We start from the raw sequence: 57,671 nt of genomic DNA on the forward strand, positions 1-57,671 counted from the left end.
TGGGGCACGGCTCCCCGACGTGCCCCACTACGTATGCGACGACTGGCGACGGCCACGCCCTTATCCGCCGCCCTGATGGGCGCGGCTCAGGAGCGAGCGGCGAGGACCTCACGGAGCTGCAGGTTCGCCTCGCCACACGTACACAACCGGAGGGACGGCATGGTGAGCATCATTGATGAGCCGACAGTGGCCGGCGTATCACGTCCTGGGGTCGCCGGACCCGTCCATGAGGTCTGGCCGTCGCCAGCGAGCACGCGGTGAGCACCGCGGGCGTCATCGAGCCGCCGGTCTTCGACGCTGAGCCGGACTGGCGCTTTCCTCTTCGAGTGGGCTGCCTTCCCGGCATCGATGTCACCACACTTCATGCTGGCCATGGTGACAACGGTGGCGCTGAAGTGCCGCTGCGAGTGATGACGCTCGGCGTGACTGGTCTGAGCTGCGACATCATCGTGGTCCGAGAGTCCGAGCTACGCAGCCTGAGGGAAGCCACAACGGTGTCGGCCAATTTCGTCCTCCTACTTGGCCACGGCGTCCGCGGAATCGACGGCGCGCTGGTTGCCGCGTCGCGGAGCGTCGGAGCCATTGGTTACGCCAGAGCGGATGTCGCCCTCGATCGCGTCTTCGGCTTCATCCGCGAATTGACCCGTGGAGCCACTATCGAGGATGCGCTGCGCGCCTCGGGTCCCTATGCTCTGGAGGGAAACTCCGACGCGCTGGCCGTTGCGCCGCTCGAAGCGTTTCTGCGAAATGTGGCTGCCACAGCACGTGTCGCCGGGATCGACCTCGATTCTCCCCGACCGTCAGTGCCGGCGTACACCGAGGGACGACCGCGCTCGTCGGATCCTCGCGGTCCAGTGTCGCGGGCCCGGTGCCATGCTGCCGCCGCCGCGCGTCCCACCGACACGACTCCCCCCCTCGACACTGCACGACCTGGTCGGCAGCACCGAGGCGTACCAACGATGGGTCCGTCAGCCGGGCGGTGCGGCGATCGCGGCGGCACTGGCTGGTGATCAATCGGTCATCGAGTCACTCGATCGCCATCACGCCGGTGCCGCCGGCGTCAGCAGGTTCCTGCAAACTGCCCTTCATCGGCGCCACGCCGACGGCACTCGGCCCCGCATCGGATCCGGCTTCCTCCGAAACCAGCCGATGATGGTGGTGGTCGGCATCGGCCCCCTCGGCCCTACCCGGTTGGTGGCCGACGTCGCACTCGACGAAACACAACTCGGAGACCCTGGACCGTCCGGTTGGGAACTGGAGATCACGCTGAAGCCGGAGACAGGTGACATCGCTCGGCGACCCCTGCACCTCCCGGTCAGCGGCTCGACCGCCGACGCGATGTTTCCGCTCGACATCGAGCCGACGGTTACACAGTGGCGGCCGCCTCACCGTGTGGCACCGCTCGCGAGCCATCCAGAGCGCCGTGTTGTCCGGACCTGTCCTCGACAGCGACACCGATTCACAAGCAGGGCAACAACTCAGTCTCATCGTCGATGGCGAATTCCACCCGATGGCGGGGCTCGATACGCACTCCGCCGGCGGAGCCACCGTCGAACTCGACGCCAAGCCGGCTGTCTACTCCAGTTCCGGGGACTTTCTCATCGAGCCACGCGAAGAGGAAATGCGCAACGCCAGCAGTCGCATCGCCACCAAACTCGGGGAGATGGCTGTCGAACTCGACGAGGTTGCCGACCTGAACGATCCGCGCGCCCGTACGCTTCTCGAATACCTGGCGGTGCAGGGCTTCCTGCTGCTGCGAGCGATGTTCCCCAACCAACAGCAACGCGATGCGGTCAGACGAGAAGTTCCTCCAGGCCATCCGCCTCAGCGACGCTGCTCCGGAACTCCCCTACGAGTTCATCTACGACTTGCCGAGTCCCTCCGAGGACTTCACCCTGTGCACGGAATGGACCGACGGCATCAGCACCGGCGTCTGCCCACGGTGCCATCTCACCGACGCCGTCAACGGCGGAACCCTGTGCCCGTTGGGCTTCTGGGGATTGAGCAAGGTGATCGAACGGCACAACGCGGTAGGCAACGCGGAGCGGCAAGCACAAGCGCGACTGCGCCGAGGCGACATCGCCGGACGCACACCGGTTCCACTGAAACGAGCAGCGGTAGCACTCAGTGTCAAGGCCGACCGGGCGCCGAGGGGCGCCCCGGAGACCTACATTCCACCGTCGCGCAGGATCTCCCAGGCCCTGGAGGATGCGGGGCTTCCGTTCGACGGACCCATCACCGATTGGAAAGCCTGGCGGACTGTCATCACCGGACATCAACCTGACCTGCTCATCGTGCTGGGCCACGCACGATTCGACGACCGTCGCGGCGAATGGAGCATGCAGATCGGAGCCGACAGCGATCTGCATCTGACGCAGATCGAGGAGGGATGCGTCGATACCACGTCAGATAATCCCGGTCCGGTGGTCTTCCTGTTCGGATGCCTGACGGCGTCCGAGGGAGCCGAACAGGCAACCTTTGCCCGAATGTTCCGTGAGCACCGAGCATCTGTGGTCGTCGGGACGACGTCAACGGTGCTCGGCCGGCAGGCCGGTCCGGTCGCTGCCCAACTCGTCGCCGCGGTCAAATCCGCTGCAGGTCTTCAGCCGCTCGGCGAACTGTTGCGGCGGGCACGCGCGAGCGGGCTCGCCGAGGGGTCGCTGATGGCCATGGCGCTCAACGCCTTCGGGGACGCCGATTATCGCCTCACCGTCTGAGAGGAACCGAGATGTTCTCTGTCGAAATGCTGCCGGCCGGTCACGGTGACTGCTTGTGGATCGAATACGGCGATCCCGTGCGCCGCGTACTCGTCGACGGTGGCCCCTACTACAGCTACAAGCATCTGCGGGCCAGGATCGAACGGCTCGATCCGACAGACCGACATTTCGAACTGCTGATCATCACCCATGTCGATGCAGACCACATCGAGGGATCTTGCGGCTCCTGCAGGAAAGGCATCTGGGTGTGACCTTCGACGACGTGTGGTTCAACGGCACGCGCCAGATCAACGCCGCTTTGGATGACGGTGACCTGCTCGACGAACGGCAGGGCGAATACCTCCAGGCAGTGCTCACCCACTCCGGACAGCGGTGGAATGGCGCCTTCGACGGCGAAGCCATCTTCGTCCCCAGATGGCGAGTTGCCGACAGCCACTCTGGCCGGCGGGGCCCGCGTGCATGTTGTGTCGCCGACAGGCAGCGAATTGAAAGCCCTCGGCGCGCGGTGGGTCGACATCGTCGCCAAGGAGGGATTCGCCACCGGAGACACGGACACGGCGCTGACCAAGCTGGCTGAGCAGAAGCGCCTTCAACCGGTCGACACCTTGGGCGACGAGCCGGCTCCGGACGTCCTCGGCGAGTCCGACGACCCTCCGGGGAGCGATTCGTCTGTCGCCAACGGCAGCAGCATCGCGGTCATCCTGGACTACGACGGTCACCGCATCTTGCTTTCCGGTGACGCGTTCCCCGGCGTCCTGGTGGACGCGCGGGTCGTTACCCCGGCGGCACACCGGTCGATGTGGCGTTGTTCGCTGCCGCATCACGGGAGCATCCGGAACATGACCGACGAAATGATCGAAGCCGTTGCCTGTGAGCGGTTCGCGATCTCCAGTAACGGCAAGTACTTCGGTCATCCCAACGCCCGCGCGATCGATACCCTGCTCAATGCGCTGCCCGCCGACTGCGATCCGCAATTGTGGTTCAACTACCTTTCCGAGCAGACCAAGCCCTGGTGTGATCCGCAGCGACAGGAAGCGAAGAAGTACACGGCCAAGCACCCTTCCGATGAAGGCGATCACGGGATCACAGTTGCTATCCATTAGGCCTACCGAACGCGCAAGGCATCGGTTCAGCGGCCAGGTCATTCCCTGGTGACTCCAGCCGGCCAGATGATCCGCACGTCGCGGGAAAGGCTGCGGGCGTGCTCCACGATGTCGGCAGTGCCGCCTTCACCGCGTGCGGCCCGGCCGTCCCAGACCGCAACGAGAACATCGCTGAGATCGGCGATTAGCCGGCCGGCAGCGTGATACGCCGGCGCGCTCGGCGCCGGGAACGTCAGCTCGGTCCTATCGGACGCTGCCGAGAGCAGTTGCCGGTAGCGAGTCGCATCCGGGCCATGAAACGTCGTCGCGTATCCCGCGGATGGAAGGACAACGTGAAGTTTCCCGCCGGCAGCGAGGACTTCGGTGGCGAAGAGTTGGTCAGCACCGGCGGCGAGGCAGCTGTATCCGATGAACGAGTCGTACGGGGAAAGCACGTCGCGAATGCCTTGGGTGATGAAGTCGATCGCTGAGGCGGGAAGGGTTCGGTGGCCGGTGACCCCGATCCGCGTCATATCCGGCCGTTTTTCACCAGCGTCCAGTAGTGCATGCCCATCGGCGTCAACTGGCAGCCGGCGGAATTCATGGCGGCGTAGTACATGTGCTGCTCGCCGACCGGCTCGAGCAGCAGACAGGCGCGGAACTTCTGCAGGCCGGCAAAAATTTGCTCGTTGGGGTGACGTTCCTTCTGGTTGCTTGGCTCGTAGGTGGGGTCGAGCTGATAAATATGGTGGGGGGTGGGGAACCATTCGATCATTTTTCGCATGATGTGCAGTGGCACGCGTGGGTTGCACGTCCGGATGTCGTGCAGCCGGTCGATGTTGGCTTTGATGGTGGGCCGCTGATCCCATGCCCCAAAGGATTCCGACAACGCGGCATACAGCCCAGCCACGTTGACGTGGCCGAGAACGTCGGCAGCACCTGCGTCGAGCGCGCCCTGCAGGTACACGGAGAACTCACCGCGGGCATCGGCCGTTTCCATCGAGACCTGATCGCCGCGACTGGCGGTGAGCACCGCCAAACCGGTGCGCAGGTTCGCAAGACCGCTGCCGAGAGCCTCCACAGTGGTCGCCCCGCCCGAGAAGCAGCAGTCCAGAATCACAGTGACTTCCGATACTGCGCTTGCGTTGATGGTCGCCATGATGTCTGAGAATTGCAGGCCCGGTGTCATGGGTGTGCCGTCCGAGGTCACCAGCGTGACTCCGCCGCCGGCGGTTTGCGCCCCATGACCGGCGAAGTACAGCAGCGCGAAGTCGACGCCAGGCGAAAGCAGTTGCACGATCATCTGCTGCAGGCCCTCGCGGGGGAATCGCCTCGGCCGCGTCGCGCGCCACGGCAAGTCGGCAATCCATATTCGGGCTGCCGTCCTCGTTCCTGGCCAGCAACGGGTGCAGTGCGGCGGCGTCGTTGGCGCAGCCGTACAGCGGAGCGAAGTTCTCATAGTGATTGATGCCGACCAGTAGCGCTCGCTTCATGAAGTGCCCCCCTGTGGTGCGATGGTGCTTCTTCGATCCTGCCGCGCAGCGGCTTCTTTCGGCAGGTTTTCGACCGCAGGTTCAGCAGACGCCGGGCTAGGCCGACTTATGTACCACTCCTCTGGATGATCGCTTCTCTCAGTCGATGGAGGTCAGGAGCAGCCGCGAGCCCATGCCGACGGTGTAAGCCAGCCCGTCGGCGTATGCGTTGTAGAGACGCTGTAGGCAGCGCAATTCCCACAGCGTTTCCAAGGACACCCAGGCAATGTCGCGGGCCTTCTCGATGCTCCAGGAGCTGACCAGATGAGCGACAGGACTGAGGTGGTCATCGACGGCCTGCTCCAATTCGCAAAGAAATGATCGGCGGATCTCTCCTTCGGCCGCGGCGAGCAAGTCGTTGACTCTGTCGTAGTCCTCACGCAGCCCTGGACTGGTCGGATTCCGTCCGTGTGCGATGCAGGTGTTGATTACTGCAATCGGCAAGTCGTGTTCGATATGCGCGTTCATGCCGGCAAGGGCGAATTGGATCGGCAGCACGCCGCGCCGGGCTCGCATCGCGAACAAGGGCTCCCAGGCCGCAGGCGGCCGGTCACCGGCGTCGTACGCGTCGAACCACAAGCTGGCGAAGCGGACCGTCATGTCGGACATGAATGCGTCGTCCCGAAAGAATGCACCGGAATCGAGCCGTTCACCGATCTGGCGAGTCACTCGCAGGTAGACATCGTTGAAAACATGAGCACCATCAGGGCGCGGCGTCTCAGCAGCGATTTGTTGCATGCGGGCCGCCACCTGGGCCACGGTCGACACCGTCATGTCTTGATCACAGCAGATTTGCGCATCGCTCGCAGACGTTGGGCACTAAGCGCTCTTCCTTACTGCACTGGCCGGTACTGACACAGAGATGTCGAACCTTCAAGAAGACTCCAAGCCTGGATCACAAAGATAGTTCACACCGATGAGCCAGAACCGCAAGAAGGGCGCCTGTGATGAGACTCCGCGCACTCCCCCGCTTCGTCCTGCTGATGACTGTGCCTGCTTGCGGCCTGACCGCTTGTGGGGCCCGCGGAGTGCAAGCTGAGAACTTTGTCCGGGCATTGGCACACGAGATAAGCGCTGTGGACGGGTCGCTGGACGAGCGTGCCGTAACGACGCGGATCAACGGCATGTACTCGCAGCTCGGAAACACGAGTGATGAGAAGAAGGAGATCCTCCTCGAAACTGCATGCCAGGCGAAGGATCGGTGGGACCTCTCGCACGTCAGCTCCCTGGACGATGCCGCGAACTGGGTGGCCGGTAGAAGCGGGGCACCGGCAGTCAAGGCTCGTCTGCTCCTTTGGGATCTGAACGAGCTACAGAACGAGCCCACGCTGGCTGGAACCGGATCGCTCACCATAGATGCGGTGTGCGCCGCGGCCTGAGTAGAACGGGCAAAATTTCTCCGTCTATCGGACGGCGACGTTCGAAGTCCTTCAACTCCTTCGCATGAATGGATCCGCCATGCCTTGCGGCACATCGATTGCGCCGAGAAGGCCACGTCCGTGCGCCTCTCCCGCGAATGCCAATCGCTGGTGCACGTCGGACACGCGGATTATTCTCGTGTGGCGGCATACCACGGGGGGAAGACGCACATGCAGACAGGTCAGCGCAGGGATCGGCGCGACAGTCGACGCGGCAAGTGAACGATGCCTCGCATCTTCCTGAGCCACTCGCGTCGTGATAATCGGCAGGCGATTGCCCTGCGGCAGTGGCTCATCGAGCAGAACCCTCCGCTAGCCGAAGAAATCTACCTCGACCTCGACGCCGACACGGGGATTCAGGGTGGTCAGCGGTGGAAGGAGGCGTTGCGTCAGGCCAGCAGCCGCTGCGAGGCGGTGATATGCCTACTGTCCCCGAATGGGAGGACTCGCCGGAGTGCCGGACCGAGTACCGATTCGCTGAGTACCTGAACAAGCGCATCTTCACTGTGCTGATCGCACCTCTCGCCGGCGATGACCCCACCCGGGAATGGCAACAGATCGACCTGTGCAGCGCCGGCTCCGTCACCAACATCGCGGTGGACGACGGCGGATTCGTGAACTTCTCGTCGGAGGGTCTTCACCGGCTGCGCCAAGGCATCATCGGATCCGGCATTGCGGCCGACTCCTTCGGGTGGCCCCGCCGACGACCCGCGGCGCGCCGTATCGCGGCTGGGAACCGCTCGAGGCCGCCGACGCGGCGATCTTCTTCGGGCGCGACGCCGAGATACTCCGGGGGCTGGACGCACTGCGGCGTATGCGCCGCACCAAGGTGGAGACCGTTTTCGCGATTCTGGGTCCGTCCGGCACCGGGAAGTCGTCCTTTCTGCGCGCCGGTCTCTTACCCCGAGTGATCCGTGACGACCGCGAGTTCGTCGTGCTCGACATCGTGCGACCTCAATCCAGCGTTCTGACCGGAGACACCGGTCTGGCCCGCGCCATCCACGCAGCACGGTCGCGATTGGATCTAACCGACCCGACCCTCGGGGCGATCAAGCAGGCGTGTACCGCAGCAGGCGTAGGCGCGCTCGAAGCACTGCTCCGCGAGATCCAACACGCAGCGAGCGCCAGACTGCTCGTCGAAAAAGGGGAACTGCCACTTCCCACCGTGGTGCTGCCCGTTGATCAGGCTGAGGAATTGTTCAGCGTCGACGCCGGTCCCGAGGCACAACGATTCTTGGACTTGATCGCTGCACTCGGTACCGCAAGCGGCGACGCCACCAACGGCGGTGGCCTCGGACTGATCGTGGCGCTGACGATCCGCACCGACCGCTACGTTGCTCTGCAGACCGCGCCTCAGCTCAGCGCGCTGCACACCATCGTATTCGATGAGCTCAAACCGATGCCGCGCACGCAATTCAAAGAGGTGATCACCGGGCCGGCAGAACGAGCGACTCAAGGCGGCTATCCCCTGCTTATCGATGAAGCTCTGGTCAATCAGCTACTCGAGGACTGCACCGAAGGCGCCGACACGCTGCCGCTGCTGGCGCTCACGCTCGCTCGTCTCTACGAAGACTATGCCGACACGGGAGCCGGCAACGCCACGGTCCGAACACTGACACTGGCGCACTACGAGTCGATGGGTGGGATGCGTAGCGTCGTGGGCTCTGAGATCGACAAGCTGCTGTCCGGGGATAGCCGTACCCGAGCTGCTGAATATCGTTCTTTGCGTTCAGCATTCGTACCCTGGTTGACGACGGTGAACCCGGAGAACGATCAACCGGTTCGACGCTTGGCGCGGTGGGCGGACCTACCAGAAGACAGCCGGCCGCTCATCGAGAAGTTCGTCAGAGCCCGCCTGCTGATGCGCGACGATCGCGCGGGTGAGATCACCGTTGAAGTGGCCCTGGAAAGTCTGCTGCGTCAATGGGACGAACTGGCGGTGTGGTTGTCGGACGCCCGCGAACAACTCAAGGCTGCCGACTCTCTGGGAACTGCTGCCCATGCTTGGCGCAGCAACGACCGTGACGACGCCTGGCTGCTGCAGGGAACTCGACTCGCCGAAGCCCAGACCCTCGCCCGCGACAGTAATTTTCGCGAGCGCCTTTCGGGTATCCGCGACTACCTCGATGCCTCGCAGGAACGTGAGGACAAGGACGAGGAAGCTCAGAGGCGACTGCGGGAAGCGAAAGTCTTGGCCGCCCAGAAGTTGGCTGCTACTGAAGCGGCGGCGCGCGAGCAAGCACAGGCCCATGCCGCGGTGTTACGGAAGCGTTCGCGTGTGCTGCGTGCCGTGCTGGCGATCACGCTGGTCGTGGCCATCGTCGCGGCTGCCGGGTTCTTCGCAGCCGTTTCGGCCTCGCACCGCGCGAACTCGGCGACCCACGACGCGGTAGCGCTACGACTCACTGCTGAGGGGCAAGCCATCCTCGCTGGGATCAGCCCCGGTGGAGACACCCGGGCGTTGCAGGAAATCCTTGCCGCACCGAGGGTCTCGCCGGCCGCCGACCAGAGCGCACAACTGCTGGCGATCACCTCCCGGAGCGACACCGACAAGATCATCGAGCAGAATGCCGAAGTCACCAGTGCGGCCTTCGATCCGACCGGCGACCGCCTTGTCACGGGCAGCGCTGACTCGACCGTGCGACTGTGGGATGCCCACACGGGCCGACTCATCGAAGAACCGCTCACCGGCCACACCGCCGCTATCCGCAGTGTCGCATTCAGCCCAGACGGTCACCGCATCGCCTCCGGGGGTGACGACCACACACTCCGCATCTGGAATGCCGACACCGGCACACCAGTCGGGCGCCCGTTGAGTGGCCACACCGACGCGGTCCGCAGTGTCGCTTTCAGTCCAGACGGTCACCGGATCGCTTCTGGAAGCCAGGACGCGACGGTTCGGGTGTGGAACGCCGACAATGGCGAACCGATCGGTGCTCCCCTCGCTCGACACAGTGATTCAGTGTGGAGCGTCGGGTACAACAATGACGGAAGCCTACTCGCCTCCGCCAGCGGCGATGGCACGATCAGGCTGTGGGACAGCACTTCACGCTCCCCCATCGGTGAGCCGCTCAGAGGACACGACGGGGCTGTGCGATCCGTGGCGTTCAGCCCCGATGGGCGCCGCCTGGTCTCGGGCAGCGCCGACAGAACGATTCGTTTGTGGAACGTCGCGGACAGGCAACAGATAGGCACGCCGCTCGTGGGTCACACTGACATCGTCCGGTCGGTGGCATTCAGTCCCGATGGTCACCGCATCGTCTCCGCCAGCCGTGACAAGACGGTTCGGCTATGGAACGCCGATGATGGGACCGCAATCGCCGGCCCGTTGACGGGTCACGTCGAACCCGTCTCCAGTGCCGCGTTCGACCGAACCGGCGAGCGCATCGTGTCAGCCAGTGATGACCGCAGCTTCCGTATCTGGACAAGCTACCCCGATGCGCCTGTCGGGATGGCGCTCACCGGCCACAGCGGTCCCGTCCGCAGCGTGGCACTGAGCACTGACGGCCGCCGGGTGGCCTCCGGCGGCGACGACCGAACCGTGCGGGTGTGGGACGCCGACAGCGGAAAACAGATCGGGAGACCCCTCCATGGCCACACCGATGCAGTCAACACGGTGGCATTCAGCCCAGACGGGCACCGCATCGCCTCAGGCGCCGGCACCGGCGACGAAACCGTGCGCATCTGGAACGCTGACACAGGGCAACTGATCGGCAAACCTCTGGCGGGCCACACCGATGCCGTGTACAGCGTGGCGTTCAGCCCAGACGGCCACCGCCTGGTCTCCGGCGGCGCCGACCACACGCTCCTTCTGTGGAACGCCGACACTGGGCAGCGTATCGGTGATCCGCTTGTCGGGCACGAAAGTGTCGTCCGGAGTGTGGCATTCAGCCCCGACGGCAAGCACATCGCGTCCGGCGGTGATGACGGTACCGTGCGGGTTTGGGACGCCGACAACGGTGAACCGATCGGCCCGCCGCTGCGCCATGACGACATCGTTCGCAGCGTGGCGTTCAGCCCTGACGGGCACCACATCGTGTCCGCCGGATTCGACAAGGTGCTGCGTTTCTGGGATACCGACTCACATGATCCCGTCGGCACGATGCGCACCACCGACTGGATCTTCAGCATCGCATACGGACCCAGTGACGACCGTCTCGTGACGGGCAGCGTCGACCACGGTGTGCGATTCTGGAACAACGACTCCGGCGAGCCGATGGGACCTCCCGTCGTAGCACCTGACGAGGTTTACAGTGTCGCATTCAGCGCCGACGGACAGCGCATTGCCTCCGGCGGCAAAGATGCGACCGTATGGGTGTGGCCGGGACCGGCAGCCTGGCCGGAATTGTTGTGCAGCAAACTGACTGCCAATCCCAGCCACCACCAGTGGGATGACTGGGTGTCTCGCGACATCGACTACGAGCCGGTCTGCCACGACCTTCCTGTGGCCTCAGACGACCATTGATTGGCGCAGTGGGCGCTGTCAACTGTCACCCCACCGGTCATTGTTGAAGGTAGCGGCCGCAGGATATGTCCTGCTCAGGCCCTGTGACATACCTCCCTGAGTATGGACGTGGTGAAACTCTGCGTATTCCACGAGGAGACGGCCGGGAAAACGAGTAGGGACTACGCGCGACGTCACGTTGGCCGGCTCATAGCTTTGAGGCATGCAGGTCCAGTAGGGCCAAGCGTTCGAATACTTTGAGCAGGAGCACTGAAATGACTGAATTGGCAACACGTCCGAACGTCTCGCCCCGAGTCCAGCCCGAGGAAGTCCCGGTCACCACAGCACCGGCGCAGCCGCCGACGCTGATCACCGAGCAGCAGGTCCTCATCGGTTCGGCTGCAGCACTGACAAGCCCCCGGGTCCGGCGCAACCTCCGGAGCACGGTTCGATCGCTGTTCGTGCGCGCCGAGACGACCGAAGGACCTGCCCGGCGGCGTAGATACCCGAAGCACTACGACTTCATCGAGGATGCGGCGATGTCGCGGATGATGGACCGGCTGTAGGAGGTAGAGCGCGAGTCAATTCACCGATGCACCGTCCGTGCCGACGTCGAGTATCTTGCCGGCGCGTTGGTCGACATAGCGCGTGACGGCTTGTTGGCCCGCCCCGAAGACAACGGCGGACAAGAAGGTCGCCGGCCATGTCGTCGGTACAGCTACGGTGAGAACTCCAGATCCCAGAACCGCCTGGCCGATCACGGCGACCAGGGGACCGAAGACGATCTTGAGCAAGGCTTGCTGAAGGCAGATTGAAAGGACCGAAGTCGGTGGGGATCTTGGCGATTGCTGGTATCGCCGTGAACAGCGCACCGACAGCCCGAAGAGCATCACCGTCACCAGCGGGACCCAGGCGGTGCCGTGCCAATCTGCAGGCGAAGTGATGACGTTTACTTGGGGAAGCAACCATTGGGCAACGGCAATGAGGACCGCGAACAGCCCGCTGAACGCTGAGGCGATGAGAAGCCGGTTCCGAAAGTAGCGGGCCTGTTGTTGATTGCCGTCGGCAAGGTGGTGTGAGCTCGGAGAACCTCCGCAATGCACGCGCGCAGCGGCGCCAACGGCGGGTCACCTCCCGCTACCGTCGCTGACCGAAGGCGATCGAGCAGCATCAGCCGTGGATCGTCACCGGCGAGGTGTCTCCTGCCATAAGCGAGGACTGCTGCAGCGCGTGCACCTATGTCACCGTCGGGCAGCAGGTACACGGTGCGTTCCTCGGCTTCGCGCAGGGCTGCCCATGCGCGTTCGACCTCTGTTCCCCACCACCATTTCGCCACACCGACGTCGGCTGTCGCCGCATCCTCGGCGGCGTCGAGCAGGACCTCGACGGTTCGAACGCGGCTTTCATCGTGCCGACCGTCGTGTTTGAGGCGTTCCAGTTCGCCCTGTAGCGCGAGGACGCGGCGAAAGACACTCTGCCTCCAGGGAGCGCTGTGCTCTTTCTCGGCCGGATGTCGAGGCCGCCGAGGGGGCATCTCAGCGGTCTCCGCCTCGGCAGGGCCAGGCGATGTGCTCGGCGCCGGACTCAGGGATCGGTTCGCAGGAGTCGACGCCTGGCCTGTCGCCCGTCCCCCCACGGTGCGCCACGCCCGCGGATGGGAAGTACTCATGCGCCCTGGAGTCGGGCTGCGACGTCGAATTGGAAGAGCTGATCCCAGTTGCTCCACGTGCCCGGCAAGAGGAACAACGTGCAACCTTGGGGCGGTCCGCCGAATCACGCTCGTGGCGTGGTCTACAGCGGTCATTCCGCCCCAGAGGGCGAAGCGCGGGTCAGCGTACATCCCATGGGCCTGGGTAGCGACGAACTTCACCGCATCGAAGATCAGCCAGATCACCGAGCGCAATGCGAACAATGTCTGGAAGGGATTGAGGAAGGCGCCGATGACATTGTCGTTGCCCGTAGTGATGGCCCCCGCGAGCGGCCGTAGGACGCCGTGGAGGTTCTGGTCGACCGGATCATCACCGGCGTCGGCCTCGCCGGTGAGAATGCGACCCGGCAGGGTCACCAACATCCGGATCAGGAAGGCCGCAAAATCCACCGTCAGTTCAGCTTTGGCCAAGATCTCGTACAGCACGAACAGTAGTCCCCGCGCACGGGGATACCAGTCCCCAGTCACACTGTAGGACCAGTAGCGGTCGCGAACCCATTCCGGTTGCGGCGTTTTCGAGATTCCCTCCCCGTCATCGTTGCCGAGCAGGGAGCCTTCGGCCGGCATGCAGGGTCACCGAAGGTGGTTACGCCTGCCACGAACTGCCGCCAGTCCGACGGCAATGCGTTCAGGCTTTTGCATACCGAGACTCCGCCCATCGAGTATCCGATCAGCCAGATAGGCGTGCCCGCCATCGCCCGGTACAGCCGGATGAATTCATCGCGGAACTGGTCGGTTGCCTTCTCGAAGCTGTGTGCCTCCGGTGGATTGAGGAAGGCGCGTGAGTCAGCCCAGACACCCTGGATCGGGTACCGGCCCCGCAGGGTCGGCGGGATGGCGGCATCCGGAGGGACAAATGCACCAATTGCTCTGCGGAAGGCGAGATCCGCGATGCCAAGGTCCTCCGCTCGGGCGAGGCGCATTCCACCGGCCATGCGCGCCAGGAGATCGGGATCGTTGTTGATGAACTTCGCGAGTTCCTTCACCGCTGCTGCAGTCTCGTCGGTGTACTGCTCGTCTTCCTTGACTCCGAGCGCCTTCGCGTGGCTGTTGGCCGGGAAGGCCGCCAGCATGCGTCGCTCGATCTTCGTGACCTCGGCACTACTGTCTCCCGGGCCATATCCGATCCAATTCCCAGACGCATCCCTGGCCATTATCGACCCCTCGTTGTCGGATTATTTGCCATCGCTTCGATCCTTCGTTGGTCCGCGCCTCACGCGGCAGGTGCGGGACTCGTCTCAGCTGGTCTTCTTGGCCGGCTTTTTGGCATGTGGCTTCCTGGTCGCCGCACTGGCCGCGGTTTTCTTCGCCGGCGTCTTTTTGGCCGGGATTTTCTTCGGGGGTACCTTCTTGGCCGCGGCCTTTCTGGGAGCCGTTGAGCCGTTCGGTGTGGTGGACAGACCTCGCGTGGTCAGTGCCTCGAGCATGGTCGAGAGCTCGTCGAGCTGATGGCGTAGGTCGGTAGCGAAGCAGCCGATTTCGTGGAGGTAATCCACCACAGTGTTGCCGCCGAGTTGTCGCCAACCGTTTCCGCCGGGTCCTCGCAACTGATCCCAGATCTCCTCCAATAGTTGACGATCGGATCGAGGATTGGGCTCCGGAAGCAGCTTGGGCGGCAGAACAGGGTCGGGATCCGGTTCGGGCGCGGGCATGGGTTGCTCCCCGGGGAAGACCGCGTCGTCCAGATCCTTTTGGACCTCACCGCGGAACCAGTCCATCGACAGGTTTCCTGGATCCCATTTGCCCTGAGCGGAACCGGCGTACTCCTTGTGCCCGATGACGCGCTCTGAGCTGTAACCCAGCTTCGTCAGCACTGCCGCCGTGGCGTCGCGCATGGTGATGATGAGCGGCGCGCTCCACGGCTCGCATGTGTCGCACCCGCCGGGCAGTTCCGGCCGCGGAGTGGGCCAGCAGCATTCGAATCCGATCAGTCGCCGGTTGCCGCAGTCGGTGCCGACGCCTTGGTAGGAGCCGCGGCCGGCGTGGTTGCACGGACCCACCGCGATGAGGTGACATGTACCGTCTGGCTTGATCAGACACTGCGCCAACGGGCCTGGCAAGAAGCCGCCCGGCTGATGAACTCCGTCTCGTATCGCCGAGACGGTTTCGTTGATATTTCCGGTGTGATGGATCATCACCCCCCAGACATCGCCCATGGCGCCACCGGTCCCGCGCTTCTCCCAGTCCGGTTCGACGACAAGGCGATCGCCGAGCGCTTCGCGCAGCACATCCTCCAGCCACACCGGATCCCCGACAAATCCCATCACTTCTCCTGACTTCTTCGCCACCAGCGTTGGCTCCGGTACGGCTGCCTCGGCGAGGGCTCGGCGTAGGACGTCCCATGCCTCGTCCCAGTGTTGTTGGTAACGCTCGCCGAAACCCGAACCCTGAACATCCTGGGCGAAGCGGCCGGCCAGCGCGGGATTGTCTGCAGCGCTGCGCCAATCGTGTGTCAGGCGGGCGAGGAACTGGTCGGCGGCGTCCTCCAAGGTCATCCGGGATCGCATCGGTCCCCACCAGTCATCGCTTCCCGACGGCGTCTCGCCGGGACGGCGGTTCTGCTGCTGGAAATAGCCGACGCTGAACCCGTCATCAGATTGTGAATCGAATTGGTAATTCCGCGACGTCGAGTCCTTCGCGTTCCAAGGACACCACCAATGCCCGTTACTTCCGCTCTCCACCGCGATCGTCATCAGCGCGATCGCAGTAGCGAGTTCGTCGAGTCCGCGCCGAAGCGAAACACCGTGGACTATCCGCGCAATCTCTTCCCGGGAACGCATCGGTCGCGGTTCGAACGAGACCCAACTCATCGCGGATCACCTCGCCTTGGGATCGTGGCGAACGCACCGAAGACCAGGTGACCTCGGTTCCGCTGACGGATCGCTGGGACCTCGGCCTTCGTGTCTCGTCTCGACATGTCATCTCCCCGTTGCCGATGTGCTGTTCCAAAGAGTAGGGGCGGAGATGCGCGGGCACATGAGTACTCGACTACCTAACTTCAGCCGACTCCGCGCGACGTAGGCTGCCTTTGAATCCGGCCGGGAGCAGAGGCTGTTGGGGGTTGCACATGACCGACGCGCAGCTGGCTTGTCGCACCTGTTCACCGCACGCAGTAGTCGAATACTGACGCGAGCGGGGCGATGCCGTACTTCAATGTCACTACGGCGCCTCCTGGGCGTCCGCCCATTGCGCCAAGGACGTGCCGATGATTACTTCGAAGGGCCAACAGGAACCGGTCCTGGTCTGCCGGGTCGATGCAGAACGTGGCACCACCGGTCCGCAGGTAGTGCGGTGAGCCGATGTCCAGGATCTTTCTGAGTCATTCGAGAAGGGACAACCGCCAGGCACTCGCGTTGAAGCGCTGGCTCGAGCGGGCCGAACCCGGCCTGCTCGACGAGATCTATCTCGATATCGACCCGAAGACCGGCATCCAGACCGGGGCGAGATGGACCGAGGCGCTGTGGCGGGTGAACGCTCGCTGCGAGGCGGTGATCTGTCTGCTGTCACGCAGCTGGGCAAGCTCCAAAGAATGCCATGCCGAGTACCGGCAGGCCGAAGGCATGCACAAGCCGATCTTCTGCGCGCGCATCGAGGACTTCCCCGACGAAGACGTCACCCTGGCGTGGCAGCGGTGTGATCTGTTCGGCGCCGGCCCGGCCACCGAGGTCGACCTCGATGACGGCGGGCCGCCGGTGCGGCTGTCCGACGACGGGCTACAACGGCTACTGGCGGGGTTGCGGGCGGTGGGGATAGGCGCCGACAGCTTCGCATGGCCGCCACCGGGAGACCCGGACCGCTCGCCCTATCGCGGCTGGCGGCCGCTCGAGTCAGTCGATGCTGCAGTGTATTTCGGCCGCGACGCGCAGATCGTGCGGGCACTCGACGAGCTGCGCGGGATGCGCGACGCCGGCCCCGAGCGCATGTTCGTGATCCTGGGACCGTCCGGTGTCGGCAAGTCATCTTTCCTACGAGCCGGCCTGCTGCCGCGACTGCATCGTGACGACCGGCGATTCCTGCCCATGACCCCGGTCCGGCCCGGTCGTAACGCCCTGACCGGGGAGACCGGTCTGGCCCGCTCGATTCATGACCTCCGGGACGAGGTCGGCCTGGCCGGGCCGAGCCTGGGTGAGATCAAAAACGCCATGAGTGCCGCCGCCGTCCGGGCTTGGTTGGCCGAGGCGGCAGCCGCCGCTCGCACCAGGTGGCTCGATGCGCCGGCGTCGACGGCACCCCCGACTTTGGTGTTGCCGGTTGACCAGGCCGAGGAGCTCTTCGGGGTCGACGCCGCAGATGAGGGACCGGCGTTCTTGGATCTGCTCGGCCTGCTGCTGAGCGATGCGGATCCGGGCGGCCCGAACCCCATTGTGGTGGCGACCATCCGCTCGGACCGCTACGAATCGCTGCAGACCGCGCCGCAGCTCTCGGCGGTGCAGACCCGCCTGTTCGACCGGCTGAAGGCGATGCCGCAGGCACAATTCACGGAGGTCATGTGCGGACCCGCTCGCCGGGCCGCGGAGTCCGGTCACCTGTTCACCGTCGCCCCCGACCTGGTAGACCGTCTCGTTCAGGACGCGTCCGCCGGGGCCGACACCTTGCCGCTGCTGGCGTTGACCCTGTCTCGGCTCTACGAGGACTACGCCGGCAGCCGGGACCCCATCACGGTAGAGCACTACGAGGCGATGGGAGGGATGCGCCGGGTAGTACAGAACGAAGTCGACAGTCTGCTGTCGGCGGATCCGGCCGAGCGCGCCGAGCAACTGCGACGGCTGCACGACGCCTTCATTCCGTGGCTGGCGACGGTCAACAGCGACACTGATCAACCGATGCGGCGCATCGCCCGCTGGGCCGAGTTGCCCGGGGAGAGCCACTCGCTGCTGGACGCGTTCGTCGGCCGGCGGCTGCTGGTCAAAGGTGAACGCGACGGCCAGGTGGTGGTCGAAGTGGCGTTGGAGAGTCTGCTGCGACAGTGGGACGAACTGGCGCAGTGGCTGCGGGACGAATCCACCGATCTCCGCGACGCCGACGCGGTGGAACGGGCCGCACTCGCCTGGGAGCGCAGCAGCCGCCACGACGACTGGTTGTTCGACGGAACACGCCTGGACCGGGCCGAAAACTTGACTGATAAAACAGGTTTCGGTGCCCGGCTGCAGCCGGCCGGCGAGTTCTTGCGCGCATCGCGACAGAAGGTCAACCGCAAACTGGAGGCCGACAAATTAGCGGCTGAGGCGCACGCCCGTTCGCTGCGGCGGCGCTCGCAGGTACTGGCCGCGTTGCTGGCGGTCATCGCCGTCGTCGCCGCTTTCGCGGTCATCAGTCAGCAGCAGGCAAAATCGGCCGAAAAGAAGGCGATCGCGGCCAAACTGGTCGTGGAGGCACGTGAGATGCTCGGCGACGCCGGGCCGGGTGGGGACAGGCGCGCGATCCTGCAGATGGCGGCCGCCGAGCAGTTGTCGCCGCCCCGATCAGATCCGGAGTCGCTTCTGAACACGCTGACCGATACCCGTCGACTGGAGCACATCTTCACCCTGCCGACGCCCGTTTCCGGGATGGACGTCAGCCCCGACGGTCGGCGCGCTGCGTCCGCCGGGGAAGACGGCCTCATCCGGCAGTGGGATCTGGCAACCGGCCGTCCGGTCGGCGAACCGTTGACAGGGCACACCGAGAAGGCGGGGGCCATGTACGTCCGCGACGGCAGCTGGATCGCCTCGTCGACACAGGGCGGGACCACGCGCATGTGGGACGCCAACACCGGCGCGGCCGTGCAGGTGCAGAATGCGCCTGGAAGCGACTTCCTCGCGGGAACGGTCAGCCCCGACGGCGCATTGCAGGCTGTCGGATACCGCGACGGCACGATCCAACTGTTCGATGTGGCAACCGGCACACCGAAGAGCGCTCCGATTCCGGCCCATGACCAGGTACTGGATGTAGCCTTCAGCCCCGACGGCGGCCGGCTCGCCACGGGCGGCGCGGACGGGACCGTGCGACTCTGGAACGTCAGCACCGGCCAACTCGAGGCCGGGCTGCCGCCGCTGCCCTCGCACCAGGGCTCGGTCATCGACGTGGAGTTCAGTCCGGACGGCAAACGCATCGCGTCACTGAGCTACCTGGTGGGCACCGACCCGAGCGATGCGCCGACGGGCACCGAAGCTACCGCGAACCCCAAGGACGGAATGCAGCTGCGCGTAACCGATGCGTCCTCCGGTCAGCCCGTCGTCGACGGAGTAACGGACTTCGGTTACGGGGTCAACGATCTGGCCTTCAGCCCGGATGGCCGACGCATCGCGATCGGCGCCTCCGACGGCACCGTACGGGTGTGTGACGCCGACACCGGGGCGACGGTCGGGTCGCCCCTGCGCGGCCATACCGGCCCTGTCATCCGAGTGGCCTACACCGCAGACGACAAAGACGGCACCCACATCGTCAGCGCCGGCGACAACACGATCCACGTGTGGTCCGCCGAACCCGACCGGGCGATCGGAGACTGGCTTCCCGGCGTGGCCGGTGCGGGATTCCTACCGGTGGCCGTCAGTCCCGACGGACACACCGTGGCCACCCGCGACGTCGACAACGAATCCGACATCGCGCTGTGGCACAGGGATACTCGCGAGCGCTTCCGTACGATTGCGACCGGCCACGACGGCCCGGTCTCCGCGCTGGCCTGGAGATCGGACGGTGAGGTGATCGCCTCCGCCGGCGGTGCCGACCATACAGTGCGGCTGTGGCATGCGCAGACCGGTGCGGCTGCTGGCCCCTCCCTGACCGGCTCACCCGCGGCCACACTCGGGCTGTGGTTCAGTCCGGATGGGCATCGACTTGCCGCGAATGTCTCGGGGTCCGATCCGAGGCTCTGGGACCTCACGACGAGTCCACCCCACGCCACCGTACTGCCCGTCGACGAGGATGCGGTGTCCACAATCGGGTTCACCGGCGACGGGCGTCGGTTGATCACCGTGTCACCGATGCATTTTGTGACCAGCGATGACACGGTCGACGACAAGATAGAGAGGACAGGCAACGTCTTCGACGCGCCCGAGGCGACGTCGTCAGCGGTGCGGGTATGGGATGCCGGCACCGGCCAATTGGCCGGCACCCCCTTGATTCACGCGGGCGGCCGCCCGATGGATATCGCAAATCAGGACGGCGATGGCCCCTACTTCGCCGCCGCCATCAGTCCGGACGGACAGCGGATGGTGGTCGCCACGATCAAGGGCCTGCGCCTGTACGACGTCTCGACGGGAAAACCGGTGGGCGAACCGTGGATCACCGCTCCGTCCGCCGATTCAGCGATCGTCGCTCTGGCGTTCGACCCGGACGGCAGCTACGTCGTGTCCGGCGACACGCGAACGTCACAACTTCAATTGTGGGACGCTCGCACCGGCAGGCCGATCGGCAACCCGCTGACCGGCTCCGGTGATTCCATCAGTAGCTTGGCTTTCACCGTCGGCGGCAACCACATCGTGTCCCGAGGACAAGACGGATGGATGATCTGGCCCGGCCCGAACCGTTGGCGCGACGAACTCTGCGACAAGGTCACATCCACCATGAGCCGCGCCGAGTGGGACGAATGGGTATCACCCGACATCGACTATCAAGACCCCTGCCCTAAGCCGAACGAGCCGGGGTAATCGTCTCAGCGCTCGACCACCGGCCAGAACAGCTCGAACAGCCGCACTTCCCAGCCGTCGGCGACCGACCCGGTGCGGGCACGCTCGGCGGTGTAGGCCCCGACCAGCGCGTCGATCAGCGTCGCGGCGTCGACGCCGGGCCAGCTGTCCTCGATCACCTGCTCCAGCGCCGCGCGCTGACCGGCGAGGATGCTCCGGAACACCTCGGTGAACTCCGGGTCCTCGTCGGTGAGCAGGGCCGCGAAGCCGCCGAAGCCGATGCCGGCGTCGACCGCCTCGACGGCGTGCTCGATCACCCAGCACAGCCGGTCGCGCGGTGCGGTGTCCGCGCCGGGCGGTTGCGTCGTCGTCAGCCGCTCCAGCGCGGCGGACAGCATCTCGCGCCGGTCCCGGTAGCGCCGGTAGATCGTGGTCTTCGCAATCCCCGACCGGGCGGTGACGGCCTCGACCGTCACTCCCCGCGGGCCGCGGGTGCGCAGCAATTGCAGCGTCGCATCGGCGATGCGCTGGTCCACGTCGCGCCTCGCCGTCATCGCTGCTCCCTCGCCTGGAATAACCCGGTCGCGAGAAACGCTACACTGAGCGTATCGCTACGGTAAGCGTAGCGTTTGACGAGAGGAGAGATCATGGCGACGTTCGCCTACTTCAACTTCCTGCTGACGTTCGTGGCCCTGGGCCTGTTCGTGCACGCCCTGGCGACCGGCAGCGCCGCGGCGGTGGCCTACGGCACGGCGCTGGTGGTGTTCATCGCGGCGATGATCGCGGGGTCGCGTCGGCAAGCACGCGTGGGCGAAGCCGATCCGGGACGCGCAGGTCGACCGGTATCTGCAGCGCTATCGCGGTGTCGAGGACACGCCTGTCGAGCCCGAGCTCGAGATCCCGGAGAGGCTCGCCGCGTAGGGTTCGACCGTGCAGGTCGACGCGATGACGATGCCGCAGCCGCTGCGCGAGGTCGGCGACCTGGCCCGGCGCACGCAGGCCGCGGGGTTCTCGGGTCTGCTGTTCACCGAGACCGGGCGCACGCCGTATCTCAACGCGGCGGTGGCCGCACAGGCGGCGCCGGGGCTGGAGTTGTCGACGGGCGTGGCGGTGGCGTTCCCGCGCAGTCCGTTCGTGACGGCGGCGACGGCCTGGGAGGTGCAGGAGGCCTCGGGCGGCGCGTTCCGGCTGGGTCTGGGCACGCAGGTGCGCACGCACGTGGTCCGGCGCTACGGCGTGGATTTCGAACATCCGGGGCCGCGGCTGCGCGACTACGTGCTCGCGGTGAAGGCGTGCTTCGCGGCGTTCCGCACCGGGAAGCTCGAGCACCGCGGCGATTTCTACAGCCTCGACTTCATCACCCCGCAGTGGAGTCCGGGCCCGATCGACGTACCTGATCCGAAGGTCGACATCGCGGCCGTGAACCCGTGGATGCTGCGGATGGCCGGCGAGGTCGCCGACGGCATCCATGTGCACCCGCTGGGCGAGCCGGGCTACATCCGGCGCCACGTGCTGACCAATCGCGCTGCCGGCGCGGAGAAGTCGCACCGCTCCCCCGACGACGTCGCGGTGATCGTGCCGGTGATGACGATCGTCGGCGACACCGACGAGGAACGACATCGGGAACGCGAGCTGGTCCGGGCCAGCATGAGCTTCTACGGCAGCACGCCGAATTACGCGTTCATCTGGGACGAGGCCGGATTCGAAGGCACGACGGCGCGCATCCGGGAGAAGCAGAAGGCCGGTGACTTCGCCGGTATGGCCGCGCAGATCACTGACGACCACATCGCGGCGTTCGCGACGGAGTCGACGTGGGACGGCCTGTTTGACGCGCTGCGGGCGAAGTACGACGGGCTCGCGACGCGCCTGGTGCTGTACAACGCGCTGGCCGACCGCGAGTGGTTCGAGCGGTACGGGGAAGTGGCGCGGCGCCTTTCGTGAGCGCTATTCGCCGGCGGAACCGTTGACCGCGGCCAGGAGCCGCCCCGCATAGGGCAGTTCGACCCCGTTCTCGTCGAAGGCGCGCAGGATCTCGCGCCGCAGGCGGCGCTGGACCGACCATTGGACGCCGGGCCGGGTCTTGACGGTCATCCTCAGGGTGACCTGGTCGGACCGCACCTCCTGAACACCGAGCATCTCGGGTTCGCCGAGGACCTTGGCGGCGATCTTCGGGTCGTCGATAGCGGCGTGGGCGGCGTCGAGGGCGACCTTCTCTGCGCGTTCGACGTCGGCGGTGGGCGCGACCGGTATCTCGATGCGGGCGACCGCGTAGTCCTGGCTCATGTTGCCGACGCGGGCGATCTCGCCGTTGCGCACGTACCAGAGGGTGCCGTCGATATCGCGCACCGTGGTGACGCGCAGGCCGACACTCTCGACGTCGCCGACGGCGTCCCCGAGGTCCACGGTGTCGCCGACGCCGTACTGGTCTTCGAGAAGCATGAACACGCCGGTCACGAAGTCGCGCACCAAGTTCTGCGCGCCGAAGCCGATGGCCAGGCCGACGACGCCGGCCGAGGCGAGGAACGGCGCAATGTTGACGCCGAGCACGTTGAGAATGCCCAGCGCAACCCAGATCAGCAGCACGATCGAGACGGTCGACTTCAGCACCGATGCGATGGTCTTCGCGCGCTGCTGGCGGCGCTCGGCGGCTCGGGCACTTGCGGCGGAGGACTGCCCACGTTCGCGCAGGCCGCGCAGCAGCGGAGGTCTCCTGGCCGGCGCCTGGTCATCCGACGCGGAATTCTTGCGGGATCTGCCGGTGGCGGCCCGATCGATCATCCGATGCAGCACATACCGTGCGACGAGCACGACCAGAATGTACGCAACGATCCGGATGGGAACTTCGAGCAGCCAGTGCCGGTTGGTTTCGGTCCATTCGAAGGCGAGGTTGTATACGTCCATCATCTCGACCGTAGGGCTACCCACTGGGCCGAATGCAAATCATGAAGCGGCTGAACCACTTTGACGTGTCCGTCGATCGGCGGCGGGCAGGTGCGGCATGCGCCCGACACGAGCGCCGCAGCCTCCCGCGACGGGATCCACGTTGTGCAGACGGCTACTCGCACTTTCGCTGCAAAAAGTGGAACTCATGACTTGTCGGTGCCCACTCGTATTGTCTGCGCATGGCCAGGAGGGACTCGGGAGGCGGCGGCTTCGTCGGCGTCCTCGGCGTGCTGTTCCTGCTCGGCCTGATCGTCGAGTACCTCTGGTTCATCGTCGGTGCGGCGGCCGTCATCGGAATTTCAGTGGGCATCTACTACGCGAGCCGTGCCGCCATCAGGCGCGCCGAGGAACGTCAACGGCTCGCCGAACGCCGCGAGGACGAGCTCCGACTGCGCGCCGAGCGGCAACGCCGGTGGACGCTGCTTGGGGACAGCCGCGCCATCTACGGCAAGGACGGCGATGCCGCGACACGCGCGGTCTCGCAACCGCCGCGTCACGATGACCGCCCCATCGCGAGGATGGCCACCACCGCCGGCGAGCTGGCGGCGTTGAAGAGGGACAAGCCGCAGGCGTGGACGCAAGCGCTGTTCGCGTCCGTCCTCATGCAGCGCACCTCCGCCGTGTTGCCGCGGCTGCGCGACAGCGAGCTCGGATTCACCGCGTCGGGCGGTGTCCGCATGCCGTCGGGGTCGTATCTGGCATCGAGGCTCAGCCGCCTTCTGGACCAAATGCTGGCCACGGTGCAGCAGCTCGCCGACTTCATGAACGCCCCGGCGTTCATGACCCCCTTCGGGTCGGAAAGCGGTGATGCCGAACCCGACGGCGACGCGATCGAGCACATCGCGAATCGCCTGATGGACTACCAGGAACGCCTGCTCGAACTGTCCGAAGACTGCCGTGGACTGTCCGCCCCGTCGGCGTACACCGACGTGATCGCCGACTGCGCACGGCTCCTCGACGCGCCGCTGCAGAGCTTTCGCGAATTCACCGGCGAGTACGTCGACATCATCGAGGCGCTGCCCCGCGTCCTCGAACACGCCACCGGCACGATCCATCTGGGCGGTCTCGCGCTGGACCTGGACATCGACGACGACCTGCTGAGCGCAACTGAGAAGCGCCTACACGCGATGGCGCGATGATTGCTCCGGAGCGCGCGATACTGACGACCATGTCAAAAGTCAGAGATGACGTTTGACTGACGGACACGACACGACGCGCGCCCACCTTGTTTGCGACAAGATCGCTGGCTAGTGTCATCGCTACCGGGAATTCGTTGAAGAGTAGCGTTCCGGGCTCCGTCGGGGAACCCCATTCGTTCCAGGAAAGATTTGCCCATGAGCGCTACACACCGCCATCACGCCGACGGAGAACGTCGCCACCGGAGTCGAGCCCTGCTGGGGCTCGCCGCCGCCGGGGCGTTGCTGCCGCTGGTCGCCTCACCAACCGCGAATGCGGCGAGCGTGATCCCCGAGGGGCCGCTGACGGTCCGCACGATCAGCCCCGTGAAAGGCGACTACATCAACAACACGCTGCAGGGCATGGTCTGCCAGGCACCCAACACGTGCACGGAGATCCCCTACATCAGCTTCATCACCCCCTTCGGGGTCGCCCGGCTCGACGACGTCATCAAGGCGGAAGCCGATAAGCCGATCGTCATCTACGCCTACAGCAACGGCGCGCAGATCGCTCAGCACTGGATCACCAATCACTCCGAGGATGCGGACGCACCGCCGGCGGAGAACGTCACGTTCATCTTGATGGGCAACTCCACCCGCAAGTACGGCGGCGCGGACAACGAATTCGGGGTCTCGCAGCCGAGCCAGTACCACGTGATCGACATCGCCCGCGAATACGATCCGGTCGCCGATTTCCCGGACAACCCGCTCAACCTGCTGGCGCTCGCCAATGCGCTCTCCGGGTTCATCACGCTGCACGACTACCGCGATGTCGACATCAACGACCCCAACAACATCGTGTGGGACGAAGGCAACACCACCTATGTGCTGGTGCCCACGGAGAACCTGCCGCTGCTGAACCCACTGCGGCTCGTCGGCCTGAACGCGCTCGCCGATCAGCTCAACGGGCCACTGAAGGAGATCGTCGACACGGGCTACGACCGCAGCTACATCCCGGAAGACGCGCGGCCGGCGCCGGTCACGTCCACCGTGGCGGCGAAAGCCGTTGTTGCCGAGCCGGAACCGACGCCGGTAGCGGTCACGAAGAAGGCCGTTGTCGAGACGAAGGCGGTGACGAGCACGCCGGAAACGGAGGTCGACATCGAGGAATCGAAGCCGGCGAAGTCCACGACGAAATTGACGAAGAACGACGACGTGGCCGACGCGGTGCGGTCGATCACGAAGACCACGACCCGGGAGCTGAAGAAGCTGACCGAGCCGCTGAAGTCACTGCGCACGCCGCGCTCGTCGGCCGAGGATTCTTCGACGTCAAACAAGCCGTCAACGCGGGAGAGCGGCTCCGATAGCGGGTCTGGCGACAGCGGAGAGTAGGCCGCTATTCGCTGTCGTCGCCGCCCGAGGATGCGGCGGCCTTGTCGGCCTTCGCCGGCGCAGCCTTGGTGGCCTCTGCCTTGGTCTCGGTGTCCGACGAGTCCTTCTCCTCGGACTTCCGAGTAGGCTTCGCAGTTTCTTCGGCGTCGGAATCATCCTTGTGCGCAGTCTTTTTGGCGTCGATGTCGTCACGCAGCCGTTGGATGCGCTCCTGCCGGCGATCGATGGCGTCCTTCCAGGACGTCGCGCGCTTGAGGGAGCGCGTCGGGGCGGGTGCGCTGTCCGGCTCGGTCGCGGACTCGACGGCCAGCGTCGCGGTCGTCGGCTTGGGCGCGGGCGGACCGGTCAAGGTCGGCGGGATCCCGGTCTCCATGGGCGGCCGGTTGTAGGCCGAGTCGATGATGGGTCGCAGCTTGCTGTCGAGAGCGGCGACGAACTTCGGGTCGAAGTGAAAGGCGACCATCGGCGCGAGGATCGGGAGAACGTCGGCGGGGATGAGGATGGTGGTCGTCGTCCCGCCCGCTTCGTTGACGTCGATGGTGTACTCGGTCGGGTTGTTGCGGATGTCGAAGTTGGAATTCTTCACGTGCAGTGTCATGGCGCCCATGACCGCGTTGGTGACGGCGAGCATGTTCCACCCATTGTCGGGGAAGTCGGAGAGGCCGTCGTATTCCGCTCGGACGATGAGGATGTCGTAGGGCGTGACGGGCGTGGGTAGTTCGGCGAGCTTGCCGAGAAACCGCTTGCTCGGTGAGCCGTAGATCGCGACGTTGAGTTCCGACGGAGGCGGCGGCTCCTTGCCGTCGGTCGTGTTGGCGCGGTCGGCTTCGAGCCGACGCAGCACTTCCATGACCGAGGGGGCGCCTTCGGAGACGCCGCCGATGGTCTTGGGCCCGGCGTAGGCGGGGTCGTAGACCGCGGCGTAGAGGTTGTCGGCGCCCTTGGCGACGGAGGAGTAGAGCTCCTTGCCGGGGAAGGGGACGTTGACGCGCCGGTCGTAGGTGGCGAAGTAGCCGCCGAACGCCTCGGCCATTTGCTGCTCGGTGAGGGTTGCGTACACGCCCTTTCCCCCGAGCAGCAGCGCGGTCGAGGCGTTCGCCACGCCCGAGCTCAGCGCGACGATCAATGCTCCGAGAAGAATTACCAAGCGATACATGTCCCACCCCGTGTTCACGCAGAGAGCTCCCCGAGCCTGAGCATTCACAGTACGGCCGACACCCGCTCGACGAATCGGGGAAACCCCCCGTGTTCGCTTCATCCGCTCTGCAACCAGGGGCCGTCATCGTCGTCGTCGAAGTACCCCCACTCCTTCGCCGCGGCGATCACACCACGTCGGAAGTGGGGCGCCTGGCGGTCGACGGCGGCGAGAGCCTCCGCAGTCAGCCCCTCTCGAATCCCGCTCCGCGCATGAGCGAAGGGAATGAAGGCCCGCAGCAGATCAGGTGTGCTCAGCTCGACCTCGAGGATGGAGTCATCAGAGAAGGAAGAGGACCCGTCAAGAGCTTCTTCCACACGGACAGCACTCCATCGCAGCGGATCTCCGTTGCCGGTGTCCATGATGTTCTCGAGTTGCTCCCGCCAATGCCAACCCTCGAACGGTTGGCCGGATGGAGAAGCAAGGAAGTCTTTCGTCAGCTCGAGCAGCGCTGCAGGTTCCCAATCGGGAGGCGCATAGTCTGAGCCGCCGTCAGGCATGCGACCGACCAGCCACTGGACCAGCGGTCGGCACTGTGGCCACGAATCCGTCTCCCTCGCAAACGTCGACCCCTTCATGCCCTGCAGGATCCAAGCCTTTGCGTCTGCGACGGTCATGTCGACGAAACCCATGTCCGGATCATTCTCTTTGTCGGGGTACCTGGCGATCAGATCAGCGATGGGCTCGGACCAGATTTCGGCTGTCTCGATCGTGGACATCGTGCTGTGGCTGATCTGTGTGGCGCACACCATCTCGTATCCGCTGGGGAAGCGCGCACCGACCACGATCTCGTCGATGTCGCCCAGGACGTGAGCGAATCGTGCGGCTCGATAGACCTTGACGCGACGGAGCTCGCCAATCCACTTCGGAACGTGGTGGCGCCGACGAGCGACCTCCTGCCGGCAGGACGCCTGCAGGATAGGGTCGTCATCGAGGAATTCAGCGAGAGCCGCCAACAGCGCGGTGACCTCTGAAGTCTGAATCCCGATGAAGTTCGTGATGAGACGGTCGCGATCGAAGAATGGCAGCGACTGACGAGACCGAAGGCGGGCGAACGGATCCGGCCTCGACGACTCGATGAAGTACGTGACGAGCGCCAGCAGACCCAGTGGGTGCTTCTTGGCGAGCGCCTCGCGGAGCAGGTTGCAAACAAGCGCATCGTGCTCGTCCAGCGTTGGTGTCGTGTGCAGTCGGCGCCGTGCGTCCCGTCGTATCTGCTTGGCTCTACGTCGTGCGCGTCCGTCGGTCATGCTGCGCACGCTACTGCGGAGCGGTGACAGGTACGGCGGGCCGAACTGAGCACCGCCGTGAATCGGTCAATGAGGTCTCCGAGAAGGTGCCGACGACATCGGTCTGTTCTGTGTCAAAGGACCATCGACAGGGTGGAACGAACCCGGACTTTGACTGAATCTGTTGATGCCGGCGGCGCAAAGACCGAAAGCCAGAGCGTGCTTCGCTGATCTTTAGGCTGTGCCTATGTCAGATTCATCGCCCGACTCCCTCCTTTCTGCCCTCGCGAAGGCAAAGATCCCGGCCGACAACCACGCGTTCATTCAGAAGCTCATGACCGCCGTCGGCATCGTCGGGTATCGCGCGGTGGTCAGAGCCGACAAGTCTCATGTCGTCGCCGAAAGACGCGACGGCCGCCGCGCTCTCCACATCTTCTATGGCTACACCAGTGGGTTCGACTCGCAGGAGGAGATCGTTCGCTTCACCGGCAACGCCGTCGGTAAGCCGAGCTCGAGGAAGGGAACCTGGTACATAGAGCACCCCACCAATCGGGTGTCCCCCACGAGCGACCGCTCCCGTGATGTCCGACGCACTGGCGCGCAGTGCGCATGCGGGATGCAACTGTCGCTGACGGGGGTGTGCGCCAGTTGCGATTGACCCATCACGCCCTGCCTCCAATGGGTCAGGCGTCTATGTTGAGCCGCCGCGCCAAGTCCGGTCCCCCGACCTCACGCAGGAAGTCAGGATCGCCGCACACCACCAATTGGTCACGGGCGCGCGACAACCCGACGTAGAGGCGTTCCCGGGAGCGCTCGAATGCCGACTCCTCGTTCACAACGAGCACGACCGCTCGGCGTTCGAGACCCTTGAAGCCGAGAACGTGTCCGTAGAAGACTTGATCGGCGTCCCAGAAGCTGTCCCAGTACGCGGCACTGCCAGCGGCCTGGCGTTCACGCTGTTCGGGGTGGCGGCTTCCGGTGGTCAGCAGCGCGACGTCCTCAGGCCGCCAGCCCTGCTCGAGGAGCGCATCGACTTCGTCGTCGCCGGCGTCCATCGATTCCTCCCGCGTGCACGCGACGTACTTGACCGCCGGGCCTTCGCCGCCGAGAAAGCGCATCGGGTGATCGACCAACGGCTGGAACGCATTCGCGATCTGACGGGTGTTGCGCAGATTGTGGTCGAGCACCAGCGGAACCAGCGGCACCGGCGGCGAACCGTGCCGATGGAACACCCGCTGCCCCTCGTCGGTGAAGACGTACAGCCCACCGGTCTCGTCGTCGCGCAAAGCGGCCAACAGCGGATCCCACCACGCATCGGCGAAGTCCTGCGCCTCGTCGACCACGATCGCGTCGAACCGGTGACCCTGATCGAGTTGCATCGCCAATTCGGTCATCTGGGCTGGGAGGTGCCGCTCCCAGAACTCGACCGTCTCGTCGGTGCGCAACGACTCGTCGGGTCCCGCGGGCGCACCCCACGTCTTGCCGAGGTCATGGAACTCGCCGACGTATGCGGGTTGCTGACGGCGGTTCCAGGTGGCGGTGATCCGCTCCAGATACGACGCCAGCCCGTGCGAGTAGCAGACCAGCGCGACGCGCTGGCCGTCGCGGGCCAGCCGACGGGCCTGCTCCATCGCCAGGAACGTCTTGCCGCTGCCGGCGCCGCCGCGGATCTCGACGCGGTGCAGCAGCCGGATGGCGTCGAGAATCACCGACTGGTGCTCGGTGAGAACGTCTGCCGCGTCTTCGTTTTCGAGCGCACGGGCCACCACGCTGCGCTGCGGGAGACCGCGACCGCTCAGTGATTCGTTGAGTTCGGCGATGCCGGCGCGGCTGAGCAGCGGCCGCTCGAGCTCCTGGCTCTGCAGGACCTCGCGCAGCTTGGCGACGATGTCGGGCAGGTCGGTGCGGTCGATGACCTTCCAGCGTGGACAGTCGGGCAGGGCGAAGCCGTCGGGCAGATCGGTGTTGGGCAGCACGACGACGTGGTCCCAGCGCAGCCGGCCCTGGGTCCAGCGAGGGTCTTTCTCGACGAAGTCACGCAGCGCGTAGCAGGCCTCTCGAGCCTGCCGGACGGGGTCGATCTTGTGCTCGTGGCCGCGGCGCTTCTGCCGCCAGCTCTCCCCGTCGTGCCACACCTCGCCGCCCTTGACCTCGACGCAGACGATGCCGGCGCCCTCGATCGCGACGAAGAAGTCGATCTCGTGATCTTTGAGATGGTCGGTGACGCGCTTGCCGGGAATGACCAGATCACCGGGCTCGAGCTGGTCGATCAGAGCCTGCCAGACCCTGCGTTCGGCCCCGTTGGCCAGCCGTGGTGTCTCGGACACGGTGATGGTCATCGTCGACGTCCTCCCCTCCGTCAGCAGCGATGGTAACCAGCGGGGCCGACGTGTCGGACTTTGAGGTTGCGAATTCGAGCGGGCGGAGTGCTACCGTCAGCGGCCCAGGCTGGCCAAAAAGCGTTGTACCTCGTCGACCGAGCCGAGTACGAACTCCGCGGCGGTGTCCCTGTCACCCACCTCGGGATCGTCGGCCCGGCCCACGAAGATCCCGATTCCGCGGTCCCGAAGCGCCCGGAACGCGTCTTCGTCGGTGATGTCGTCGCCGAGGTACAGCGCAAGCACGTCGTCGCCGCCGAGTCCGAGCACGTCGATCAGATGCAGCACCGCCTTACCCTTGTCCCAGTCGATGTTGGGCTTGAGCTCGTAGACCATCTTCCCGGGCGTGAGGGCGACTCGGTCGGAGTTCTCGGCGAGCAGGGTCTGCACGCTGTCGCCGACGCGGTCGCGGTCCTCGGGGGCAACGTGGCGATAGTGCACCGCCACCGAGGCCCGCTTGGGTTCGATCTGCACCCCGGGGATCGAACCCACGTCGTCACGAAGGCGGTCGGTCACCTCGGCGATGAGGTCGAGGAACCCGGACACGCGATCGTCGCTGATCGAGCCCTGTTGCGGGGTCCAGATGTCGAACCCGTGACTGCCCGCCACGACCAGATCGTCGACACCCATCAGTTGCTGCGCCATGGCGCGGTCGCGCCCGGTGATGATGCAGACCGAGCATCGCGTTGCCAACTCCCGCAGCGTGATTCGCATGTCGTCGGACATCACGGCGTCCTCGGGGCGGTCCACGATCGGTGTCAGCACTCCGTCGTAGTCGAGGAAGACCACCGGTATGTGTCCCGCCAATCGCCGCTCGACCGCCCCGCCCTCACCGACGGCTGATGGTAGGTCACCGACCTTGCGCATTCTCATCCCGCAGACCTCACTTCGTCGATACACGTCCAACCTACGGCGACGACGCTGCCGAGAGGTACCCCTCGACAGCATCGTCGCCCCAGGGTCGATCGTGGTCGGCAGGGCGGAGATGTCAGAGCTGCCACTCGGCCTTGTCTGCGTTACTGCTGTCGCGGCGCGGTCAGCAGAACCTTCAGCGCTCCGGTCTCGGCCGCGTTGGCGAAGACGTCGTACGCGGTCTCGAATTCGTCGAGGCCGAATCGGTGCGTGACCATCGGCGTGGTGTCGAGCCGATGGCTGGTGACCAGACCGATCAACGTCGGAGTGGAATGGGTGTCGACCAGGCCGGTGGTGATGGTCAGGTTCTTGATCCAGATGTCTTCCAGATGCAGGGTCGCCGGCGCGCCGTGCACACCGATGTTGGCGACGTGCCCGCCGGGACGAACGAGCCGCACCGCCTGCTCGAACGTCTGCGGAAGCCCGACAGCCTCCATCGTCACATCAGCCCCCAGTCCCCCGGTCAGTTCACCGATCACCGCCGCGGGATCGTCGCGGCCACTGTTGACCACGGTGTCGGCGCCGAACTTGCGCGCCGCCTCCAGCCGGGAGTCGGCCAGATCGATCGCCACGATGTGGCTGGGGCTGAACAGGCGCGCGGTCATGATCGCGGCCAGCCCGATGGGTCCCGCACCGATGATCGCGACGACATCGGCGGGGCGGACCGCGCCGTTGAGCACTCCCACCTCGTAAGCCGTCGGCAGGATGTCGGCGAGCACGATCATCTGCTCGTCGGTGACCCCGTCAGGAACCTTGTAGGTGGAATTGTCGGCGAAGGGAACCCGCACATATTCGGCTTGAGTGCCGTCGATCAGGTGTCCGAGGATCCAGCCGCCGCCGCCGAGGCACTGCCCGTAGCTGCCGTCGCGGCAGTACCGGCAGCTGCCGCACGACGAGACACACGACACCAGAACCCGGTCACCGACGGCGACTTTCTGCACCGACGAGCCGACCTCGGTGACCGTGCCGACGGCCTCGTGGCCGAGGATGCGGCCGGGGGTCACTTCCGGAACGTCGCCGCCGAGGATGTGCAGGTCGGTGCCACATATCGTGACGGCATCGACCCGCACCACCGCGTCGGTGGGTTCTCCGATGGTGGCATCGGGCACGTCTTCCCACGACCTGCTGCCCGGACCGTGATACACAAGCGCTTTCATGATCGTCGTCCTTCGTTCGAAGTGCCGGTCGATTGCCGCGTGCGCGGCCAGCGCCCGAGGAAGCGGTACCGGTCGGGGTGGGTGACGGGCTGGGCTGAAGCCGCCCCGCGTCGTCACCTCTGCCAGAGCGCCGTTGTTCCAGTAGTAGATCTCGGTCGCGATGGAGGACCTCCGAGTCGCGTTGGGAACGCCTGAGTTCGAGCCGGGCATCCCGGCCGCGACCCGCGGTGCGCCGTGCGCCGGCGAGCAACACGCCCAGGCCCAGCATCGCCACCGCGCCCACCACGATGACGATCACGGCATACTCCCCGGGACATGCGTCCCATTGACCCCTGCCGCAGCCGGTGCCGGGACGGGAATAGGCGGCTGCGGCTCCGGCCGGTCGGCGGCGGTGGCCTCCCGGGCCAGAAACGCGCCGAGTTCGGCGATGGTCGACATCAACGGGGCCGGGAAGACGACGGTGGTGTTCTTGTCCACGCCGAGCTCGACCAAGGTCTGCAGGTTGCGCAATTGCAGAGCGAGGGGGTGGGCCATCATGGTGTCCGAGGCGTCACCAAGAGCTGCCGCCGCCAGCGATTCGCCTTCTGCGTTGATGATTTTCGCGCGCTTCTCCCGCTCCGCCTCCGCCTGGCGCGCCATCGCCCGCTTCATACTGTCGGGCAGTTGGATGTCCTTGAGCTCGACCAGGGTGACCTGAACACCCCACTCAATAGTGGTGACGTCGAGGATGTCCTGGATGTCGAGGTTGATCTTGTCGGTCTCCGAGAGTGTCTCGTCCAGAGTGTGCTGACCGACGACCTTACGCAACGTCGTTTGTGCGATCTGGTCGATTGCGGAGTGAACGTTCTCGATCGCCACCACCGACTTCACCGCGTCGACAACCTTGAAGTAGGCCACCGCCGACACGTCGACACTGACGTTGTCGCGGGTGATTATGCCCTGGGACTGGATCGGCATCGTCACGATCCGCAGCGAGATGCGATGAAGCACATCAACGAACGGGATGATCAGCCGAAGGCCCGGTCGACGTTCCCCGACCACACGCCCCAGCCGGAACAGCACGCCATTCTCGTACTGCTTGACGATGCGCACCGACATCGCCGCGCCCAGCAACAAGAGAACGGCCAGAGCAACGAGTACACCGATCAAGATGCTCATCGCCGGCCACCCCTCGAATCGGCCGGCAAGCCGCAGCGTGATCGAGCGGTAGAACCTTCAGGAAAGGTGAGTGAAGCAATCATGGTGATCCGGACGTCAAGACGATCACCGGCGCGTCACGGCTCGGAGCCACAGCTCCTCGAGTTCTGCGGCGGACAGCCGAACTCATCCCGGACCAGCTGACATTCCCAGCTATCCGCAACGTTACACCCCCCGGACAGCCGCCGCTCGTCGGTCGCCGCAGCGGAGCCGATCAGTCGGCCCTCGGCTCGTCATGCGCACGTCGCGCCCATTGCCTCAGAGCGGCGAAGTAACGGCTCTTGTTGTGCACCAATGCTATTGGTCCGTCCGTCGCCCGAGGATCGCAATTCGCCCCAGCCCCGGGACGAGCACGAGCGCGCCCGTACAGTCGCCGCGGTGACCGACCGTCGGCGGCGAGAAGGTCGTCCGTCTCGCTCCGCCGAGAGCGCCAAATCTGGCGATGCCGGACTCCTTGAAGGTGGTGACCTTCGCCTCTTATCCGCACGGGCGTGCTGAGCGGAACATCGCGCCCATGATCACATACGGCTTCGACAAGGCGAGCTCCATTCTCACGGTGCAACCCGAGTTGCCGCTCGAAAAGAACGACTTCGATCAGATGGCCAAGGCGATTGACCCCGAGATCGAGGCCCACGGCGATCTTGCCGGACTGATCATCAATGCGCGTGCCTTTCCCGGGTGGGACAGCTTCGGCGCGATGGTGACCCACTTCCGCTTCATTCGCGACCACCAGAAGCACATCAAGAAGATTGCGGTGGTAACCGATTCGCAGATGGGGAATGTCGCCGAACACTTGGCGTCGCATTTCGTCTCAGCGGACATCAAGCATTTCCCCGCCGAACAGGTCGAGCAGGCTCGACACTGGATCGCCGACGGTTCATAACCGTACTGAGCTCACCGGCAGGATGTGAGCCAGGTATCGCCCATGACCGAATTGACCGAATTGACCGAGAATGGCCCCAGCTCACCGAGTGGGACACTGACTCCCGAGCAGGCCCGCGCGGACGCCGCCGACCTGCGGGCCGGGATCGACGACCTCGCCTGCCTGGTGTCGGACGCGCTAAGTCTGCCCGAATTGCTCACTGCGGTTGCGACTTTCGCTGTTCGCGCGATACCGGGTGCTGAGGGTGCCGGCGTGACCTTGCTGCGTGCCGGTCGGGTGGACAACATGGTCGAGGCGCTGGCAGCGAGCGCTCCGTTCGTCGCCGAGATCGACGAGATCCAGTACGTGACCCTGAAGGAGGGGCCGTGCATCACGGCCGCCCTGGAACGGCGCACGGTGCGGTCCGGGTCGTTGGGTGGGGAGATCATGTGGCCGCGGTTCGGCCCGCGGGTGGGCCGGCTGGGAGTGCACAGCGCGCTGTCGCTGCCGTTGCTGTTACGCGATCAGGTTGTCGGGGCGATCAACGTCTACGCCCACGGCAAGGACGCCTTCGATGAGCACGCGGCCGAACTCGGCGAACTGTTCGCCAGACCCGCCGCCGTGGCGGTGCACAACGCCCAGGTCCTCGCGCAGGCGACGACGCTGACCGCCCAGTTGCAGTCCGCCCTGTCGACCCGACCGGTGATCGACCAGGCGATCGGCCTGATCCGTGGACGCACCGGGCGCAGCGCCGAGGAGGCATTCTCACAACTGCGGGCCATCAGCCAGTCCGAACACCGCAAGCTGGCGGAGGTGGCCCAACGCGTTCTCGATGAAGCCGTGCGCCGCGCCCGCACCCGTCACGACCCGACCTGAGCCGGCAGCCTCGATCCGCGCAAGGGAGCGCCGGCGGAGTCGTCGACGGGGGCTTCGAAATCCGCTGAAGGTGTCCGTAGCCACGCCGAATTGACCTGGCGCGCCTATCGTCAGGAGATGACCGGTGACGAGACCGCCAGCAGCATGGGTGTCGGTCGAGACACCACCGGATCACCGCAGGACGTCACGCCACTTCCGGACTTGTCCCACGGCCAACCCCGGGCGGGACGGGTGCGCACGCGCCGACCGGTTTACGTCGATCTGCTGCCGCCCTGCAACTCCGGTTGCCCCGCCGGGGAGAACATCCAGGCCTGGCTCGCCCATGCCACGGCCGGCCGGCACGAACAGGCCTGGCGGCAACTCGTCGCGGACAATCCCTTTGCCGCGATCCACGGCCGCGTCTGCTATCACCCGTGTGAAACCGTTTGCAATCGCAAACATCTCGACAGCGCCGTATCGATCCATTCGGTGGAGCGGTTCCTCGGCGACCTCGCGCGGGAGCAAGGCTGGATGTTCGATCCGCCGCCCGTCCGCAGCGGCCGGCGGGTATTGATCGTCGGCGCCGGGCCGAGTGGGCTGTCTGCGGCCTACCATTTGGCACGCCTCGGCCACGAAGTCGAGATCCGTGATGCGGGTGCCGAGCCCGGCGGAATGATGCGGTACGGCATCCCGAACTACCGGCTGCCTCGCGACGTACTCGAGATCGAACTCGATCGCATCACCGCACTGGGCGTCCAGTTCACCTGCGGACACCGGGTCGAGGACCTCGCCGCCGAGCGGGACGAGGGCCGCTTCGACGCGGTGTTCGTCGCGGTCGGGGCGCACCTGGCCAAACGTGTCGACATCCCGGCCACCGACGCCGGCACCATGGTCGACGCGGTGTCGTTTCTGCGCAGCGTCGCCTCCGGCGAGGAGCCCTCGGTCGGACGGCATGTCGCGGTCTACGGCGGCGGCAACACCGCGATGGACGCTGCCCGCGTGGCGCGTCGGCTCGGCGCCGACGACGCCGTCATCGTCTACCGCCGCACGCGGGAGCAGATGCCGGCTCACGAGGAGGAAGCCGAGGACGCCGAACGTGAGGGCGTGCGCATCAACTGGCTGCGGACGATCACCGCCTTCGACGGCCCCGAATTGCAGGTCGAGGTCATGGAACTCGACGACTCGGGCTATCCACGGCCGACCGGACGGTTCGAGACGCTGGCCGCCGACACCCTGATCATGGCGCTGGGTCAGGAGACCGAGTCGGCCTTCATGCGGACCCTGCCCGGCGTGGTGGTCGAGCACGACGGCAGCGTGCGCGTCTCGGAATCGCTGATGACCGGTTGTCCGGGAGTGTTCGCCGGTGGGGACATGGTGCCCTGCGAGCGGACCGTGACCGTCGGCGTCGGGCACGGCAAGAAAGCGGCCCACCACATCGATGCCTGGCTGCGCCGCGCTCCTGACACTCGCCCGGTTAAGCACCCGACGGCGACGTTCGACGCGCTGCACCTGTGGTTCTTCGGGGACTCCGCGCGCCGTCGCCAACCCGAACTGGAGCCGGTGGACGCCGTGAAAGGTTTCGGGGAAGTGGTTGGTGGCTTGTCGGCCGAGGAGGCGACCTACGAGGCGGGGCGCTGCCTGTCCTGCGGCAACTGCTTCGAATGCGACGGCTGCCTCGGCGCGTGCCCCGAGGACGCGGTGATCAAACTCGGTGTCGGACATCGGTACAGGTTCGACTACGACAAGTGCACCGGCTGCGCGGTCTGCTTCGATCAGTGCCCGGTACATGCCATCGACATGTTCCCGGAGCCGACATGACCCGTGTGACGGTGGACGGCAACGAGGCCGCGGTCTCGGTCGCCTACCGGCTCAACGAGGTGTGCTGCATCTACCCGATCACCCCGTCGTCACCGATGGCCGAGTTGGCTGACGTCTGGTCCAGCGCCGGGCGGCCCAACGTGTGGGGCACGGTCCCGACGGTGGTCGAGATGCAAAGCGAGGGTGGAGCGGCGGGCGCACTGCACGGCGCGCTGCAGAGCGGCGCGTTGACGACGACCTTCACCTCGTCGCAGGGCTTGCTGCTTATGATCCCGAACATGTACAAGATCGCCGGCGAGCTGACTTCCGCCGTCATCAATGTGGCAGCCAGATCAGTTGCGGCGCAGGCATTGTCGATCTTCGGCGACCATTCGGACGTGATGGCGGTGCGGCAAACGGGGTTCGCGTTGCTCGCGTCGACCTCGGTTCAGGAAGCACACGACCTGGCGCTCATCGCGCAGGCGGCCACCTTGGCGTCCCGGGTACCGTTCGTGCACTTCTTCGACGGCTTCCGAACCTCGCACGAACTCAATACGATCGAGACGCTGTCCGACGACGACCTGCGGGCGCTGGTCCCCGAGGAGTTGGTCTGGGCTCATCGGGGGCGGGCGCTGTCGCCGGAGCGCCCGTTCATCCGTGGCACCGCGCAGAACCCGGACGTCTTCTTCCAGGCGCGGGAAACGGTGAACCCGTTCTACTCGCGGGTTCCGGGCGTGGTCGCGGACCTGATGGCGCGCCTCGGCGAGCGCACCGGCCGCACGATGCGCATCGTCGACTACTCCGGGCATCCGGAGGCGGACCGGGTGCTGGTGCTGATGGGCTCGGGTGCCGAGACGGTGACGCAGACCGTCGCCGCTCTGGTGGACCAAGGCCAACGGGTCGGCGTGGTGCAGATGCGGTTGTACCGGCCGTTCCCCGCCGCGGCGCTGCTGGCGGCGCTGCCGGCGACGGTACGCACGGTCGGTGTCCTGGACCGCACCAAGGAGCCGGGGTCGATCGGCGAACCGCTCTATCTGGACGTGGTCGCTGCGCTCGCCGAGGCGCACTCCGATGGCGAACGGCCGGTCATGCCGCGCATCTCCGGGGGCCGCTACGGCTTGTCGTCGAAGGAGTTCACGCCGGCCATGGTCGCCGGCGTGTTCGCCGAACTCGACCGCGAGCAGCCCCGGCGGCGATTCACCATCGGTATCGACGACGACGTCTCGGGCACCAGCGTCGACTACGACCCGTCATTCGGCATCGAGTCGCCCGAGACATTCCGGGCGGTCTTCTTCGGCCTCGGTTCCGACGGTACCGTCAGCGCGAACAAGAACACGATCAAGATTCTGGGGTCCGAAGAAGGCCTGTTCGCCCAGGCGTACTTCGTCTACGACTCGAAGAAGTCGGGTTCGCAGACCGAGTCACATCTGCGCTTCGGTCCCAGTCCGATTCGGGCCCCCTATCTGGTCGGTGAAGCCAATTTCGTTGGCTGTCATCAGTTCCGGTTTCTCGACACGCGCGATGTGCTCGACCGGGCCGCCCCGGGCGCGACACTGCTGCTGAACTGCCGGCATCAGCCGGACAAGGTCTGGGACGCGCTGCCCCGACGGACTCAGGAGCAGATCATCGCCAAGGCGATCACGCTCTACACCGTCGATGCCGGCCGGATCGCCCGGGAGGTCGGGCTGGCCGGGCGAATCAACATCGTGCTACAGACGTGCTTCTTCGCGATCTCGGCGGTATTGCCCCGTGAACAGGCCATCGCCCGCATCAAGGAATCGGTGGAGAAAACGTACGGCAACCGCGGCGCCGACGTGGTGCGGCGCGAACTGGCCGCGGTCGACGCCGCACTGGACGGGCTGCGCCGGGTCGAGGTACCGGACCTGGCCACGTCCGAGCGCGCGCCGGTACCCACGGTGCCCGCGGATGCGCCGGAGTTCGTGCGCACCGTGACCGCGGAGATGATGGCCGGGCGCGGAGATGCGTTGCCGGTCAGTGCACTTCCGGTGGACGGCACCTACCCGAGCGGCACGACCGCGTACGAGAAACGCAACATCTCCGAACTGGTGGCGGTCTGGGATGCCGGAAGCTGCATTCAGTGCGGCAACTGCAGTTTCGTCTGCCCGCACAGCGTGATCCGGTCGAAGTACTACGACCAATCCCGGCTGGCGGGCGCACCGGAGCAGTTCGACTCGGCGCCGCTGGACGCGGTCGGGCTGCCGAACGCGCGCTACTCGCTGCAGGTTTATGTCGAGGACTGCACCGGATGCGGCCTGTGTGTCGAAGCCTGCCCGGTCGTCATCCCGGGCAGCCCCATCACCAAGGCGATCAACCTCGCTCCCGGCGAGCCGCGGGTGGCCGCGGAGCGCGACAACATCGCCTTCTTCGAGACCCTGCCGGTCAGTGACCGAGCCCGGGTGGACTTCGGTACGGTGCGCGGCTCGCAGTTCCTGGAGCCACTTTTCGAGTTCTCCGGCGCGTGTGCGGGGTGCGGCGAGACGCCGTACCTCAAGCTGCTCTCGCAGCTGTTCGGTGACCGGCTGATGGTCGCCAACGCGACCGGCTGTTCGTCCATCTACGGGGGAAACCTGCCCACCACACCGTGGACCACCAACGCCGATGGGCGGGGGCCGGCCTGGTCGAACTCGCTGTTCGAGGACAACGCGGAGTTCGGGCTCGGCTTCCGGTTGGCCTCTGACGGGCACGCCCAGCTGGCCCGGCGACGCCTGGTGGAGTTGCGTGACATGCTCGGTCCCGAGCTCGTGGACTCCATCCTGGCGGCCCCGCAGCTGCGTGAGTCAGAGTTGCACGCCCAGCGGCAGCGGGTTGCCGAACTCCGTTGTCGCCTCGACGACCTCGATCCTGCCGCGACCGGTGACCTGCGCAGTGTGGTGGATCACCTGGTCCGACGCAGCGTGTGGATCGTCGGCGGTGACGGCTGGGCCTATGACATCGGCGCCGGCGGGCTGGACCACGTCCTGGCCAGCGGGCGCAATGTCAACGTGCTCGTGCTCGATACCGAGGTCTACTCCAACACCGGCGGGCAGATGTCCAAGGCGACCCCGCTCGGCGCGGTCGCCAAGTTCGCCGCCGCCGGCAAGACGGTGCCGTTGAAGGATCTCGCGCTTCAAGCGATCGCCTACGGCAACGTCTATGTCGCCAGGGTCGCGATGGGTGCCGACCCGCAGCAGACCCTGCAGGCCTTCCGTGAAGCGGAGGCCTACGACGGCCCCTCGCTGGTGATCGCCTACAGCCAATGCATCGCGCACGGCATCGACATGCGCCAGGGGATGGATCAGCAGTATCGGGCCGTGGCCAGCGGGCACTGGCCACTGATCCGCTACGACCCGGTGTTGCAGAGCGGCGGGGCCAACCCCTTCCTTCTCGATTCGCACCGGCCGCGGATCTCTCTCGACGACTACCGCAACCGCGAGCTGCGGTACCGCGCACTGGCCAACTCCGATCCGGCCGAGTACGACCGACTGCTCGGCCTCGCCGAACACGCCATCGCGCTGCGGTGGAATGTTTACGAGGAGATGGCGTCTCGCGGTCCGCAATACTTTCACGCCGACGCCCGCCGGGAGCACTGATGGAACTGTCGACGCGTTATCTCGGCATCCCCCTGAGCAACCCACTGGTCGCCTCGGCGTCGCCACTGTCGCAGACCGTCGACGGCGTCCGCCGGCTCGCGGATGCCGGTGTCAGCGCGGTGGTGCTGTATTCACTGTTCGAAGAGCAGCTGCAGCGCGAGGCTGAGCAGAACGCGCAACGGGCCGAGGCCGGCACCGAAAGCTTCGCAGAATCCCTGTCCTACTTTCCGCCCGCGGCCGAGCGGGACCACGGCCCCCGCCGGTATCTGAGCCTGCTCGAACGCGCAGCCGCCGCGGTCACGATTCCGGTGATCGGCAGCCTCAATGGCATCACGCCCGACAGCTGGGCCCGCTACGGGCGCTCGATGCAGGATGCAGGTGCGGCCGCGATCGAGCTGAACATCTACTACCTGCCGGGCGATCCGCGCATCCGCGGCCGCGACGTCGAACAGCGCCACCTCGACATTATGGCGTGGGTCAAGGACGCGGTGACCGTACCAGTGGCGGTGAAGCTGAGCCCGTACTTCAGCGCGACCGGCGAGATGGCGCGACGCCTCGACGAGGCCGGTGCCGATGGGCTGGTGCTGTTCAACCGGTTCCTGCAGCCCGACATCGAGCCCGAGACCCTGACCCTGGTGCGCACGCCGTCGTTGTCCACGGCGGCGGAATGTCGGCTGCCACTCACGTGGATCATGTTGCTGCGGGGGAACATCGGAGCATCGCTTGCGGCCAGCACTGGTGTCGAGAGCGCGACTGAGGTGATCAAGTACCTACTGGCCGGAGCCGATGTCGTGATGACCACGTCCGCCCTGCTCCGGCACGGCCCCGAGTACACCGCCGTCCTGCTCGATGGACTGCGAGAATGGATGGAGCGTAGAGGATTTACGACACTCGACGAAGTGCGTGGGACGCTGGCCGTTCCCGTCAACATCGATGGAACGGCACGCGAACGCGCGGACTACGTCAGCGCGATCCAGGGGGCCGACACCGCCGCCTACGGCCCTTGGTGACCAGTTCAAGGCGGCTGGCGGTCCACCCTCTGCGGTGATGTGGGCAGCACGACAACGTGGTCCCAGCGCAGCCGGCCCTGCGTCCAGCGAGGGTCTTTCTCGACGAAGTCACGCAGCGCGTAGCAGGCCTCTCGAGCCTGCCGGACGGGGTCGATCTTGTGCTCGTGGCCGCGGCGTTTGATCCACCAGGTCTCCCCGTCGTGCCACACCTCGCCGCCCTTGACCCCGACGCACACGATGCCGGCGCCCTCGATGGCGACGAAGAAGTCGATCTCGTGATCTTTGAGATGGTCGGTGACACGCTTACCGGGAATGACCAGATCACCGGGCTCGAGCTGGTCGATCAGCGCCTGCCAGACCCTGCGTTCGGCCCCGTTGGCCAGCCGTGGTGTCTCGGACACGGTAATGGTCATCGTCGACGTCCTCCCCTCCGTCACGGGAATGGTAGCGAGGACCGCCGACGAATGGCTTCACGTAGGTGACTTCCGCCCCTACCCACCGGCGAGGTGCGGTGATTGCATCGGGTAGCGGGCGCAGTCTATGGACCGCTGCGTCGACGATGTGCGGCCGGCCGCGTCGGCATCGGGCGGATGCGTAGCGCGGCAGTATCGCAATGAGCACTGGTGCGGGAGCGGATTGTGTTGGAGAGCTTGGACTTCGGAGGAATGTCGATCGCCTACGAGCACACCGGCAGGGGCGAGCCGGTCGTGATGCTGCACAACGGCGGCTCGTCGCATGCCATCTGGGACGACGTGGCGAACCGACTGGCCGACAAGTACGAGATCTTCGCCCTCGACCTGTTGGGCTTCGGTGACTCCGCCAAGCCCGGCGCGGGGTACACCTTGGACAACTACGTCGCGATGCTGGAGGCATTCGTCAGCTCACGGGGCCTGGAGAAGGTCGCGCTGGTGGGCAACTGCATGGGATGCGCCATCTCGCTGGCGTTCACCGAACGCCATCCGGATCAGGTGAAGGCCTTGGTGCTCTGCAACCCGCTCACCGAGTCGACCTTCCTGAGTGGCTGGTTGGGACCGTTCCTGTGGTTGCGGGAGCGGATGCCCGCAGCCAATCGGCAGGTGTACCGGTTGCTCGGAAAGCTGAAGCTCACCAACGGCATCGGCTCAGTCGCCACCCGGTTCCAGCTGGGACCGCGCGGCCGTGCCCTCGGGGTGAACCGCAGACCAGAACTCTGCGGAAGCTACGCAGCGACCGGCCAGATGGAGTCGCTGCTCGGTGTGCTCGATGACCTGGAGAATTACTCGGTCATCGACAATCTCGCCCCGGGGCCGGGGTTTCCTCCCGTCTGCACCATCTGGGGGCTGAAGAACAAGATCGTTTCGCCCCGGGCGGGGCGCCGCCTGAATTCGACGCTGCACCCCGCGCGCGAAGAATGGCTCGCTGATTGCAGCCACCTGCTGATGCTGGAGCGACCCGACGAGGTCGCTGCGATCATCGACGAATTTCTCCAAGCTGCCGCACGGACGCCGGCCTGAGATGGAGCCTTTCCCCGACGACGTCTTCAACCTCGCCGACATCGTGTTGCGGGTGGCGCGGGACGATCCGGAGCGCGTCGCGGTCATCGACCTGGACGGCTGGGCGGGCTACGGCACGCGCCGCTACAGGCGCCACACCTATGCCGAGCTTTCGGCCGACGTCGAGTCGGTCGCCGTCGGGCTGCGCGAGATGGGCATCGCCGAGATGACCCGTATCGTCTGCATGGCGCCGCCCAGCTACGAGACCTGCGTCATGGGCGTGGCCCTCACCCGGGTGGGCGCCTTCTCCATCTGGATCGACCCCGCGGTCGGCTATCGCAATGTCGCAGAACGGCTTTCACGCGTGAATCCGGAGGCGTTTCTCGGCACCGCGCTCGCGCACCTGGGACGGATCACCTTCGGCTGGGGTCCTCGAGACCTCCGCAAGCTCGTTCTCACGGGCAGCCCGCTGTCGCCGGGCGGCCGCACGATCACCGGACTTCCCCCCTTCCCCGGCGCACGATCGATCCGGTCGCTGCGACGACACCCGCCCACCGAGCCGTCGCCCCCGCGCGTCGGGCCGGACGATCCCTGCGCCGTCCTCTACACCACCGGCAGCACCGGGCCGGCGAAACCGTCGCTGTACCTGCACCGCAACTTCTGCCAGATGTTCCGCAACGCGCACCACAGCTGGCGCTGGAACCCGGACAGCGAGGTTCCGGTGGACATGGCCGTGTTCCCTGCGTTCCTGTTCATCCCCATCAGTGCCGGCGGCACCATGGTGGTGCCGCCCATCGACTTCGCCCGACAGAGCCCGGCCCAGGTGGATCCGGCCGCCCTGATCCACGTCATCAACGACTGCAAGGTCGGGTCGTTCTTCGCTGCTCCGATCCTGATCGAGAACCTGGCCCGGGAAGCGCTGGCGCGTCATCTGAAGATGCCCTCGTTGAGACGAGTCATCGGGGCAGGCGCGCCGATCTCCGGGCCGGTCGAGAGAATGCTGAACGCGGTCATGGCTGCCGACGGAGAGCTCGCGGCGAACTACGGAGCCACCGAGGCCATGCCGTCGACCGAGATGAGCAGTCGCGAGCACCTGAACGGCCTATGGGACAAGACCGAGCGGGGTGCGGGCATCTGCGTGGGTTACGCCCTACCGGGTGTCGCGTTGAAGATCATCGACATCGTGGACGGCCCCATCGACTGCATCGAGGAAACGTCGGAGCTGCCCACGGGGCACGTCGGCGAAATACTGGTGCGGGGCAAACACGTAAGCCCTGAGTACTACCTCGATCCGAACAGCACTCGCAAGAACAAAGTGCCCGACCCACAGGGGAACTGGCATCGCTTCGGGGACGTCGGCTACCTCGATGAGCGGGGCAGGCTCTGGGTGTGCGGTCGGGTGTCGCAACGGGTGAAGGCGGCGAGCGGGGATGTCTTCCCGCTGCAGGTCGAGCCGCTCTTCGACGCTCACCCGAAGGTGAGGCGCAGTGGACTGGTGGGCGTGCCCGGACCGGCGGGCGAGCTGCCCGTCCTGTGCGTCGAGGTTAAGTCCGAGGTGGGCGAGGACGAACTCGCCTGCCTACACCAGGAACTGCTCGCGCTGGCTGCAGAGTCCCCGATGGCGAACGAGATCCATGCCATCCTCTTCAAGCGCAGGCTGCCGGTGGATCCGCGCCACAACTCCAAGATCGAGCGCACGCACCTGGCCACGTGGGCCACGAAGCAGTTGTCCGGATCCGGCTCCCCCAGCCGGCGCACCCGCCAACACGCAGCGAAATTGGTGTCGTAACCCGCCAGATCCCATGATTCCGACATGGTGCGATCGACGTTGAGGCTCAAAGGAGTGAATCAAGGCGGCGCAGCCGCGGTCTGAACCCCACTCAGACGCGAATGACACTCAATCCGGCGACGCCCTCGAGTGGGTCGAAGTCGCCATCTCGAGTGACCACCGGCAGGTCATGCGAGGCGGCAACCGCGGCAATCCACAGATCGTTGACGCGCACACGGCGACCCGTCTCGGCAAGATGCACACGCATCCGTGCCCACATCTGGGCAGAATTCACGTCCACGGGCAATGCGGCCAGGTCGGCGACAGCGTCGAGAGTGGCCAGTCGCTGTTTCAGCCTCGCGAATCCCTTAGTAAGTCATCGATATTGTCAGGCCAACGCCACATTGCTGCCGCCGAGGCGGACAGCCGGCCCGCATCATCGGTTCTCGTGAACTCGTTGACTCTTATCAAGAGATCGTCATCCTCTACGACCCTCTTCATATAAGCGAATCCTCCGTATGGGCTAAGCCCGGGATGCGGAGGGGTGCTGGGGTCGAACTCAAGAACGACATCCTGCCTTCGGAGTGTTCGCCACCAAGACTTCAGCCGCTGCAGCTTATCCTCACTCATTCCCCCGCCCGCCGTGACCATGAACTCTCCGTGATCGCGAAGGCGTTGGAATGCTTTCGACTTACCGTGCAGACTCGTCGTCTCCCATGGCCATTCCTTCTGAACGAGTTGGCGCGGAGTCAGCATGCCGCCGTATGTCTTTTTCTGCCAGGACACGGCCTGCCTGCTCACGCCATGCATTGCAGCGATTTCGCTCTGGTTGAGCCCCCGTCGTCTCAACTCTTCGATCTCTCCGAACACCAGCGGTGTCCTGCTGTTCGCCTGCAGATCGCGAGTCAGACCTTTCCTCACCTTGAAGTTGGCTTCCGCTGAACCGGCTCGGTCGGCTGAACGTGCAGGCGCCTCGCACGACGGAGTGACCCAGCAGTGGAACAGCGGTACGCCTTCCCATGCTCCACCTCGGGCAACCGCGACGACGGCATGCGGCCGGTCGAACGTGACGTCCACTCGGTGAATGGTGCGCTCGACGAACTGCGGTGCGCCCGTCGCCATCAGGAGAGCCGTGACGGCGGCGGCCTGGAACCCGTTCTCGTCGTATGCGGCCGTGGCCGCTTGTACGCACTCCACCGGACCGGCGAGCGCGGGCACGGCCTCCCTCGGTGAAGCCACAACCTCCGCCACCCCGGGAGCGGCCGTCAGTTCGCTTTCCACCTTGGCGCTCCAGCGCGGCAAATGGCTGCGCCACAGGTAATCGCCCTCGTCGGGCGCGTCCCACTCCACGAATTCCTCGGTCGCCTCGCAAACGGTCCACGCGTGACCGCCCGCGGAACCCGCGTCGGGGAGCTGACCCTGCCACAGTCCACCCTCATTGAGCTTGCCGACGATCTCGTCGACCGCCCGCCACACGTCGGACGGCGGAACATCAGGCGCTGCAATGACACTGACGACGTCGACACCGTCCTCGCTGAACGGCTTGGCGACGGCGACGAGCCCCGCGGCCCGGGTGGAGACGATCGCTTGCAACCCCTCTTCGAGGACGAGCAGCCCGTTGTCGTCGGTCCGCATCTCGGTGGTCCACCGCGGCTGCAGAACCAACGCCGTCGCCAAGACGAGCTCGGTCAGTGGATTGATCTCAAGCGGGAAACGCTCGATGAGGCCGCGCGTGCGCGCGGAAGCCCAGCGGTCCAGCCCCGCCTGGCCGGGCAGTTCGTCGAGCACGAGGCCCGGAAGCGTCGTCGCCGGAGAGCGAGACCAGGCACCGACTGCCGCGGCAATGGTCGGATGCGGTGCGTCTAGCAGGCGGGCGGCCACCTCAGCCGCCTCCTCGCACGACACTCCAAGAACGTCCTCCAATCGCACGCGGTCAGAACCCGTCGCCACCGGGGCGAGGCGGGCGAGCAGCAACCACAGACCGCAGTAGGAGATTGCGGATGTCTGCGCCGTGTCGAGTGCCTGCCGCGCCGATGCGGCGTATGCAGTGATGAGTCTGGCGGTCTCTGGGCGTGACGCCGTCGTCCACTCCGACTGGTCCGATGCGCCCAGACGCTGGCGCTGACCGCACGTCACGCACTCGGTGGCCCAGGCGCTCGACGTGATGCAGCAACCGCCCAGCCTGAGATCGGGACGGCGTTCTGCCTGCGCGAAGGTTTCTTCGGACGGCATGCCGAACGCCTGGTGGTGCAGCGTGGTGGATCCGCATCGGCCACAGGCGGGAGTCTCGTTGGTCACGGCGTGCCAACATACCGGTGCTCACCGACAGCCGGCCCGTGGGTTCATCATCGAACAGCGACGTAGTTGCCCGGCTCGATCCGCGTCTCCCTCGACCACCGATACGCCATCAGAGCACCATCTTTGGCCACGCTGAAGTCCACACATGCGGTGTAACCGGTCCAGTCGCGGGTCTCCTGGGGCGTGCCCCGGCGCCAATAGTGGCCGTAGAACACGGGCACCTGGTCGCCGTACACGAATGCCCGATACTCCTTGGCCACTTCGATCTCGGGGAGGGGCGGATACGGCTGGCCGTCCACCGTCGTGTAGCTATCGTCGATTTCCGCCAAGGCACGCAGTGTCTTCGCACCGCCGTCCCACCACCGCAGTCGGGCCTGCTCGCGGGGATGACCGCCCTTGTCTAGGAAGGGAGGCTGGTTCTGGTCGACGAGGCTGATTTCTGGTCCCTTAAGAAGGGTTTCGACCGCGTGGTACACCGGATCTCCTTTGGTCGACGCGCGCACGAGATCGTCAACCGACCGAAGACGGTCTCCGCCGAGCTCGCGCTCCAGGAGATCGATCGACTCCTGATGCCAGCAGGCATGCACCACCCGTAGTTCGCCGAGATCGAGCCACAGCGGCTGGGTCCAGAACCACTCGAGATATTTGGCGCGCGTCTCGCCGGCGACCTGGTCGAGGAAGGCTCGGTGCTGATCCTCGTTCTTCTCTGACCGGGTGTTGGTCGGATCGTCATGGGGCCGCAGATACTTCCCAGGCCTGTCCGGCGACTCGGTGGCATAGGCCAATGCATTGAACTCGTGGTTTCCCAACACCATTCGCGCAGTGCCGGCGTCCACCATCGCCTTCACGATCTCGAGCACCCGAAGCTGCTGCTTACCCCGGTCGATCAGATCGCCGACGAAGATGGCCGTTCGGCTGGGATGGCGATACGCACCCGAACTCCCGGACCGGCGATAGCCCATCGCTGCCAGGAGCGCTTCGAGTTGATCGGCGCATCCGTGGATGTCGCCGATGATGTCGTATCCGGCGCTCTCGTGGTCGTTCGTCATGTCTTGCCCTTTCGATAGGCACATCCTCCGTTGCGAAGGACTCTGGTCTGTCGCCTGGGTCAGCTCCTGTCGTGCCTGCGAGGCGGATGGCGGAACAGTTCGGCGGGCCTCCCCCGACCTCTGGCGGTCATCACGCCGGTCGCAACGAGCTCTGGCTCCATGGTGCGTCGGAACCAGTCGCGTTGGATCTCACGTCCGGCGACGTGCTGATGGAGCCGATGCAGGTCGCGGATTGTGAACTCGGCTCCGAGCAGGCGGTCGGGATCGGGTGTGGTGGCATGGCGGCGGCGGACGTACGACACCGCCAGCTTGATGATGTCCGCGTGGTCGTAGATGAGCCGGCCCGGTGCCGCGACGGGCACCAACCGTGTCGTCTCCGTGGACCGGCCTTCGAGCCGGTCCAGTGGCACCACATCGACGTGCGCGACGGACAGCACCCAGCCGCGGTCATCGCGGCCCGGGGCGTCGAACACGTGCAGCTGCTGCGGGTGGAGTCCCTCGACGTTGGCCTTGATTTGCAAGGACCGGTCTACGGCGCCGGCGAGCACCTCCCCCTCGTGGAGGAATGTGCCGGGCAGCGCCCACCCGGTTCCGTTCTGTCGTCGGACCTCGAGGAGCAGTAGGCCGTGCTCGTCGTCGACGGTGAGCACGGCGGTGTCGACGGCGACAGACGGCCGCGGGTATTCGGTGAGCGACTTGCCCTTGCTGTCTCTGTACAAGACGAGGCTCCGATGCGGAATAGAGTGGACCGTTGCCTTTATTAGATCATATGTGCTCTAATTGCGGCGGGAGGAGGCGGACATGACTTCACGAGATGACCGGATCGAAGGTGTGCTGCTGGCGACGGCGGCTGGGGATGCATTGGGCGCGCCGTATGAGTTCCAGCCACCGCGAGGGCCGGAGCTCGACGTCACAATGAGCGGCGGTGGCGTCTGGGCGGCCGGCGAGTGGACGGACGACACCGCGATGGCAATCGCCATCGCCGAAGTGGCGGGCACGGGAGTGGATCTGCGGGAGGAGGCCGCGCAGGACGCGATCGTCTCCCGATGGCTGGAGTGGTCGCGCGGGGCGAAGGACGTCGGCATTCAGACGGGCTCGGTGTTGCGCTCCGCGCGGATCGGTTCTGAGATCACCGCGGAGCGCGCGCGGTCGGCGTCGACGGCGCTGCACCAGGGGAGCGGCCGAACCGCAGGCAACGGGTCGCTGATGCGGACGGCACCGGTGGCGCTGGCCTACCTCGACGATGAGCAGGCGATGGTCGAGGCGGCGCGATCGATCAGCGAGCTGACGCACTTCGATCCGGACGCCGGTGACGCGTGCCTGTTGTGGTGCAGTGCGATTCGGCATGCGGTGCTCACCGGAGAGCTCAATGTCCGAGTCGGACTGAGGCACCTGACGGCGGACCGGCGCGAGCTGTGGTCGGCGCGGCTGGACGCTGCCGAGGCGGGGCGGCCGGCGGACTTCCCGAGCAACGGATGGGTGGTGTCGGCTCTGCAAGCGGCGTGGTCGGCGATCACGATCACCCCTGTGCCTGAGGATGATCCGGCTACGGAGGTGTTTCGCGCTGATCATCTGTGGCTGTCGCTCGACGCGGCGGTGCGGGCCGGGTTCGACACCGACACGGTGGCGGCGATCGCCGGCGGTCTGCTCGGAGCAGCCTATGGCGCATCGGCCATTCCCCTGGAATGGCGGTCGAAGCTGCACGGCTGGCCGGATCTGGATTCACATGGGCTGGTGAACCTGGCGGGGGCGGTGGCCCGGCGCGGGAAGGTGACGGCGTTCGATGGCGCCTACCGCGGGTACCGGACGGGCGCGTTGGTTCCCCATCCGTTCGACGACAAGGTGCTGCTGGGTGGCGTCGGTGCGCTCCATCAGCTCCCCGACGGAGTGGATGCTGTTGTCTCGCTGTGCCGGATTGGTGACGACGATGTCCAGCAGGGCATCCCGCACGTCGAGGTGCGATTGATCGACCGGGAGGACAGTGACGAGAACCCGCACCTGGACTTCGTGCTCCTGGAGGCGGTGCGGGCGGTCGAGCGATTGCGGCAGGATGGCAGAACGGTGCTCCTGCACTGCGTCGAGGCGTTGAGTCGGACGCCTACGGTGGCGGCGCTGTACGGTGCGCGGTTGCGTGGTCTGAGCATGGACGAATCGCTGGATGCCATTACCGATGCACTCCCCCGTGCCAGGCCCAACAGCGCATTGCGAGAGGCGTTGCGGCGGCTCATTCTCACACCGGCTCAGTCGGAGCGACGCTGATGATGATGGCACCCGATAGGGCGGCGGCTTCGGCGAGTGGGAACAAAGTCCAGTCATGCGGCAAGAGCAGTGCAGACGGCCAACGAGACGCCATGTACCTGCTGGCGACGCTGATGGCATCAATCACCGATATGAGCCAATCGATCAAGAGCTCAGATTGCACGTGCCACCCGCACTATCATCCGCCACATGGTGACCGCAAAGCCGAGCCACAGTAATTACTCGGATCTGCTCAGCCAGATCGAGAACGGCACAATCAAGATTCCGCAGTTTCAGCGTGACTTCGTGTGGAGTCGTGCTAAATCTGCGGCCCTGCTTGACAGCATCGTTAAGGGGTACCCTGTCGGCACCTTTATCTTCTGGCATACCGACGAGGTACTCCGTACAGTCCGCAGCATCGGCGGAATCAAGTTCAAGGACAAGCCTGGCGGTAACTACTTCGATTACGTACTTGACGGCCAGCAACGACTGACGAGCCTGTATGCCGCCGTAAAGGGCGCGAAAGTGCAAAGGCCGAAGGGCAAGATCGACGACTTCTCCCAGATTTTCGTTAACCTCGAAGCCAACGAACACGAAGACATTGTGACGGCCGACGCAAGTGACCAAGCCGCAACATACGTTTCGCTCACCGACCTTCTTGGCAGTGCGTTCAAACTCACCCAACAGTTTGACAGCAAATTCCACTCATCCCTAGAGCGGTACAGGGACGCATTCACCACGTACAGCTTCCCCGTCGTGTCGGTGTCGGATGCCGAAATCGACATCGCTACAGACATATTCACACGCATCAACGTAGGCGGAAAGCCTCTCACTCCGTTCGAGATCATCATCGCCAAGACCTACGACGACCGGCGCAAGTTCGACCTTGCCGAGAAGTACGCGCAACTCAACTCCAAATTCGCGAAGGTTGGATATGACAACCTCAACGAAATGACCCCGCTGCAGTTGATCTCGCTACTCACCAAGGGTGATTGTCGGCGGCAGGCAATCCTCAAATTGGACAAAGCGTCGGTCATCAGGCTCTGGGAGCCAGTTACTAGTGCCATCGAACAATCGGTTGACTACTTCAGGGGGACACATGGCGTCGTCGTGTCGCAACTTCTTCCCTACGGCGGGCTCATCGTTCCGTTTGCATACTTCTTCTACAAGACAGCTGGGAAGAAACCCACTGCTGACCAAGCCAAGTTGCTCACCGATTTCTTCTGGCGTTGCAGCCTTGGGGGCAGATACTCCGCCAGTTTTGAAAGCCGGGTGACGGCTGACCTCACAAAGATCAACCAGATACTCAAGGGCCGTTCACCTGACTACGACTGGCCAACGCGCATTGATTCTGAGTTCCTGATCGCCAGTGGCCGCTTCTCTCCATCGCGCGCTTTCGTTAAAGCAGTACTCTGCCTGTACGCATCGTTTCAGCCGCGATCATTCGACAATAATGCTGTTGTCGCGATCGCCAACGATGCGCTTAAGCGCGCGAATAGCCGCAACTATCATCACTTCTTCCCGCGTGCCCACTTGAAGAAATTAGATGTGCCCGACGTGGACGCGAATAACGTCTTCAACATCACAATGATCGATGACCATTTGAACAAGAACCAGATCCGAGCGCGTTCGCCACTTCGGTATATGCAGGAATTCGAGAAGTCGAACCCAGACATGAACCAAACACTGAAATCTCAGCTGATGCCCGACAGCGTCTGGCCAGACATACAGAACGACGACTACCCACATTTCCTCGAGCGACGTGCGGACCGGGTCAGCAAGGAACTACGAAAGCGCATCATTCCGCGAGACGTCGACTCCGAGACTCAGACGGTCGATGACGACGCGGACATCGACGAGGATCTGAGTGTCGAGTACGACTAGCGTTACCGCGCCGCGGGCAAGGGCGAATGCCGACTGGCGTTCGCTTCCGGAGTGCCTGCCGCGGGCTTAGAGGTGAGTAGCGAGGGCCTGCTGCCGGTCATGCTCGATAGCCCGAGCTTTCCCATTGCTAGCCATCCGTCCGGGCCAGCATCTCAGAGAGAAGATGACACAGATGTTGCACCTCTAACACCGACGGCTGCAGTTCGTACGCATGTACGTGGCAGGCTCTACTCAGCCGGTTCCACACCATGGATGCTGTATCGCCGACATCCGGATCCAGCGCCTTGAGCACTAGCAGCTTGCTTCGGGTGTTCGCCGACGGCGCAGAAGCGTCAAGCGCGTCGCATCTGTCATCGATGATCTCCTCCAGCGCACGACGGGCGAGGAACGCCGCTGTACGCGACGACGATCCACGCACGGCGCGACGGGCAAGGATGTGCTGCGCCTGTGCCAACAACTCGGCAGCGGTCACCGCAGCGCCAAGATCGTCTTCACGGTGCGTTCAAGCTCGCGCACCTCGTCTTTGGTAATCCCTTGTGCCTGATGGTGAACGGCATTCGCCAGCCGAAGCGTCCGGTACCTCTCTGGCTTCTCATTGAGCCAACTCTTCAGATCGGCCGTTGCATCTCCCCGCACCGCCAGGGCCAGCTTCGGCGAGGTCTTCTTCGTCGATTGCCAAGAGTCCTCGAACTCCGAGCGTGGGCGGCCGGCCAGAGCCTGTCGACTGAAATAGGTTTGCTTCGAGGCAGACTCAAGAGCCGTTCGGAACATGCCCGGAAGGACCCGTGCTCGGATGTCATCCGGCAGTCGTTCGTCACTGATCAACGCGAAGATGTCACTGACCTGGCGCAGCGCCGGGTTGAGGTTATCGCGCACCGTCACCCTCGACTGCGTTTCCCGGACGACTTCCACCAGGCGGGCGTCGACACCCGTCTCGCGGATCACCGACGCCAGCCGGTCGTCGTGTGAGAACACCACCACCTGGTGTGTGTCCGCAATCCCCTTGAGCACGTCGACGAATCCGTCGATCTTGGCCGGATCCATGGCCTGGATCGGATCATCGAGGACGACAAAGCGGAACGGACTGGCACTCGCGGCGGCCCTCGGCAGGAACAACGCCAACGCCAGTGCGTGCTTCTCGCCCTGGCTCATTACCGACAGCGCAGCCGTGGGCTGCCCGTCCACCGAACCACTCAACGTGGCTTTACGACGGTTAGCCACACCCTCGAGAGTGATCTCCCCCAGGTCAACGTTGCTCTCCTGCCGGAGTTGACCCCAGATCTTGCGTGCTTGTGCGGCAACCGGTTCAAGTCGGAGATTGCGGAACTCTGCGGCGTGCTTCGTGACCCAATTCTTGGCCAACGTCAACGCCTTGACTGCGGCGTCAAGCGCGCGCGCCTGCCGTTCGATCGGCACCCACGCCCCCAGCTGGGCAGCCAGCGGCGCCCATTCGTTCTCCCGCTGTTGCAGTGCCTCCGCCGCCTTCACCCGGAGCGATTCGCCGACGTCGGCGACGGCGAGCAGCCCCGATTCCACATGGTCGGCCAACTCGACGTCGTTGTCGGGGACGACGAGAGCGGCCGTGACCGCCTCGTTGTACGCGTCGAGTTCGACGAGGTCGATGCCTGGGATCGGTTCGATCTTGGCGATCCTCGACAGGAGCGCCCTAGCAGCTGTGCGCGCACCACCCAGTTCTGCTGTGGCGCGTCGATACTCCGCGAGGGTTGCTTCGGCGTCCTTGATGGCGCTGCGGGCGCGTGCGGCCCACGCAGTGTCGAGCGTGCCCTCACCACACACCGGACACGTGTCCTCGGTCGTGACATGCTCGTGGAAACGCAATGCGGCGGTGAGGAGATCGACGCGCAGGCTGGTGCTGTCGGCGACGTTCGTTGCGGCGTCGGCGAGCTTCTGCACCGCGCCTCGTAGACGTGTCGCGGCGGCGTCCATGTCCTCTGGGCTTGGAAGCTGGAGATGAGTCAGCGCCCGCAACGGGCCCACGACAGTTTGGCCGGCTTCGTCGGATCCGGTCGCCAGGGCAAGTACGTCATCGAGGTCGCCCCCCTTCCTGCGCAGCAGTGCGGCCGCCCGTGCTGCGCGTTCATCGTCGCGGTCGGTCAGCAACGCAAGCAAACGTTTCCGCTCGTCGTCGGCCTGTCCTCGGATCGCCTTGGTGGTCTTCAACTCGGTGGCGAGCCATTTCTCGGTATCGGCGAATACTTCGAGGCCGAGCAGCTTCGCAAGGGCGTCGTACAGAGCCGACGGGCCGCCGTCGAAGAGCCGGCCCAACTCGTCGTACGACAGCAGCGGGCGCCACACTTCGAGTGCCCGAGCCCACCCGAGAACGTCAGTGCCGTCGACGTACTTGTCCGACGCGAACTGCGTCCATACCCTCCGGTCGGTCAGATCGGCTTCTGGGTCCCAGTCGATGCCGACCGTTACTGCGCCGCGACCCTGCACCGCAAATCCGATCCGGATGGCTCGTTGCTTCATATGGTGCAGGTTCTGCCAGGCGTCTGCCCACAACACCTGCTTGTTGAGCCATCGGTAGCTGGTGCCGGTCAATGCCAGTTCCAACGCCTCGACAAAGCTGGATTTTCCCGAACCATTTCGACCGCTGATGACAGTCAGGCCAGGCGCAGGATGGAGATCCACCTTGGCCTGCGGGCCGATGCCGCGGAACCCCATGACCGAGATCCCCGTTAGGAACGTCGGCCCGGACTGCTTGGTGTCGGTGGAGGCGGCCTCGTCAGTGACCTGGGCCAGGGCATCGAGCACGCTGTCCTTCACCGATTCGTCGAGCCCGGTGTCCGCATCGAGCATGTCCAGAATGACATCGCGAACCGAACGCTCGACTTCCGGACCGCTTACCGACGAAGCCTCCTCCGAGCTCTCCATGCCTTCGATTGAACTACGGCCAGCCGACATCGCGGGCTCCAACCCCGCGGAAAGGATTCTTTGCTCTCTCCGGCTGCCGGCGCATCGACTCCGGGTCTGGGTCCTCACCTGCCGATCCGCGATCGACGGTGTTGATCTTGACGGCGCGTCGCATAAGGTCGGCCGCGAGGCACAAGGGGGAAGATCGATGTCACTTGTCAGCGACCTGGGCACGAAGGTTTACAGCGGGATGGGACGCGAGGGCGCATCCTTTGTGGAGACCCTCGGCCCGCGGATCGTGACTTCCGGACTTCTCGACGGGCGCTCCACGGTGGCGCCTGCCGAGATGGTCTGGACAGTCGCAGCGGCTGCGGAGTTGATCGACGTCTACGTCGACAGCCCTGACGTCTCCGACGAGTCGTTTGACAACAAGTTACGCAAGCAGGTCAGTGCGGCCACGCGGCAGGCGCGGATTCTCTTCGCCGATCTGATCTTGCTCAATCTGCTCCCACTTGGTGACTACGGCGCGGTAAGGAAACGCGAGCTCATTCGACTGCCAATCGAAGAACTCGATCCGCCGGTGCCCTTGCCACCTGATGTCGACGCGGCGCTTTCACATGGCATGTTCAAGGGCGGCATCGGCTTCAAGAGCGGCCGTTACGCGCGACTTCGGTGGCTCATCACGTTCGCGCACTACGCGTGCAGTCAGCCGATCGACATACGCCGCGAGGCGTTGAGCGACCCGCTGAAGTTCCGGGAGTTCGTGCGTCAAGCACCCGGCGGTACCGAAGCTGCACAACGCCAATCACTGCTCTATCTGGCATTCCCGTGGTTCTATCTGCCGGCTATCATCTCCAGTCAGCGCAGCAAAATCCGTGACGCTTTCGCCGAGGAATGCCTCCCCGACGGGCCGACTGACGACGTCGACGTCGACCTCCATCGCATCTACGCCTCACTGACCCAGAAGGCTGCGGGCCCCGTCGACTTCTACCGCGACCCCGTCTACGAACGACGCTGGAACCCACCCGCACCGCGGGAGAAGCGTGTGTGGATCTTCCAGTCCAATCCCGAGAAGTTCGACCTCCGTGAGCATCTCAGGAGCCCTGACGTCGGCCCGGGCGTCACCGACAGCTGGGTTCTGCGCCAACATGCGGAGGACGTCGCAGAGGGCGACACCGTCCTACTGTGGGTTTCCGGCGCGGACGCGGGAATCTACGCGACCGGCACCATCATCGGAGACGCCTTCACTCGCTCGCGCGAATCGTGGGAAGGTAACGACGCACCTGTCGAAAGCCGTGCGATCGGTTACCGGCTCGACCGAAGTCTGGTCGATCACCCGGTCAGGCGCGAGGACCTGATCAAGCATCCGACCCTGAGTGACCTACAGATCATCAAGCAGCCCAACGGCACCAATTACAAGGTATCCAGCCATGAGTGGGAAATGCTGCGGGCGCTGCTGGACAACCCGCGGTCGCCGGAGCCACCTGCGAAAGCCGATCTCGACTGGCTCACTGGCGAAATCCATTGGAATAAGGATGAAGTCGACGATCTCGTCGAGACCCTACTGACTCGGCGGCCACAGGTGATCCTGGCGGGCCCGCCAGGCACAGGTAAGACATTCGTTGCCGAAAGGGTCGCTGAGCATCTGACGGAAGGACGGCCCGAGGCGGTACAGGTCGTCCAGTTCCATCCGAGTTTCGCCTACGAAGACTTCGTGGAGGGCTTGCGCCCGACGGCTGAGAATGGACAGGTCGCCTTCCGCAACGTCGAGGGCAAGCTGGTCAAGATCGCCGACTACGCCCGCACGGTCGACCACCCAGTCGTGTTGGTGATCGACGAGATCAACCGAGCAAACCTTCCCAGCGTGTTCGGTGAGCTGCTGTACCTGTTGGAATATCGAGGGAAAGCTATTCAGCTGCTGCACCGCGAGAAGTTCTCGCTACCAAGAAAT

General features: G+C 65.2%; 45 protein-coding genes and 2 pseudogenes (1 of these 47 running past the window's edge). 23 read left to right on the top strand and 24 right to left on the bottom strand.

Annotated features, from left to right (window positions below):
* Window positions 1–257 precede the first annotated feature (257 nt).
* Entirely contained in the window at window positions 258–1,010 is a 753-nt protein-coding gene (locus G6N45_RS00005; protein ID WP_163719597.1) for a hypothetical protein, read from the top strand.
* A 16-nt stretch (window positions 1,011–1,026) separates the two neighbouring features.
* Here the strand turns inward: G6N45_RS00005 and G6N45_RS00010 are convergent, their stop codons facing one another.
* Window positions 1,027–1,224 carry a hypothetical protein gene (locus tag G6N45_RS00010; RefSeq protein ID WP_163719600.1) on the bottom strand — a complete coding sequence of 66 codons (198 nt, stop codon included), beginning with the start codon at window positions 1,222–1,224 and terminating at the stop codon, window positions 1,027–1,029.
* Between the two features lie 235 nt (window positions 1,225–1,459).
* On the bottom strand, window positions 1,460–1,819 hold the full coding sequence (locus G6N45_RS00015; RefSeq protein ID WP_163719602.1) for a hypothetical protein: 360 nt from the start codon (window positions 1,817–1,819) through the stop codon (window positions 1,460–1,462).
* On the opposite strand from G6N45_RS00015, the gene G6N45_RS00020 reads away from it, so the two are divergent.
* The 3 genes from G6N45_RS00020 (at window position 1,788) to G6N45_RS00030 (ending at window position 3,820) form a co-directional block, all read left to right on the top strand.
* A complete protein-coding gene (locus tag G6N45_RS00020) occupies window positions 1,788–2,717 on the top strand; it encodes a hypothetical protein (RefSeq protein ID WP_163719604.1) in 930 nt (309 codons plus the stop codon). The two genes, G6N45_RS00015 and G6N45_RS00020, sit on opposite strands and share 32 nt — an antisense overlap.
* 11 nt (window positions 2,718–2,728) lie before the next feature.
* Window positions 2,729–2,968, top strand: a complete 240-nt coding sequence (locus G6N45_RS00025; RefSeq protein WP_163719606.1) for a ComEC/Rec2 family competence protein — start codon at window positions 2,729–2,731, stop codon at window positions 2,966–2,968.
* Between the two features lie 126 nt (window positions 2,969–3,094).
* On the top strand, window positions 3,095–3,820 hold the full coding sequence (locus G6N45_RS00030) for a ComEC/Rec2 family competence protein (RefSeq protein ID WP_163719608.1): 726 nt from the start codon (window positions 3,095–3,097) through the stop codon (window positions 3,818–3,820).
* Between the two features lie 38 nt (window positions 3,821–3,858).
* Here the strand turns inward: G6N45_RS00030 and G6N45_RS00035 are convergent, their stop codons facing one another.
* The 3 genes from G6N45_RS00035 to G6N45_RS00045 all read right to left on the bottom strand — a co-directional run bounded on the left by G6N45_RS00035 (window position 3,859) and on the right by G6N45_RS00045 (window position 6,105).
* On the bottom strand, window positions 3,859–4,332 hold the full coding sequence (locus G6N45_RS00035) for a hypothetical protein (protein ID WP_163719610.1): 474 nt from the start codon (window positions 4,330–4,332) through the stop codon (window positions 3,859–3,861).
* Window positions 4,329–5,102: a caspase family protein gene (locus G6N45_RS00040; protein ID WP_197746862.1), complete on the bottom strand. Its 774-nt coding sequence runs from the start codon at window positions 5,100–5,102 to the stop codon at window positions 4,329–4,331. The genes G6N45_RS00035 and G6N45_RS00040 overlap by 4 nt, the downstream gene beginning before the upstream one ends.
* A gap of 328 nt (window positions 5,103–5,430) precedes the next feature.
* Window positions 5,431–6,105, bottom strand: a complete 675-nt coding sequence (locus tag G6N45_RS00045; protein ID WP_163719612.1) for a DUF5995 family protein — start codon at window positions 6,103–6,105, stop codon at window positions 5,431–5,433.
* Window positions 6,106–6,407: 302 nt separating this feature from the next.
* On the opposite strand from G6N45_RS00045, the gene G6N45_RS00050 reads away from it, so the two are divergent.
* The 4 genes from G6N45_RS00050 to G6N45_RS00065 all read left to right on the top strand — a co-directional run bounded on the left by G6N45_RS00050 (window position 6,408) and on the right by G6N45_RS00065 (window position 11,759).
* Window positions 6,408–6,710, top strand: coding sequence for a hypothetical protein (locus G6N45_RS00050; protein ID WP_163719614.1), 303 nt, complete (start codon window positions 6,408–6,410; stop codon window positions 6,708–6,710).
* A gap of 264 nt (window positions 6,711–6,974) precedes the next feature.
* On the top strand, window positions 6,975–7,238 hold the full coding sequence (locus G6N45_RS00055; protein WP_163719616.1) for a TIR domain-containing protein: 264 nt from the start codon (window positions 6,975–6,977) through the stop codon (window positions 7,236–7,238).
* Between the two features lie 202 nt (window positions 7,239–7,440).
* Window positions 7,441–11,214, top strand: a complete 3,774-nt coding sequence (locus G6N45_RS00060; RefSeq protein WP_163719618.1) for an nSTAND1 domain-containing NTPase — start codon at window positions 7,441–7,443, stop codon at window positions 11,212–11,214.
* A 254-nt stretch (window positions 11,215–11,468) separates the two neighbouring features.
* A complete protein-coding gene (locus G6N45_RS00065; protein ID WP_163719621.1) occupies window positions 11,469–11,759 on the top strand; it encodes a hypothetical protein in 291 nt (96 codons plus the stop codon).
* Window positions 11,760–11,774: 15 nt separating this feature from the next.
* On the opposite strand, the gene G6N45_RS27895 is transcribed toward G6N45_RS00065, so the two are convergent.
* The 4 genes from G6N45_RS27895 to G6N45_RS27910 form a co-directional block, all read right to left on the bottom strand.
* Entirely contained in the window at window positions 11,775–12,092 is a 318-nt protein-coding gene (locus G6N45_RS27895) for a hypothetical protein (protein ID WP_246228819.1), read from the bottom strand.
* A gap of 50 nt (window positions 12,093–12,142) precedes the next feature.
* On the bottom strand, window positions 12,143–13,327 hold the full coding sequence (locus tag G6N45_RS27900) for a DUF4682 domain-containing protein (protein WP_246228820.1): 1,185 nt from the start codon (window positions 13,325–13,327) through the stop codon (window positions 12,143–12,145).
* 38 nt (window positions 13,328–13,365) lie between these two features.
* Window positions 13,366–13,974 (bottom strand): hypothetical protein, encoded by a 609-nt coding sequence (locus tag G6N45_RS27905; protein WP_246228821.1) that lies wholly within the window; start codon window positions 13,972–13,974, stop codon window positions 13,366–13,368.
* A 165-nt stretch (window positions 13,975–14,139) separates the two neighbouring features.
* Window positions 14,140–15,711, bottom strand: a complete 1,572-nt coding sequence (locus G6N45_RS27910; protein ID WP_246228822.1) for an N-acetylmuramoyl-L-alanine amidase — start codon at window positions 15,709–15,711, stop codon at window positions 14,140–14,142.
* A 489-nt stretch (window positions 15,712–16,200) separates the two neighbouring features.
* Between G6N45_RS27910 and G6N45_RS00090 the strand changes: the two genes are divergently transcribed.
* Window positions 16,201–20,526, top strand: a complete 4,326-nt coding sequence (locus G6N45_RS00090) for an nSTAND1 domain-containing NTPase (protein ID WP_163719627.1) — start codon at window positions 16,201–16,203, stop codon at window positions 20,524–20,526.
* Window positions 20,527–20,531: 5 nt separating this feature from the next.
* On the opposite strand, the gene G6N45_RS00095 is transcribed toward G6N45_RS00090, so the two are convergent.
* Window positions 20,532–21,059: a TetR/AcrR family transcriptional regulator gene (locus G6N45_RS00095; protein ID WP_163719630.1), complete on the bottom strand. Its 528-nt coding sequence runs from the start codon at window positions 21,057–21,059 to the stop codon at window positions 20,532–20,534.
* Between the two features lie 376 nt (window positions 21,060–21,435).
* On the opposite strand from G6N45_RS00095, the gene G6N45_RS00100 reads away from it, so the two are divergent.
* Complete coding sequence (locus G6N45_RS00100) at window positions 21,436–22,446, top strand: TIGR03617 family F420-dependent LLM class oxidoreductase (protein WP_163719632.1); 1,011 nt, start codon at window positions 21,436–21,438, stop codon at window positions 22,444–22,446.
* Between the two features lie 3 nt (window positions 22,447–22,449).
* On the opposite strand, the gene G6N45_RS00105 is transcribed toward G6N45_RS00100, so the two are convergent.
* Window positions 22,450–23,406: a mechanosensitive ion channel family protein gene (locus G6N45_RS00105; RefSeq protein ID WP_163719635.1), complete on the bottom strand. Its 957-nt coding sequence runs from the start codon at window positions 23,404–23,406 to the stop codon at window positions 22,450–22,452.
* Window positions 23,407–23,627: 221 nt separating this feature from the next.
* Here G6N45_RS00105 and G6N45_RS00110 point away from each other — a divergent pair, with 221 nt between their 5' ends.
* Both G6N45_RS00110 and G6N45_RS00115 read left to right on the top strand, forming a co-directional pair.
* Window positions 23,628–24,587 (top strand): hypothetical protein, encoded by a 960-nt coding sequence (locus G6N45_RS00110; protein WP_163719638.1) that lies wholly within the window; start codon window positions 23,628–23,630, stop codon window positions 24,585–24,587.
* A 195-nt stretch (window positions 24,588–24,782) separates the two neighbouring features.
* A complete protein-coding gene (locus tag G6N45_RS00115) occupies window positions 24,783–25,955 on the top strand; it encodes a PE-PPE domain-containing protein (protein WP_163719641.1) in 1,173 nt (390 codons plus the stop codon).
* 4 nt (window positions 25,956–25,959) lie between these two features.
* On the opposite strand, the gene G6N45_RS00120 is transcribed toward G6N45_RS00115, so the two are convergent.
* Both G6N45_RS00120 and G6N45_RS00125 read right to left on the bottom strand, forming a co-directional pair.
* A complete protein-coding gene (locus G6N45_RS00120) occupies window positions 25,960–27,111 on the bottom strand; it encodes a PE-PPE domain-containing protein (protein ID WP_163719643.1) in 1,152 nt (383 codons plus the stop codon).
* 98 nt (window positions 27,112–27,209) lie between these two features.
* Entirely contained in the window at window positions 27,210–28,400 is a 1,191-nt protein-coding gene (locus G6N45_RS00125; protein ID WP_163719645.1) for a hypothetical protein, read from the bottom strand.
* Between the two features lie 226 nt (window positions 28,401–28,626).
* Between G6N45_RS00125 and G6N45_RS00130 the strand changes: the two genes are divergently transcribed.
* Entirely contained in the window at window positions 28,627–29,037 is a 411-nt protein-coding gene (locus G6N45_RS00130) for a hypothetical protein (protein ID WP_163719647.1), read from the top strand.
* Window positions 29,038–29,062: 25 nt separating this feature from the next.
* Here G6N45_RS00130 and G6N45_RS00135 read toward each other — a convergent pair whose 3' ends face one another.
* The 4 genes from G6N45_RS00135 to G6N45_RS00150 all read right to left on the bottom strand — a co-directional run bounded on the left by G6N45_RS00135 (window position 29,063) and on the right by G6N45_RS00150 (window position 33,984).
* A complete protein-coding gene (locus G6N45_RS00135) occupies window positions 29,063–30,718 on the bottom strand; it encodes an NERD domain-containing protein (protein WP_163719649.1) in 1,656 nt (551 codons plus the stop codon).
* 96 nt (window positions 30,719–30,814) lie between these two features.
* Window positions 30,815–31,630, bottom strand: coding sequence for a trehalose-phosphatase (otsB, locus tag G6N45_RS00140; RefSeq protein ID WP_163719656.1), 816 nt, complete (start codon window positions 31,628–31,630; stop codon window positions 30,815–30,817).
* 143 nt (window positions 31,631–31,773) lie between these two features.
* Window positions 31,774–32,826 carry a zinc-dependent alcohol dehydrogenase family protein gene (locus G6N45_RS00145; RefSeq protein WP_163719658.1) on the bottom strand — a complete coding sequence of 351 codons (1,053 nt, stop codon included), beginning with the start codon at window positions 32,824–32,826 and terminating at the stop codon, window positions 31,774–31,776.
* 294 nt (window positions 32,827–33,120) lie between these two features.
* On the bottom strand, window positions 33,121–33,984 hold the full coding sequence (locus tag G6N45_RS00150) for a slipin family protein (RefSeq protein ID WP_163719660.1): 864 nt from the start codon (window positions 33,982–33,984) through the stop codon (window positions 33,121–33,123).
* Between the two features lie 553 nt (window positions 33,985–34,537).
* Between G6N45_RS00150 and G6N45_RS00155 the strand changes: the two genes are divergently transcribed.
* The 5 genes from G6N45_RS00155 to G6N45_RS00175 all read left to right on the top strand — a co-directional run bounded on the left by G6N45_RS00155 (window position 34,538) and on the right by G6N45_RS00175 (window position 42,137).
* The gene (locus G6N45_RS00155) at window positions 34,538–34,906 is read left to right on the top strand and encodes a SpoIIAA family protein (protein ID WP_163727520.1); all 369 of its coding nucleotides are present in this window, start codon (window positions 34,538–34,540) and stop codon (window positions 34,904–34,906) included.
* Window positions 34,907–34,948: 42 nt separating this feature from the next.
* Window positions 34,949–35,761 (top strand): GAF and ANTAR domain-containing protein, encoded by an 813-nt coding sequence (locus G6N45_RS00160; RefSeq protein ID WP_163719662.1) that lies wholly within the window; start codon window positions 34,949–34,951, stop codon window positions 35,759–35,761.
* Window positions 35,762–35,905: 144 nt separating this feature from the next.
* A complete protein-coding gene (locus tag G6N45_RS00165; protein ID WP_163727523.1) occupies window positions 35,906–37,558 on the top strand; it encodes an NAD(P)-binding protein in 1,653 nt (550 codons plus the stop codon).
* On the top strand, window positions 37,555–41,127 hold the full coding sequence (gene nifJ, locus G6N45_RS00170; protein ID WP_163719664.1) for a pyruvate:ferredoxin (flavodoxin) oxidoreductase: 3,573 nt from the start codon (window positions 37,555–37,557) through the stop codon (window positions 41,125–41,127). The genes G6N45_RS00165 and nifJ overlap by 4 nt, the downstream gene beginning before the upstream one ends.
* The gene (locus tag G6N45_RS00175; RefSeq protein ID WP_163719666.1) at window positions 41,127–42,137 is read left to right on the top strand and encodes a dihydroorotate dehydrogenase-like protein; all 1,011 of its coding nucleotides are present in this window, start codon (window positions 41,127–41,129) and stop codon (window positions 42,135–42,137) included. The genes nifJ and G6N45_RS00175 overlap by 1 nt, the downstream gene beginning before the upstream one ends.
* Window positions 42,138–42,172: 35 nt before the next feature.
* Here the strand turns inward: G6N45_RS00175 and G6N45_RS00180 are convergent.
* A pseudogene (locus G6N45_RS00180) lies at window positions 42,173–42,550 on the bottom strand (nuclease-related domain-containing protein); the annotation flags it as partial.
* 210 nt (window positions 42,551–42,760) lie between these two features.
* Between G6N45_RS00180 and G6N45_RS00185 the strand changes: the two are divergent.
* Window positions 42,761–43,630: an alpha/beta fold hydrolase gene (locus tag G6N45_RS00185; protein ID WP_163719668.1), complete on the top strand. Its 870-nt coding sequence runs from the start codon at window positions 42,761–42,763 to the stop codon at window positions 43,628–43,630.
* A 1-nt stretch (window position 43,631) separates the two neighbouring features.
* Window positions 43,632–45,398, top strand: a complete 1,767-nt coding sequence (locus tag G6N45_RS00190; RefSeq protein ID WP_163719671.1) for a fatty acid CoA ligase family protein — start codon at window positions 43,632–43,634, stop codon at window positions 45,396–45,398.
* 91 nt (window positions 45,399–45,489) lie between these two features.
* On the opposite strand, the pseudogene G6N45_RS00195 reads toward G6N45_RS00190, so the two are convergent.
* The 4 genes and pseudogenes from G6N45_RS00195 to G6N45_RS00210 all read right to left on the bottom strand — a co-directional run.
* Window positions 45,490–45,726 (bottom strand): annotated as a pseudogene (locus G6N45_RS00195) (PIN domain-containing protein); the annotation flags it as partial.
* A 2-nt stretch (window positions 45,727–45,728) separates the two neighbouring features.
* Entirely contained in the window at window positions 45,729–47,675 is a 1,947-nt protein-coding gene (locus G6N45_RS27915) for a serpin family protein (protein ID WP_246228823.1), read from the bottom strand.
* A gap of 47 nt (window positions 47,676–47,722) precedes the next feature.
* Complete coding sequence (locus G6N45_RS00205) at window positions 47,723–48,724, bottom strand: metallophosphoesterase (RefSeq protein ID WP_163719673.1); 1,002 nt, start codon at window positions 48,722–48,724, stop codon at window positions 47,723–47,725.
* Between the two features lie 59 nt (window positions 48,725–48,783).
* Window positions 48,784–49,443: an NUDIX hydrolase gene (locus G6N45_RS00210; protein ID WP_163719674.1), complete on the bottom strand. Its 660-nt coding sequence runs from the start codon at window positions 49,441–49,443 to the stop codon at window positions 48,784–48,786.
* Window positions 49,444–49,525: 82 nt separating this feature from the next.
* Here G6N45_RS00210 and G6N45_RS00215 point away from each other — a divergent pair, with 82 nt between their 5' ends.
* Window positions 49,526–50,983, top strand: coding sequence for an ADP-ribosylglycohydrolase family protein (locus G6N45_RS00215; RefSeq protein WP_163719676.1), 1,458 nt, complete (start codon window positions 49,526–49,528; stop codon window positions 50,981–50,983).
* A 189-nt stretch (window positions 50,984–51,172) separates the two neighbouring features.
* On the top strand, window positions 51,173–52,846 hold the full coding sequence (locus tag G6N45_RS00220; RefSeq protein WP_163719679.1) for a GmrSD restriction endonuclease domain-containing protein: 1,674 nt from the start codon (window positions 51,173–51,175) through the stop codon (window positions 52,844–52,846).
* 127 nt (window positions 52,847–52,973) lie between these two features.
* Here the strand turns inward: G6N45_RS00220 and G6N45_RS00225 are convergent, their stop codons facing one another.
* Together G6N45_RS00225 and G6N45_RS00230 are read right to left on the bottom strand one after the other, a co-directional pair.
* Window positions 52,974–53,318 (bottom strand): hypothetical protein, encoded by a 345-nt coding sequence (locus G6N45_RS00225; protein WP_163719681.1) that lies wholly within the window; start codon window positions 53,316–53,318, stop codon window positions 52,974–52,976.
* Complete coding sequence (locus tag G6N45_RS00230; protein ID WP_163719684.1) at window positions 53,315–55,741, bottom strand: AAA family ATPase; 2,427 nt, start codon at window positions 55,739–55,741, stop codon at window positions 53,315–53,317. Before G6N45_RS00230 ends, G6N45_RS00225 begins: the two co-directional genes overlap by 4 nt.
* On the opposite strand from G6N45_RS00230, the gene G6N45_RS00235 reads away from it, so the two are divergent.
* A protein-coding gene (locus G6N45_RS00235) for an McrB family protein (RefSeq protein ID WP_220100589.1) crosses the window boundary here: on the top strand, window positions 55,674–57,671 show its 5' portion. Its footprint extends 384 nt past the window's final position; the window shows 1,998 of its 2,382 coding nt (coding positions 1–1,998); it begins with the start codon at window positions 55,674–55,676; its stop codon lies beyond the right edge, outside the window. The two genes, G6N45_RS00230 and G6N45_RS00235, sit on opposite strands and share 68 nt — an antisense overlap.

The sequence above is a fragment of the Mycolicibacterium psychrotolerans genome (genome assembly GCF_010729305.1).
In the GTDB taxonomy this organism is placed as follows: Bacteria; Actinomycetota; Actinomycetes; order Mycobacteriales; family Mycobacteriaceae; genus Mycobacterium; species Mycobacterium psychrotolerans.

Coding starts and splice junctions, on each gene's coding strand:
- G6N45_RS00020 (WP_163719604.1), top strand. CDS start 1,788: ATGCGGTCAGACGAGAAGTTCCTCCAGGCCATCCGCCTCAGCGACGCT.
- G6N45_RS00015 (WP_163719602.1), bottom strand. CDS start 1,819: ATGGCCTGGAGGAACTTCTCGTCTGACCGCATCGCGTTGCTGTTGGTT.
- G6N45_RS00025 (WP_163719606.1), top strand. CDS start 2,729: ATGTTCTCTGTCGAAATGCTGCCGGCCGGTCACGGTGACTGCTTGTGG.
- G6N45_RS00030 (WP_163719608.1), top strand. CDS start 3,095: ATGGCGCCTTCGACGGCGAAGCCATCTTCGTCCCCAGATGGCGAGTTG.
- G6N45_RS00035 (WP_163719610.1), bottom strand. CDS start 4,332: ATGACGCGGATCGGGGTCACCGGCCACCGAACCCTTCCCGCCTCAGCG.
- G6N45_RS00040 (WP_197746862.1), bottom strand. CDS start 5,102: ATGATCGTGCAACTGCTTTCGCCTGGCGTCGACTTCGCGCTGCTGTAC.
- G6N45_RS00045 (WP_163719612.1), bottom strand. CDS start 6,105: ATGACGGTGTCGACCGTGGCCCAGGTGGCGGCCCGCATGCAACAAATC.
- G6N45_RS00055 (WP_163719616.1), top strand. CDS start 6,975: ATGCCTCGCATCTTCCTGAGCCACTCGCGTCGTGATAATCGGCAGGCG.
- G6N45_RS00065 (WP_163719621.1), top strand. CDS start 11,469: ATGACTGAATTGGCAACACGTCCGAACGTCTCGCCCCGAGTCCAGCCC.
- G6N45_RS27905 (WP_246228821.1), bottom strand. CDS start 13,974: ATGCTGGCGGCCTTCCCGGCCAACAGCCACGCGAAGGCGCTCGGAGTC.
- G6N45_RS27910 (WP_246228822.1), bottom strand. CDS start 15,711: ATGAGTTGGGTCTCGTTCGAACCGCGACCGATGCGTTCCCGGGAAGAG.
- G6N45_RS00090 (WP_163719627.1), top strand. CDS start 16,201: ATGTCCAGGATCTTTCTGAGTCATTCGAGAAGGGACAACCGCCAGGCA.
- G6N45_RS00095 (WP_163719630.1), bottom strand. CDS start 21,059: ATGACGGCGAGGCGCGACGTGGACCAGCGCATCGCCGATGCGACGCTG.
- G6N45_RS00105 (WP_163719635.1), bottom strand. CDS start 23,406: ATGGACGTATACAACCTCGCCTTCGAATGGACCGAAACCAACCGGCAC.
- G6N45_RS00110 (WP_163719638.1), top strand. CDS start 23,628: ATGGCCAGGAGGGACTCGGGAGGCGGCGGCTTCGTCGGCGTCCTCGGC.
- G6N45_RS00115 (WP_163719641.1), top strand. CDS start 24,783: ATGAGCGCTACACACCGCCATCACGCCGACGGAGAACGTCGCCACCGG.
- G6N45_RS00120 (WP_163719643.1), bottom strand. CDS start 27,111: ATGTATCGCTTGGTAATTCTTCTCGGAGCATTGATCGTCGCGCTGAGC.
- G6N45_RS00125 (WP_163719645.1), bottom strand. CDS start 28,400: ATGACCGACGGACGCGCACGACGTAGAGCCAAGCAGATACGACGGGAC.
- G6N45_RS00130 (WP_163719647.1), top strand. CDS start 28,627: ATGTCAGATTCATCGCCCGACTCCCTCCTTTCTGCCCTCGCGAAGGCA.
- G6N45_RS00135 (WP_163719649.1), bottom strand. CDS start 30,718: ATGACCATCACCGTGTCCGAGACACCACGGCTGGCCAACGGGGCCGAA.
- otsB (WP_163719656.1), bottom strand. CDS start 31,630: ATGAGAATGCGCAAGGTCGGTGACCTACCATCAGCCGTCGGTGAGGGC.
- G6N45_RS00145 (WP_163719658.1), bottom strand. CDS start 32,826: ATGAAAGCGCTTGTGTATCACGGTCCGGGCAGCAGGTCGTGGGAAGAC.
- G6N45_RS00150 (WP_163719660.1), bottom strand. CDS start 33,984: ATGAGCATCTTGATCGGTGTACTCGTTGCTCTGGCCGTTCTCTTGTTG.
- G6N45_RS00155 (WP_163727520.1), top strand. CDS start 34,538: ATGATCACATACGGCTTCGACAAGGCGAGCTCCATTCTCACGGTGCAA.
- G6N45_RS00160 (WP_163719662.1), top strand. CDS start 34,949: ATGACCGAATTGACCGAATTGACCGAGAATGGCCCCAGCTCACCGAGT.
- G6N45_RS00165 (WP_163727523.1), top strand. CDS start 35,906: ATGGGTGTCGGTCGAGACACCACCGGATCACCGCAGGACGTCACGCCA.
- nifJ (WP_163719664.1), top strand. CDS start 37,555: ATGACCCGTGTGACGGTGGACGGCAACGAGGCCGCGGTCTCGGTCGCC.
- G6N45_RS00175 (WP_163719666.1), top strand. CDS start 41,127: ATGGAACTGTCGACGCGTTATCTCGGCATCCCCCTGAGCAACCCACTG.
- G6N45_RS00190 (WP_163719671.1), top strand. CDS start 43,632: ATGGAGCCTTTCCCCGACGACGTCTTCAACCTCGCCGACATCGTGTTG.
- G6N45_RS00205 (WP_163719673.1), bottom strand. CDS start 48,724: ATGACGAACGACCACGAGAGCGCCGGATACGACATCATCGGCGACATC.
- G6N45_RS00215 (WP_163719676.1), top strand. CDS start 49,526: ATGACTTCACGAGATGACCGGATCGAAGGTGTGCTGCTGGCGACGGCG.
- G6N45_RS00220 (WP_163719679.1), top strand. CDS start 51,173: ATGGTGACCGCAAAGCCGAGCCACAGTAATTACTCGGATCTGCTCAGC.
- G6N45_RS00230 (WP_163719684.1), bottom strand. CDS start 55,741: ATGGAGAGCTCGGAGGAGGCTTCGTCGGTAAGCGGTCCGGAAGTCGAG.